Genomic DNA, 57,671 nt, shown 5'->3' on the forward strand with positions numbered 1-57,671 from the left:
CCCGCGTGATGACGGTACGGCGATGATCACCGGCCTGATGGCCGCGGAAAACGTGCGCATCGCCGCCGCCGCGGTCACCGCGCTGGCCGATGCCGTGTGTGAGCATGATGGCCGCACGAAGCCGCAGCGTGCCTCGGATGCGATGTTCGCGCTGTTGTCGGGCACAAGGTTCGAGTGCTTGTGCGGCCACGATGAGTGCACCGCGCAGATCCCGGAGCCGGGCACCATCCCGCCGGTCGACAGCACGGCGGTCATCCATGTCGTGTGTGATGAATCGACTCTGGCGGGTGCGGCTGACCATCCGGCCTATATGGATGGGCACGGTGTCATCTCCGCCGAACACGTGCGTGACATCGCGGGCCGACCGGACGCTGTGGTCAAACCTCTCGTCCCGTCGGGCACGCAACCCGACAGCGACGGGACCTACATCCTTCCGGCGCATCTGCCGTCGAACCCGTACCGACCCTCCACCGCCCTGGATACTCTCCTGCGTATCCGTGACGGTGTGTGCGTCGAACCCGGTTGTGAGACCTCGGCCTGGCGATCGGATGCCGATCACGTCACCGAGTATGACCACGACGATCCGGCGCGGGGTGGTCACACCTCCGCGGAGGGCATGAACATCAAGTGCCGGTTCGATCATGGTCGAAAGACGTTCGGCGACTGGCTCGATGACCAATACCGCGACCTGGACGGTCGCCTGCACACCGAGTTCACCACGCCCGAAGGCCTGGTCATCGTGGGTGAGGCCGAAACCAACGAGGACCTGTTCCCGGGCTTACGGCGTATCCGGTTTCAAGCGCCCACGCATGCACCGCCGCATCGGCCTCGCATCCTCGACACCGACCAGCCCACCCGGGCACGCACCCGGGTGGCGAACAAACATGCCCGACGACGGGCCGAGAGGAGCCGCAACCGCCGACGGCATCACATCGACGGACCAGCACCGTTCTGAGAGTCAGGGATGCAGGACCGCCTGGGCCAGGTGCCACCGCGTGCGTTGATCGACGCCTGCGAACAGGCTGGTCATCGCGCGCAAGGTGCCGGTGAGGTCGTCTCGACCCGACAGATATGCGCGTTGCCGGTCGACCGGCAGCCGGGCGAACACCTCGAAGAAACGACGGGTCTGCTCGGCGTCCAACGACAACAACGCCGACAACCCGACCCGCCGCAGTCGGTAGACCGTCCGGGCCGGACGAGCCCACAGGGCGAAAATCGGATCATGTCCTGCCGCAACACATTCAGCGATCCGATCCGCGGCGGTGAGTGATGCGGCGACACTGTACCCGGTCGCGGGATGCATCAGACCGCCCCGCGCCCCGAACAGCAAGGGCCGCGACCGCCACGGTGCCGGCGCGCCGACCAACGAGAAGGAGACCGTTTCGTCGGCGAGCGGGGTGACGGCACGATCGGCGAGGCGCGCCCGCAATCTGCGGCGCAAACGTGAGATCGGCATCGGTGGGGCGCCCGCCAGGGAGGTCTCCTCCAACAGCACGCGATCGTCGCCGACGGGCACGGCATACAGAAACGACGGACGGTCGTCGTCGTCCTGCTCGGTCGGGCTCCAGTCCATCAGGATGGCGTCGGCGCTGTCGAGCACCGGTGCCGCCTGGGTGCGGGAAACCACGACCCCCCAGGCGGTTTGGCGGATCGCGCCGCCGTGTATGCCGCGCGCGTCGATCACGGTGGAGGCTCTCAGCTCGACCCCGGACGCGGTGATCACTCGATCCGCACCGACATCGGCAGCATGCTCGACGATCGTGCGTGCGCCGTCGATCGTCAGCCCGCGTTGCAGGCCGGCCGTGTCCAGGACGGTGTAACCGCGGGACACCTCGATCGCTCCAGGCGTCCGGATCTGCACCGAGGAAACCTGAGTCGCAACCGAACCGGCGGGCAGCCAATCCGGCAGGTCGTCCGTCCAAGCGGCGTAGGTGGCCGTCCATCTCCGCGACGGATTCGCATCGACGACACAGACGTCCACACCTCGGTGCAGCAGCCGGTGGGCCAGCGCGCGACCCGACGGGCCTGCGCCGACCACCACCACATCGGTCACCGCATCACATGTTCCCGGTGGACAGCATGCCGCCGTCCACGCCGAGCGTCTGCCCGGTGATCCACGACGACTCCTCCGACGCCAGGAATGCCGCCGCGCGTGCGATGTCGTCGGGATCGCCGAGTCGGCCGAGCGGATAACTCTTCAACGCGCGTGCCTCGTTGTCGCCTGCGATGAGATCCTTGGCGAACTTGGTCTTCACGATGGCCGGGGCGATCGCGTTGACCCGGATGTTTGCCGGCCCGAGCTCCCAGGCGAGTTCGGCGGTCAACCGGATCAGCGCCGCCTTGGAGGCTCCGTATGCGGCGATGAGGCCGGTGGAACGGATCCCGGCGACCGAGGAGATGTTCACCACCGCACCTCCGCGTTCGCGCATGCCGGCACGGAATGCCTCCTGGACGAATCCCAGGGCGGCGACGACATTCGTGTCGAAGATCTTGCGGAACCCACCGAGATCGGCGTCCATGAGTGGGCCGAACAGGGGATTGATACCGGTGTTGTTGATCAGGATGTCGATACCGTCGCCCTGCGCGACGGTGGCCGCGACGGCCTCGGCGCGGTGAGTTTCGTCACCCGTGTTGCCCGGGCACGCGGTGACCGCAGCGCCCGCCACCACCTCGCGAATGCCGGCTGCGGCCTCGTCCAACGGCTCGGGTTTGCGTCCGGTGATCACCACCGAGGCGCCACGTCGGGCCAGCTCGGTGGCGATGGCGAGTCCGATGCCGCGGCTTGCGCCGGTGACGAGCGCGGACTTCCCGGACAGGTCGGTATGCATGTGCGTCAGTGTGGGTTCGGTCACGTGTCACACGGTATCGGTCGTCCGCCCGTGGGGGTACGCCCTCGGATGGAAAATCAGGTGGCGGGGCGCAGGTAGACTGGTCCGTCGTGATCACCGCGACCGACCTGGAGGTTCGAGCGGGCGCTCGGACCCTGTTGTCGGCGCCCGGCTCTGCCCTGCGCATCCAACCCGGCGACCGAATCGGGCTCGTCGGCCGAAACGGCGCCGGCAAGACAACCACGCTGCGCATCCTCGCAGGCGAGACCGAACCGTACGCAGGCTCCATCGTGCGCAGCGGAGATCTCGGCTATCTGCCGCAGGATCCCAAGGAGGGCGACCTCGACGTCCTGGCCAAGGATCGGGTGCTCTCGGCACGCGGCCTGGATTCGATCCTGCGTGACATGGAAAAGCAGCAGGCGCTGATGGCCGAGGCGGCCGACGACCGCGTCCGCGACAAGGCCGTCCGCAAGTACGGACAGCTCGAAGAACGGTTCTCCGCACTCGGCGGCTACGTCGCCGAGTCCGAAGCCGCACGCATCTGCCACAGCCTCGGGCTGCCCGACCGGGTCCTCGGGCAGGCGCTGCGCACGCTGTCCGGCGGTCAGCGTCGCCGTATCGAACTCGCTCGCATCCTGTTCTCCGCGTCCGATGGTTCCGGCAAGTCCGACACGACGTTGCTGCTCGACGAGCCGACCAACCACCTCGACGCCGACTCCATCACCTGGCTGCGCGGCTTTCTGCAGAATCACGAGGGCGGTCTCGTGGTGATCAGCCACGACGTCGATCTGCTTGCCGACGTGGTCAATCGGGTGTGGTTCCTCGATGCCGTCCGCGGCGAGGCGGACATCTACAACATGGGCTGGAAGCGCTACCTCGACGCCCGCGCGACCGATGAACAGCGTCGTCGTCGCGAACGTGCGAACGCCGAGAAGAAGGCGGGCGCCCTGCGTGCCCAGGCTGCCAAGCTCGGCGCCAAGGCGACCAAGGCGACCGCCGCGCAGAACATGCTCAAGCGGGCCGATCGGATGCTCGACGCCCTCGACGAAGAGCGGGTGGCCGACCGCACCGCACGCATCCGGTTCCCGGAACCCGCGGCCTGCGGAAAGACCCCACTGATGGCCAGCGGCCTGACCAAAGCCTATGGCTCGCTGGAGATCTTCACCGGTGTCGACCTCGCGATCGACAAGGGCAGCCGCGTGGTCGTGCTCGGTCTCAACGGTGCGGGAAAGACGACGCTGCTCAAACTGCTCGCCGGTGCCGAGTCGGCCGACACCGGGACGATCGATCCCGGCTACGGCCTCAAGATCGGCTATTTCGCGCAGGAACACGACACGCTCGACGACATGGCGACCGTCTGGGAGAACATCCGCCACGCCGCACCCGACGCCGGTGAACAGGATCTGCGTGGGCTCCTGGGCGCGTTCATGTTCAGCGGCGCCCAGCTCGAACAGCCGGCAGGCACCCTGTCCGGCGGTGAAAAGACCCGACTGACACTCGCCGGTCTGGTGTCGTCGGCGGCCAACGTCCTGCTGCTCGACGAGCCGACGAACAACCTCGACCCGATCTCGCGAGAGCAGGTGCTCGACGCGCTGCGCAGCTACACCGGGGCCGTGGTGTTGGTGACGCACGACCCCGGCGCTGCTGCCGCACTCGACCCGCAACGGGTGATCCTGCTGCCCGACGGCACCGAGGACCACTGGTCCGACGAGTATCAGGAGCTCATCGAACTCGCCTGACCTATGCCGTCGGCTGCGGCCAATAACGCTTGCGCAGTTCGCCTTTCACCAGTTTCCCGGTGGGTGTGCGCGGCAGGTCGTCGACGAAGTCAACGGTGCGGGGTGCCTTGTACGCCGCCAGGTTGTCCTTCGTGAAGGCGATCAACTCCTCGGCGAGTTCCGGAGACGGAGAGAACGCGGGATCGAGCTGGACGCATGCCTTGACGACCTCACCGAGATCGTCGTCGGGCACACCGATGACGCCGACATCGTAGACGGCCGGGTGGCCGACGAGGACGTTCTCGGCCTCCTGCGGGTAGATGTTCACACCGCCGGAGATGATCATGAACGCCTTGCGGTCGGTCAGATAGAGGTAGCCCTCGTCGTCGACGTAGCCGACATCGCCTGTGGTGGACCAGTTCTGGTGCCGGGGGTGCTGTGCGCTCCGGGTCTTCTCCGGATCGTTGTGATACTCGAACGGGATCTCGTCGCGTTCGAAGTAGACCATCCCGACCTCGCCGGTCGGCAACTCGGCGCCGTCCTCGTCGCAGACGTGCACCACGCCGAGCAACGGTTTGCCCACCGACCCCGGATGATCGAGCGCCTCCTGTGGACCGATGAACGTGGCCCCGGCCGCCTCCGTCGAGGCGTAGTACTCGTGGATGACCGGACCCCACCAGTCGATCATTGCCCGCTTCACCTCGATGGGGCAGGGAGCCGCTGCATGGACGGCGAGCCTCATGCTGCTCACGTCGTACCGGCCGCGGACGTCCTCGGGCAGCTTCAGCATGCGGATGAACATCGTCGGCACCCACTGGCTGTGCGTGGCGCGGAACTTGTCGATGGCTGCGAGCGCGGCCTCGGGATCGAACCTGTCGAGAAACACCACGGTGCCGCCGACAGAGTTCGTGACCCCGCAATATCGCAGCGGCGCAGCGTGATACAGCGGAGCGGGGGACAGGTACACGGCCGTGTCGTCGAAGCCGTACATGGGGGCGAAAATCGCGGTGTAGCTGTCGGGGATCTCATCGACCTGGCCCTGCGGCAGTGGTGTCTGGATGCCCTTGGGCCGTCCGGTGGTGCCCGACGAGTAGAGCATGTCGGTGCCGCGCGGTTGGTCGGTGCGCGGTGCGGGAGAGGCGTCGGCCAACGCCTTCTCGTAGCTGTCGAAACCGGGGATCTCACCGCCCCAGGCGAGACGATGGCCCGGGCGGCTCAGTGCCGCGATGTCGTCGGTGTCGGCGACCGCGGCGGCGACCGAGGCACCCGCGAAGACCACCTGGGCATTGCAGTCGTCGAGGATGTAGTTGGTCTCCGCCGCGGTGAGGTGATGATTGATCGCGGTGATGTAGAGACCGCTGCGCAGAGCAGCCCAGTAGACCTCGAACATGTGCAGGTCGTTCTGCGAGATCATCGCGATCGTGTCGCCCGGACGCAAGCCGAGCGACTCGAGATGATTCGCGATCCGGGTGGAGTTCTCGTCGAGCTCCCGATACGTGAGCTGCTCGCCGGTGGAAGCCCGGATGACGGCAGGCTTCTCCGGGGTGGACTGGGCAAAGACACCAGGGAACAAGTGATACTCCTCACTCGACAGAACAATGTGCTGCGATGCTATACCGAGCGATCGATCGGAGCCCAGGGGGCTGGTGGGTGTTTACCCTCGTCTTCACCTGCCGGAGGGGTAGCCACAACCTATGGGCCGGTGTTTGCGCCGCTGACAGGGTTGCGCCGCTGGGAGGGTGCGCCGGCGCGAGGGGCGAAAGCGTGCGACGACGTCAGTGCGATGCGACGAACCGGTCCATGGTGCGCTCGGCGAGGGCCGTGATGGTCAGCGACGGGTTGACCAAGCCCACCGCACCCGGGGCGAACGAACCGTCGACCACGTACAGGTTGTCGTATCCATGTACTGCGCCCTCGTAGGAGGCCGCGCGGTTCATCACCACACCACCGAGACCGTGATAGGTGCTCGACGAACCGAAGCCCATCGCACGTGCATACAGCGGGATCCCGCCGGGGCGGCCGTGTCGGACCTCGGCGCGCTGACGGAACCGTTCGGCGAAGGCCGCACCACGCTTGTCGAGGGCATTGCCCTCCGGGAACGGGTAGTTGATCACCGCCGAGCGGGTCGCATGGTCGTAATCGATGCTGCCGCGTTCGTCGCTGTGCACCTGGATGAGGTTGGTGGTGGCGGCCTTGCCGAGCGGCGCCGGCAGCGGGGTCGAGTGGTAGACCATCGACACCGGTCCACCGGGCATGTCGTCCTCGTACACACGGCCGAAGCCGGGGCCGCCCTGCACGGCGCCGTAGTCGTCACTCAATGCTGTTCGTGCGGTGAGGAAATCGCCGTTGGCGCCGAAGCCCTCGCCGATCCTGGGGGACAGTCGGGGCAGGGTGCCCTTGGCACGTGCCTCGACGAGCAGCCTGGTGGTGTGGAACGAGCCCGCGGCCAGGAACAGGTGATCGGCTTCGGCCGTCACGACGCGAACTGTCCGATGTGCATCGTCGATCACGCGTGCCTTGACGACGAATCCCGCCCGCCGCGAACGCGGCCGGATCTCGAACACCTCGTGCATAGGTTTGATGGTCACGTTGCCGGTGCGTTCGGCCGCGGGGAGGTAATTGCGGTCGGTGGAGTTCTTGGCGCCGCTGTTGACGCCGAAGCCCAACTCGCCGTTGATGATCGATGCACGAGCCCGACCGGAGAGTTCGTCGCGGACGATGTCCCAGTCGATCGCGTAGTCGAAGACGACGGGCTCCTTGCCGTAACGGCGCACGGTTGCCAGCCACGACCGGGTGCCGACGTAGCGCGGATGCGCCATGATGTCGGCAGGCAGGGGAGATGCGTTGAGCATCTTCTTGGCCCGCGGATAGTAGGTGCCGACGAGTTCGTCGTAGCCTGCGCCGCCCGGGAAGACCTGCTGGAAGTCCTGCTTGCGGGGAACCGGAGTGAACGACCCGAAGGCGAGGGAACCCCCACCCACGCCGGCGCCGTACACCGAATCGATGCCGTTGCCCTTGACCCGGTCGAGGATGCCGGGATAGCGGTTGACCGGAAGCCCCACGGTTGCGGTGGCGCCGACGGTGTCGCTGAACCAGGCCGCACGCCCGTCGGGGGCGGTCAGGGTGGCAAAGGTGTTGCCGTCCGGACGGATCGGCCACCGGCGTCCACGTTCGAACACGGTCGTGGTGAACCCGGCCTGCCCCAGGCGCAGTGCGGCGACGCTACCGCCGAACCCGGTGCCGATGACGATGGCGGTCTTGCCGTTGGCCGGTGCGGCAGATGCGTTTGCGGCCGTGCCGGCGAGCATCCCGAGGGCGCCGAGCCCGATGGCGGACTGCAGGCGGTGCGGCGAGAGATCGGGGCGGTGCGAAGGATGTCGGAATTCACTCGCCGACAGTAGCGCAGCCGACTAAGGGTAGGAATACCTATCTTCCCGAGGTTGTATTGCGTCGATCACACACGCGAGCGATGACTTCACCACACTGCAGCCGGTTCAGTGCAGTGCGAGAAAACGGTCCATCGTGCGCTCCGCCAGGGCGGTGATGGTGAGCGACGGGTTGACCAGTCCGACCGCGCCGGGCACGAAGGAACCGTCCACCACGTAGAGGTTCTCGTATCCGCGCACCGCGCCGTCCATCGACGCGGCCACGCCCATCACCACTCCGCCCAGCCCGTGGTAGGTGCTCGCGGAACCGAAGCCGGTGAGTCGTGACGACACGGGGATTCCGTTGGCGGGCCGTCCGAATCGCGTCTCGGTCCGTTCGTGGAAGTGCTGGATGAAGGCGTTGCTGCGGCGGTCGAGAACGCTGCGTCCCTCGGGGAACGGATAGTTGAGTACACCCCGCCGGGTCGCGTGGTCGTAGTCGATGCTGCCGCGTTCATCGGTGTGCACCTGCACCAGGTGGGTGGTCAGCGTACGGCCGAACGGGGCGGGTATCGGGGTGGCCTGGTAGACCATCGAGACCGGGCCGCCCGGCAGGTCGTCCTCGTAGATTCGGGCGTATCCCGGTCCGCCCTGGACGGTGCCGAAGTCTTCATAGGGGTTGGTACGTGTGGTGAGGAAGTCGCCGTTGCCGCCGAAACCGTCGCCGATGCGCGGCGACAACCTGGGCAAGACCCCCGACGCACGGGCTCGGACGAGCAATTCGGTGGTGTGGAATGACCCCGCGGCCAGGAACAGGTGATCGGCCTCCGCGGTCACCACCCGCAGGGTGCGTCCCTGATCGTCGAGCACACGCGCCGAGACGGCAAACCCCTTGCGGCGCGGACGTTCCCGAATGTCGAAGACCTCGTGCATCGGCTTGATGACGACGTTGCCGGTTCGCTCGGCCGCGGGCAGCAACGTGTGATCGAGCGACTTCTTGGCTCCGCTGTTGACGCCGTAGCTGAGATCGCCGATGGTGACCCCGGGTCGGCGTGCGCCGCGCAACTCGGCGCGCACGAGATCCCAGTCGATGGCGAAGTCGAAGAAGTGTGGCTGCGCGCCATAGCGGGACACCACCGACAGCCACGAGCGCGCACCGATGTAGTTCGGGTGCGCGAGGATGTCCGTCGGCAACGGTGACACCCCCAACTCGCGTTTCGCCCGCGGGTAATACGTGCGGGCGAGGTCGGGATAGTCGGCGGCCGCGGGGAAGATACGTTCGAAATCCTGTCGCCGCGGAACCGGCGTGAACGACCCGAACACCAGCGACCCGCCGCCCACCCCGGCTCCGTAGACGGCTTCGAGTCCGTTGCCCATCACGTGGTCGAGGACGCCGGGGTACGGCGGTACCGGGATCGCGGCGGCGTAGGTGGCGCCCGCCGGGCTACCGAACCAGGCTGCGCGCTGGTCGGGTGCCACGAATGTCGCAAAGGTGTTGCCGTCGGACCGAATCGGCCAGCGCCTGCCTCGTTCGAAGACGGTGGTGGCGAATCCCGCCCGACCCAATCGGAGTGCGGCGACCGAACCGCCGAATCCGGTACCGATGACGATGGCCGACCGACCCGGTGCGGCGTGACCGGAACCGACTCCATGCGTGGACGCGAACGCCGCGGCAGCGATCCCGCCGGCACCGACCACAGCGCCGCGCAACAGGGTGCGGCGCGATAACCGACCGTCCGTCGAGTCGCTCGACTCGGCACGCGAGTTCACCAGATCACCATATCGGCGGCAACCTGAAGTGGCGCTGAAATCCGAAACTGCGTGGTGCGGCGCCCGTTCAGTCGGACCGCTGGACTCGCACCGACTCCTCGACAAGGTCGAGAACGGCGGTGAGGTCACTGGTCGGCTGGCCGGTGGCGAGCCGGGTGATCAGCCCGTCGAGGACCAGATCGAGGTACTTGACCAACACCTCGGTCGGCACATCGTCGCGGAGCCTGCCGGTCTCACGTCCGTGTTCCAGGCGCCGCAGGGTCGCCTGCTCCACGTCTGCGGAGTAGGCGAGCCACGACTTCCGGAAGGTGGGATCGGTGCGCACCTTGCGCGCGATCTCCAGTCGGGTGCCGAGCCAGTCGAAATCCTGTGGGCGCGCGAGCATGTCACGCATCACCTGCACGAGACCCTCTTCGGCGGCCACGTCGGCCATGCGTTCGGCGTCTTCCTGCGCGAGTGCGAGGAACAGCGCTTCCTTGTCGCGGAAATGATGGAAGATGGCTCCGCGCGAGAGCCCGGTGGATTCCTCGATGCGCTTGACGGTGGCACCGTCGTAGCCGTACTCGGCGAAGCAATGCCGCGCGCCGTCGAGAATCTCCCGACGGCGCGCGGCTAGCCGGTCATCACTGACCTTGGGCACTTCGGTTGCTCCCCATCAGCTCTTGATCATGTTGCGCAGCACGTACTGCAGGATGCCTCCGTTGCGGTAATAGTCGGCCTCACCGGGGGTGTCGATGCGGACCTTGGCGTCGAACTCGGTCACCGAGCCGTCGGCCTTGGTCGCGGTGACGTGCACGGTCTCCGGCGTGGTACCCGCATTGAGTTCCTCGATACCGCTGATGTCGAAGGTCTCCGTGCCGTCGAGGCCCAGCGACTTGTGCGACTCGCCCTCGGGGAACTGCAGCGGGATGACGCCCATGCCGATCAGGTTCGAGCGGTGGATGCGCTCGAAGCTCTCGGTGATGACCGCCTTCACGCCGAGCAGGCGTGTGCCCTTGGCGGCCCAGTCACGCGACGAACCGGTGCCGTACTCCTTGCCACCGAGCACCACCAGCGGGGTGTCCTGCGCGGCGTAGTTCTGCGCGGCGTCGTAGATGAACGACTGCGGAGCACCGTCCTGGGTGAAGTCGCGGGTGTAGCCACCGGCCACGTCCACCAGCTGGTTCTGCAGACGGATGTTGCCGAAGGTCGAGCGGATCATCACCTCGTGGTTACCGCGGCGGGCGCCCAGCGAGTTGTAGTCCTTGCGTGCCACACCGTGCGAGTCGAGATACTGCGCGGCGGGTGTGCCGGGCTTGATCGTCGACGCGGGGGAGATGTGGTCGGTGGTCACCGAATCGCCGAGCTTGGCGAGCACCCGGGCACCCTTGATGTCGCTGACCGGAGCCGCCTCGAGAGCCATGCCCTCGAAGTACGGAGGCTTGCGGACATACGTGGATTCGTCGTCCCACTCGAAGGTCTTGCCCGCAGGGGTCGGCAGATTCTGCCACCGCTCGTCGCCCTTGAAGACGTCGGCGTAGTCCTGCGCGTACTGCTCGGCCGAGATCGAGCTGGCGATGGTCTCCTGGATCTCCTCGTTGGAGGGCCAGATGTCCTTCAGGAAGACGTCGTTGCCGTCGGCGTCTTGTCCGAGCGGGTCGGTCTCGAAATCGAAGTCCATCGTGCCGGCCAGTGCGTAGGCGATGACCAGCGGCGGCGACGCCAGGTAGTTCATCTTGACGTCGGGGTTGATACGACCCTCGAAGTTGCGGTTACCCGACAGCACCGCGGTGGCGGTGAGGTCGTTGTCGTTGATCGCCTGCGAGATCTCCTCCGGCAGCGGGCCGGAGTTGCCGATGCAGGTGGTGCAGCCGTAGCCGACGAGGAAGAAGCCGAGCTTCTCCAGGTAGGGCCACAGACCCGACTTGTCGTAGTAGCCGGTGACGACCTGCGAACCCGGGGCCATCGACGTCTTGACCCACGGCTTGGAGGTGAGGCCCTTCTCGACCGCCTTCTTGGCGAGCAGTCCGGCACCGAGCATGACCGACGGGTTCGAGGTGTTGGTGCAGCTGGTGATCGACGCGATGGTCACGATGCCGTGGTCGAGGATCATGTCGCCGCGCTCGGCGGAGGAGACCTTGACCGGCTTGGACGGACGACCCTCGGCACCCTTGGCGGCAGAGTGCAGCGGTGCGGCGTCGTCCTCGGCGAAGGACAGCTTGGCCGCGTCGGGGCTCACCGACGGGGCGTCGGAGGCCGGGAAGCTCTCCTCGTTGGCCTCGTCGACGCCGTTGTGGGCCGGGCTGTTGCCCTCTTCCACGTAGTTGTGGATGTCCTTGCGGAAGGCGTTCTTCGCGTCCCACAGCTCGATACGGTCCTGCGGACGCTTCGGGCCCGCGATGGACGGCACCACGTCGGCGAGGTCGAGTTCGAGGTACTCGGAGTACTGGGCCTCGGTGGCGTCCTTCTCGAGCCACATGCCCTGTTCCTTGGCGTAGGCCTCGACCAGATCCAGGGTCTCCTTGGAGCGACCGGTCAGTTCCAGGTACTTGATGGTCTCGCCGTCGATCGGGAAGATCGCGCAGGTGGAACCGAACTCGGGGCTCATGTTGCCGATGGTGGCGCGGTTGGCCAGCGGCACCTCGGCGACGCCGTTGCCGTAGAACTCGACGAACTTGCCGACCACGCCGTGCTTACGCAGCATGTCGGTGATGGTGAGGACCACGTCGGTCGCGGTCACGCCCGGCTTGGTGGCGCCGGTCAGCTTGAAGCCGACGACGCGCGGGATGAGCATGGACACCGGCTGGCCGAGCATCGCGGCCTCGGCCTCGATGCCGCCGACGCCCCAACCGAGGACGCCGAGACCGTTCTCCATGGTGGTGTGCGAGTCGGTGCCGATGCAGGTGTCCGGGTAGGCGATGCCGTCGCGCACCATCACCGAACGGGCGAGGTGCTCGATGTTCACCTGGTGGACGATGCCGGTGCCCGGCGGGACGACGCGGAAGTCGTCGAACGCGCCCTGGCCCCAACGGAGGAACTTGTAGCGCTCTTCGTTGCGCTGGTACTCGATCTCGACGTTGCGCTCGAAGGCCTGGGCATTGCCGAAGGCCTCGATGATGACCGAGTGGTCGATGACCATCTCGGCGGGCGCGAGCGGGTTGACCTTGTCGGGATCGCCGCCGAGCTCCTTGACCGCGTCGCGCATCGTCGCGAGGTCGACGACACAGGGGACGCCGGTGAAGTCCTGCATGATGACGCGGGCCGGGGTGAACTGGATCTCGGTGCTCGGATCGGCACTCGGATCCCAGTTGGCGATCGCCTCGATGTGCGCCTTGGTGACGTTGGCGCCGTCCTCGGTGCGCAACAGGTTCTCCGCGAGGACCTTCAGCGCATAGGGAAGTTTGTCGGTGCCCTCGACGGCACCCAGCCGGTAGATCTCGTACGAGTTGTCGCCCACCTCCAGGGTTCCGCGGGCGCCAAAGGAATCGATACTCACGTGTAATCCACTCTCCTCGTGTGCCGGCGGGCTGCGCCGGCCTGCATCTGTAGGTCCGCACGTCGGTGTCCGGACGGACCGCTTCGGTCGGTCGGCAAGCGCCGCATGCTCGCCGACTCTGACCGTGGTGCCGACGGGCTGCGTCGGCGTCGTGCAACGGGTTCCCTCGTTGCGGTGGCTGTCACCAGGTCGGGAGGATCGAGCGGCAGTATCGATCCGGGCGCGGTGACGACAGCACCATGTTAACAGTACGTCCGTACTGTTAACAAGCTGGCCTCCGATGGGCGCCACCTCGTCGGGCGTACATCGGACCCTCGACTTCGGCCCGCGTTCTCCAGACGATCCCATTCTGTCGTACGGTGCTGCAGGAGGTTTCGCGAGCCCAGAGGTGTGCGCGCGAATTTCACGCCCGCGAAACCTGGTCGCCCGCGGTCCGACACGACCCGGGTGGATACGCCCGTTGGTGTGGATCGATGTGAGGATGGCCAGATGAGTCCGGGTGCGACGACGCAGAGTGTGCTGGCGATCCCGACGTCGGGGGAGCCGGCCGAGGCCGTCATCGCCACGAACGTGGACATGAAGTCGTTGCTCGCCGACGTCCGTGACGACGGCGTGGCCGCGCCGGCCGATCAGGTCGCCGGTCTGCGCGAGGTGGTCGCCCACGCCAAGGCCGACGGGTATGACGTCAGTTTCGTCGTGTTCGGCGACCCGGTGAAGTTCACCTACTACCGGGACATCGCGACCGAGCTGCAATCACAGGTCGGTGGCACGGTGATCGTGCTCGGCCCCAATTCGGTGGGCAGTGCCTCGCCGTACTTCAGTCGGGTCCAGCAAGAAGAGGCGACCCAAGACCTCACGTTGACCAATCCGCCTGCCGCCGCGCAGCAGATGTGGGATCAGATGCAGGAACCGTCGCTGAACTGGACGGCGATCACCCTCGTGCTGATCGCCGTGGTGGTGGTCGGCGCCGTCGTCGCGCGGATGCGGTCGCTGCGCAAGCGCAGCGGCTCGGAATCTGTCGCAGACGCGTCGTCGCAGGGTGCCGACGATCTCTCCGCCAGTGCGGCCGGACCCGGCACGCACGACCTCTCACGCGACCTCCCGTAGCCCGCCGATCGGCCTGTCGCCGGTCCGTCTGCGCGTCGACCGCCGCTCGGTCGGCGCGATCGATTCTGTTGCGAATTCGAGACCTCCTCGCTCAGTGGGTCCTTTGACCTGTTCACGGCATTTTCGCAGGTAATCACGCCAATGTAATTCGTGACGACTGTTTTCCCCTGTGTCCGATGTGACGTACGGTTCTGTTGTCGCACGTGGTGTCCAAGTGGTTAGGGGCACCCCGAGTGATGGATGGTGCGGAGCGCGCGCAGCGTCGAACAGCCGGTCCGCGCCGCTACGCAACGGGTGCGGGAGTGACGGGGCATCTCCCCCCGAACGACGAGGGAGTTCTGGTGAGGCGAGGGAATACCGCTGTGGTCCGCGGGCGACCACCGGCAGCGCGGCGAGCGGGCCGGGTACGGCCGTCGGCACGCCTCTGCGCGCTCATGGTCATCGTCGTGCTCACGGTGCTCGGGGCCGGGCAGGCGTGGGGAGCCCCGAAGAAGACTCAGTCCGGCGCCTCGGCGCTCATCAATCAGATCGCGAAGGCCAATCAGAACATCGCCGATCTCGACCAGGCGGTCGCGATCAAGCAGGAGAACGTCAACCGAGCGCTCGTCGACTACCAGAACTCGGTCGCGGCCCAGAAGCTCGCCACCGTCGCCGAGGCCTCCGCGAAACGATCGCTGAAGTCCTCCGAGCGCGAGGTCGCCGCAGCCCAACGTCGATTCGACGAGTTCGCTCGTGACGTCTACCGGCAGGGCAGCGGGCAGGGGTCGATGGCCAACTACGTGTCCTCGGACAACCCTCAGTCGGTGCTCGACCGTGCGACGGTCATCGATCGCCTCGGCAAGCAACAGCAGGACGCGATCCAGCGTCTGCAGGTCGCGCGCAACCAGAAGGCGAATCGGGTCGCCGCCGTCGAGGCCACCCGTCGGCAGGCCACCTTCGCCACCAAGAGCGCCGCCACCCGCAAGGACGACGCCCTGGCCGCGGTGACCCAGGCCCGGCAGGTTGCCGCCTCCGAGCAGCAGCGGCGGTCGAAGCTGGTCCGCAAGCGCGACTCGGTGCAGGCCTCCCTCGACAAGATGCGGGGCGTGGTCCCGCGCAAGCAGGCCGACACCACAACGTCGGATCTGCTGAAGAACCTCTTCCCGGAGTCGCCCGGCGCGCCATCGGCGCCGGTGCCGCCCGGTACGCCGTCGGCAGGTGGCGACAACGAGGCCCTCGCGGTGGCCGCCGAGGCGGCGGCCAAGCTCGCCGTCGACGTCGGCCAGAAGGTGCTCGCCGGTGTCGTCGGCCGCCAACAGGTCCCGCACTCCCAACTCCTCGACGAACTCGGCGTGGGCGGTTCGGACATGACCGGCAGCGGACCGGATTCGCTCAGCTCCGCGCTGAGCACGGGCAGCCTCGGCACACTGTTCGGCAGCTCCGGTGGCGGCGGCATGGTCCGACCCGGACTGCGTGGCCCGCAGGCGATCGAGATCAGCGTGAACCGGGCGCTCTCGCAACTCAACGTGCCCTACGCCTGGGGTGGCGGGGATGCGAACGGTCCGACCCGCGGCATCCGCGACGGCGGTGTCGCCGACAGCTACGGCGACTACAACAAGATCGGATTCGATTGCTCGGGTCTGATGATCTACGCCTTCGCAGGTGTCGGCATCGACCTGCCGCATTACACCGGCTACCAGTACACGTCGGGTCCGCAGGTGCCGCTGGCGCAGATGAAGCGCGGCGACATGATCTTCTACGGGCCCAACGCGAGCCAGCACGTGGCCCTGTACCTCGGCGACGGCAAGATGGTCGAGGCCCCGGAGTCGGGGTCGGTGGTGAAGGTGTCGCCGGTACGGACCGCAGGTGCCATGCCCAACGTGGTGCGGCTGCTCTGAGCCGGTCGTCGCGGTCGTGAACATGTCCGCCCGCGACACCGGACGACCTTCTTGGCCGGATTTCAGTCAACGCGACTAGGCTGGCACCACGACACGGGCCCAGTGCCCAATCAGCCGCGCAGCACGTGCATGAACAGGAGCACCGCTTGACCTCTTCGCATCCCTCTGCCGAGACCGCGGGCGCAGCCGGTTCCGACGGATCGGTGACGCTGTCCGACGCCGACGTCAAGCTGCTGGAACGAGCGATCTATGAGGTGAAACGGGTCATCGTCGGGCAGGATCAGCTCGTCGAGCGCATCCTCGTGGGCCTGCTCGCCCGCGGCCACATCCTTCTCGAGGGCGTCCCCGGCGTCGCCAAGACCCTCGCCGTGGAGACCTTTGCGCGAGTGGTGGGCGGATCGTTCTCCCGCGTGCAGTTCACGCCCGACCTCGTGCCGACCGACCTCATCGGTACCCGGATCTATCGCCAGGGGCGTGAAGAGTTCGACACCGAGCTCGGTCCGGTGGTCGCGAACTTCCTGCTCGCCGACGAGATCAACCGTGCACCGGCCAAGGTGCAGTCGGCACTGCTCGAGGTGATGGCCGAGCGGCACGTGTCGATCGGCGGCACCACGTATCCGATGCCCGACCCGTTCCTCGTGATGGCCACCCAGAACCCCATCGAGAACGAAGGTGTCTACCCGCTGCCCGAAGCGCAGCGTGACCGCTTCCTGTTCAAGGTGCTCGTCGATTACCCGTCGGTCGAGGAAGAACGCGAGATCGTCTATCGGATGGGCAATGTGGCGCCGACGGCCTCGCAGATCCTGGATCCGGAGACGATGATCCGCCTGCAGCGCACCGCCGCCACGGTGTTCGTGCACCACGCACTCGTCGACTACGTCGTGCGTGTCATCAACGCCACCCGACGTCCCGCAGAACTCGGGTTGTCCGATGTCGCGGCCTGGCTGTCCTACGGTGCATCGCCGCGTGCCACGCTCGGCATCGTCGCCGCGGCCCGCGCCCTCGCGCTGGTGCGCGGTCGTGACTACGTCGTTCCGCAGGACGTCGTCGAGATCATCCCGGACGTGCTCCGCCACCGTCTGGTGCTCAGCTACGACGCCCTCGCCGACGAGGTCGATGCCGATCAGGTCATCACGCGTGTGCTGCAGACGGTCGGCCTGCCGCAGGTCGGTGCGCAACAGGTGACCGTGGGTGGCCACCCGACGGGTGCGCCCGGGCCGCAGGTCCCGAATCAGCCGGTACCGCAACAGAATTCACCGCAACAAGGTTCGTCACAGCAGGCGAACGGGGCCGCGGTGAACCAGGCGACGCCACGGTATGCCGGCCAATAGCGACCTGCCGTCGCTCGGTGCCGGCCTGCTGTCCGAGCCGCAGTTGACGGCTGCGCTGCGGACGCTGGAACTCACCGTGCGGCGCAAACTCGACGGTGTCCTGCAAGGAGAACATCTCGGTCTGATCCCCGGGCCGGGATCGGAGCCAGGAGAGGCGCGCCCATATCAGCCGGGTGACGACATCCGACGCATGGAATGGTCGGTGACCGCCCGGACCACCCAGCCGCATGTCCGGCAGATGATCGCCGACCGCGAACTCGAGACCTGGCTGGTCGTCGACGTCTCGGCGAGCCTGGACTTCGGCACGGTCAACTGCACCAAACGTGATCTCGCCGTCGCGGCTGCCGCGGCGCTGGTGCATCTGACCTCGGGCGGCGGCAACCGCCACGGTGCGATCGTGGTGACCGGCGATCAGCTCGTCCGCGTGCCGGCCCGCAGCGGCCGCGCGCACGCGCAGAACCTGCTCAAGACGATCGCCACCACCCGGCGGGCAGGCACCGGGGTACGCGGTGACCTCCACGCGGGTATCGAAGCGCTGCGTCGCCCGCAGCGTCGACGCGGGCTCGCCGTGGTGATCAGCGACTTCCTCGGCCCCATCGACTGGGAACGGTCGCTGCGTGCGATCGGCTCCCATCACGAGTTGCTCGCCGTCGAGGTCCTCGATCCGCGCGATCTGGAACTGCCCGACATCGGCGAGGTCACGTTGGCCGACGCCGAGTCCGGTGAGGTCCGCGACATCACCGTCACCCCGGCCGTGCGACGTGACTTCGCCGCCGCCGCCCGCGCGCACCAGCAGAATGTGCATCGAACGGTGCGTAGTTGCGGCGGGCCCGTGCTGAGCCTGCGCACCGACCGTGACTGGATCTCCGACACTGTCCGGTTCGTCGCGCAACGCAGGCGTGGCCTGGCCGCCGGGGTCGGGTGAGCTGCCGGTGTCGATACTCGCGAGCCCGTGGTGGCTCCTGCTCCTGCTGGTCGTGGCCGTCCTCGGCGCCGCGTACGTCTACGTGCAGCGGCTCCGCCAGAAACGTGCCCTCAAGTTCGCCAATCTCGATCTGCTCAACCGCGTCGCACCCGAGCAGCGCAATCGGTGGCGGCACGTTCCGATCGCGCTGCTGCTCGTCTCGCTGATCCTGCTCGTGGTGGCCGTCGCCGGTCCGCAGGCAGATCGCCAGGTCCCGCGCAACAAGGCGACGGTGATCCTGGTGATGGACGTGTCGCGGTCGATGAACGCGACCGACGTGGCGCCCTCGCGGATCAAGGCCGCCCAGGACGCGGCCCGCAAGTTCGCCGACGAGCTCACCGACGGCATCAACCTGGGCCTGATCTCGTATGCGGGAACAGCATCCACGCTGGTGTCGCCGACGCCGGATCACAACGCGACCAGGGCTGCCGTCGACAAGCTCCGCCTCGACGACAAGACCGCGACCGGTGAGGGGATCTTCGCCGCCATCCAGCAGATCAAGACGCTCAATGCCGTGCTCGGTGGTGACGAGGCAGCGCCACCCGCGCGCGTCGTACTGCTCTCGGACGGCAAGGAGACCGTGCCCGACGACCCCGACGATCCACGAGGAGCCTTCACCGCGGCCCGCAAGGCGAAGGAAGAGAAGATCCCGGTCTCGACCATCTCCTTCGGCACGATGGGCGGCACCGTGGACCTCGAGGGCGATCAGGTCCCGGTCCCGGTCGACGACGAGTCGCTGCGCAAGATCGCGAATCTCAGTGGCGGACAGTTCTTCACCGCTGCCAGCCTCGACGAGCTCAACAAGGTGTACGAGACGCTCCAGCAGCAGATCGGCTACGAGAAACGCAGGGGGGACAATTCCCGGCCGTGGCTGATCGCCGGTACCTTGTTAGCGCTGCTCTCGGCGTTCGCCGCGCTGGCCATCAACCGGCGACTGCCCTGACGCGCAACCCCGCAGTGACAGACGACAAGTGACGAACGGATAGGTTGTCCTCCATGGCAGACAGCAACGAAGCCCAGCAGGCCCAGGCGTCACGTTCGGTCCTGGTGACCGGTGGCAATCGCGGGATCGGACTCGCGGTCGCACAGCGCCTGGCGGCCGACGGACACAAGGTTGCGGTGACCCATCGTGGATCCGGAGCGCCCGACGGTCTGTTCGGTGTGCAGTGCGACGTCACCGATTCCGCGTCGGTCGACCGTGCCTTCGACGAGGTCGCCGAACATCAGGGACCGGTGGAGGTGCTGGTCGCGAACGCGGGTATCACCGACAACATGCTGTTGATGCGCCTGTCCGAGGAATCCTTCGAGAACGTCATCGACGCCAACCTCACCGGCGCGTTCCGGTGCGCCAAGCGCGCCACCAAGGGCATGCAGCGGGCCAAGTGGGGGCGGATGATCTTCCTCGGCTCGGTCGTCGCGATGTCCGGCGTCCCCGGACAGGCCAACTACGCGGCCTCCAAGGCCGGTGTGATCGGTCTGGCCCGGTCGATCGCCCGAGAGCTGGGCTCGCGCAACATCACCGCCAACGTCGTCGCCCCGGGATTCATCGACACGGACATGACCGCGGCGATGGAGGACAAGTACATCGAGATGGCCAAGCAGGCCATCCCGCTGGGACGGACCGGCAAGCCCGAGGACGTCGCGGCCGCGATCAGCTTCCTGGCGTCCGATCAGGCGGCCTACATCACCGGCGCGGTCGTCCCCGTCGACGGTGGCATGGGAATGGGCAACTGACCCGGTATCGACCGGACATACTGACATCCGACGACATTCGAGCTTCTAGGAGTTGAGCGTGACCGGCATTCTCGAGGGCAAGACCATACTCGTCACGGGCATCATCACCGATGCCTCCATCGCATTCTCGACCGCGAAGATCGCCCAGGAGCAGGGCGCGAAGGTGCTCATCACCGGCATCCCGGAACGCCTGCGACTGATCGACCGCATCGCCAAGCGCCTTCCGCAGGAGGTGCCGCCGGCGATCCCGCTCGACGTCACCAACGAGGACTACCTCGGGGCGCTCGCCGACAAGGTGCGCGAACTCGCACCCGAGGGTGTCGACGGCGTCGTCCACTCGATCGCATTCGCGCCGCGCACCCTGATGGGGCCCGACGCGCTGCCGTTCCTGGAAGGTCCCGGCCCCGACGTCGCGAAGTCGTTCGAGATCTCCGCCTGGAGCTACGCCTCGCTGGCCCGTGCCGTGCTGCCGGTGATGAACGAGGGCGGCTCCATCGTCGGTATGGACTTCGATCCGCGCACCGCACTTCCCGACTACAACTGGATGGGTGTGGCCAAGGCCGCGCTGGAGTCGGTGAACCGTTACGTCGCCCGTGAGGTCGGCAACGCCAAGCGTGTGCGGTCCAACCTGGTGGCCGCCGGTCCGATCAAAACCCTTGCAGCCAAGGCGATCTCCGGCACGGCCACCGACGATGCCAAGAAGCTGAACATGCTCAACACCTACTGGGACGGTGCGTCGCCCATCGGGTGGGACGTGAACAACCCGGAGGTCGTCGGCACCAGCGTGTGCACCCTGCTGTCGGACTGGCTGCCGGGCACCACCGGTTCGATCGTCTACGTCGACGGCGGCGCGAGCCACAACACCTGGTTCCCGGACAATTTCCTGGACTGACGTGGCCCCCTTCGACGCGGTCCTGTTCCTGTCCTTCGGCGGACCGGACGGGCCCGACGACGTCCTGCCGTTCCTGGAGAACGTCACCCGCGGCCGCGGCATCCCTCGCGAGCGTCTGGAGGCGGTCGCCGAGCACTACCTGCATTTCGACGGGGTGTCGCCGATCAATCGGCTGAATCTCGACATGATCGAGGCACTCCGGTCGGAGCTGGCCACACGCGACCGCGCCATGCCGGTGTACTTCGGCAATCGGAACTGGCATCCGATGATCGAGGACACGGTCACCACGATGTACCGGGACGGTCATCGGCGCATCCTGGTGTTCCCGACCTCGGCGTGGGCGGGATACTCGGGCTGTCGTCAGTACCACGAGGACATCACCCGCGCGGTCAACGCGTTGGCAGAGCGGGAGCCTGCCAGTCGCGACGACCCGGTGCTGCTGCGCAAACTCCCGCAGTACTGCACCGACGAGGCGTTCCTCGAGGCCGGTGCGGACGCGGTGCGACGGGCGAGCGCGCGGCTACCTCGGCGCGCAGCGGAGGCGAGGCTGGTGTTCACCGCCCACTCCGTGCCGCTCTCGGCAGACCGCGCCTCCGGGCCGGCGGCCGACGGAGGCGGTCTGTATTCGGGGCAGGTCCATGCGGCGGCGGCCGACATCGCGGCACGCGTGGGATCCGGACAGTTCGACCAGGTCTGGCAGTCCCGATCGGGGCCCCCCCAGATCCCGTGGCTCGCCCCCGACATCTGCGACCATCTGGAAGACCTTGCCGCCCAAGGGGTCACACAGGTCGTCGTGGCGCCGGTCGGCTTCGTCTCCGATCACCTCGAAGTGATCTGGGACCTCGACAACGAGGCAGTGCAGACCGCGGATCGTCTCGGCATGGAACTCGAACGCGCCGACACCGTCGGTACCGACCCACGCTTCATCGAGATGATCGCCGATCTCGTCGACCGCTACGCCGACGGCGGGGGAGACCTGCAGGCGTTGGGGTGTGGCGACAACGGCAGCACATGCCGCCGGGACTGCTGCGTCCCCGTGAGCCGGCCGCGGCCTGCGACGACGGCCTGAGTCGATCAGCCGGCGTCCGCGGCGGCCGTGTACTCGTCGATGACCCGGTTGACGGCGGTGGCCCGGGTCGCGCGGGCCAGCGCCGCCAGTCGTCGCAGCCGTAGATCACCGCTGTCCACATGGCGTGCGGTGGTACCGAAGGTCGGCGCCTGCAGGCCGGCAAGGGCGACGATCGCCTCCACCTTCGCGGCGGAGTCGATCACCCGGGTCGCCCGGGAGTCGTCGTGCGGCGGCAGGATCACCTCGTGGCGTGCCGTGAGCGCGGCCAAGGCGGTGCGCAGCTCCGGCCCGCTCAGCGGCACCGGCCCCGCGCCCAGCTCGCCGATCAGTGACGCGGTCTCCCGAATCGCCTCGCGCAGATCGTATTCCACCTGGCCGAGGGGTTCGGCCTGTCGGAAGGCGACCGGCGAGCCAAATCGGTACGCGCTCCACCGGCAGGTGTCACCGTCGAGCGTCGGCACCAGACCGATGGTCGAGTCGGTGCCCGTGTGATCGTGCAGCAGCACGATCTCGCCTGCGTCGAGTGCCGCGCTGGTCGCCGGGTCCGGTGGCAGACCCTGCGGATCCCCCGCGGTGGGCAGGCGCACCTCGATGCGGCCGGCACGACGTAACAGCGTCAACAGGGTCAGCCGTCCGTCGTCGACCGGATCGACGATCAGCACACCGCCGGGATCGACGACCTCGTGGCGGGCAGCGAACTCGGTCAGGGTGTCGGTGACATCGTCGGGGGCGCAACGTCCGCCGAGCCACGCCGCCGACCATGAGCCCAGTGCACAGCCCGGCCACGCGGGCGGGCCGGAGACGAAGAGATCGGTACTGGTCATAGGTCATCCACGATAGGCGAGGCGGTCAGATCGTGGTGCACTCGGCGTGCCTGATCACATCCGGGGACGTGCGGCCATACCGTGTCTGTCCGTGATCGATGACCGTTATGGACGAGACGTGTTGGCGAGCCCCAAGCGCGCGAAGCCGCGCGCACCGGAGGTGGCGGCCGACCGCGACCTCGTCGTCGAGGACGCCGCCAGCGGCTTCTGTGGTGCCGTCGTCGGTCTGGAGAAGAGTTACGCCGGCGATCTCGTGCGGCTCGAGGACCGGCGCGGACAGACCCGCGTCTTCTTGATGAACCCGGCCGCCTTCCTGATCGACGGCAAGCCGGTGACGCTGGTGCGTCCTCGTACCCGTGGCCCGCAGCAGCGCACGACCACCGCCTCTGGTTCGCGAGTCGCCCCGACCGCCCGCGCCCGGACCGCGCGGGCCAGTCGCATCTTCGTCGAGGGGGTACACGACGCCACGCTGATGGAACGCGTCTGGGGCGACGACCTGCGGGCCGAGGGTGTGGTGGTGGAGAGCCTCGACGGCCTCGACAACCTCGAGGAGGCGCTGGCCGAATTCGGTCCGGCCGCCCATCGACGGGCGGGCGTTCTGGTGGACCACCTGGTGGCCGGCTCGAAGGAGATGCGGCTGACCGGAGAGGTCGGCGAGCACGTGCTGGTATGCGGGCATCCCTACATCGACGTCTGGGAGGCGGTGAAGCCCGCGTCGGTGCGCATCGAGGCCTGGCCGACGATCCCCCGGGGGCAGGACTGGAAGACCGGGATCTGCCGCGAATTGGGGTGGGGTACACCGCAGGACGGTTGGCGTCGAGTGCTCGCCGGCGTGCGCGATTTCCGCGATCTGGAGGTCGACCTCCTCCGGTCGGTGGAGGAGTTGATCGATTTCGTGACGGCTGCGCCGGGAGACCGCTGACCGCACGCCGGTTCTGGCAGACTGGACGCATGACCGCTCTGCTGTGGTTGGCAGCCGCGATCGTCCTGGTCATCGCCGAGATGTTCGTCGGCGATCTGGTCCTGCTCATGCTCGGTGGTGGCGCGCTCGCCGCAGCCGGTGTCGATTTCTTTCTCGAACCCCCGCTGTGGGTGGACGCCGTCGTGTTCGCGGTCGTCTCGATTCTGCTGCTCGCGACCGTGCGACCGGTGGCCCGCCGACATCTGCTCAACCGTCCGCAGCTGCTCACCAACGCCGAGGCACTCGAAGGCCGCAAGGCACTGGTCACCGCACGCGTCGACGAACACGACGGTCGGGTCAAGATCGGCGGCGACGTGTGGTCGGCGCGAGTGCTCACACCGGGTGAGGTGATCGAGCCGGGCATCGAGGTGACCGTCGTCGAGATCGACGGTGCCACCGCCGTCGTGTGGAGAGGAGGCGTCTGACATGGAGTACATCGGGCTTGTCGTGCTCGTTCTCGCAGTGCTGCTCGTCGTGGTGGTGCTGGTCAAATCGGTTGCTTTGATCCCGCAGGCGGAGGCCGCGGTGATCGAGAGACTCGGCCGCTACACCCGGACGGTGTCGGGGCAGCTGACGCTGTTGCTGCCGTTCATCGACCGGATCCGTGCCCGCGTGGACATCCGTGAACGCGTCGTCTCCTTCCCGCCGCAGCCGGTGATCACCGAGGACAACCTGACGCTGTCGATTGATACCGTCGTCTACTTCCAGGTCACGAACCCGCGGTCGGCGGTCTACGAGATCGACAACTACATCGCCGGTGTGGAGCAGCTGACCATCACCACCCTGCGCAACGTCGTGGGCGGAATGACCTTGGAGGAGACCCTGACGTCGCGGGATTCCATCAACAACCAGCTGCGCGGGGTGCTCGATGAGGCCACCGGTAGGTGGGGACTGCGGGTATCGCGGGTCGAACTGAAATCGATCATGCCGCCGCCGTCGATCCAGGAGTCGATGGAAAAGCAGATGAAGGCCGACCGGGAGAAGCGTGCGACGATCCTGGCCGCCGAGGGTCAGCGCGAGTCGGCGATCAAGACGGCCGAAGGCAACAAGCAGAGTCAGATCCTCGCAGCCGAGGGAGCCAAGCAGGCGGCGATCCTGGGCGCAGAGGCCGAGCGGCAATCCCGGATCCTGCGGGCCCAGGGTGATCGCGCGAGTTCTTATCTGCGGGCCCAGGGCGAGGCCAAGGCGGTCGAGAAGACCTTCGCCGCCATCAAGGCCGCCCGACCGACACCGGAATTGCTGGCCTATCAGTACCTGCAGCAGCTACCGGAGATGGCCAAGGGGGAGGGCAGCAAGGTGTGGGTGGTGCCGTCCGACTTCGGCTCGGCGCTACAGGGTTTCGCGAAGTCGTTCGGGGCGCAGGGCGACGACGGCGTGTTCCGCTACGAGCCGACCCACGACGAGCCCAGCCCGGTGGACGAGACCGACATCGACGACTGGTTCTCGCTGACCAGCGATCCCAAGGTCGCCCAGGCGGTCGCCGAGGCCGAGGCGGTCGCACGCACCCCGGTGGAACCCGAGATCACCGGTCGTACGCGGCAGGAACTGCCGTACGAGGCGGGCGCCGCGCGTGTTCCGGCCGACGACACCGGGACACCGGACTGACGGCGTCGTTGATCGGCTCGAACGCGTGCGGGTCGATTCCTGCCGTCACTCGGCTGGACTGCTGTCGCGCACCGGTAGGCGAGCGTCGAGCACCAGGCCGACGATGCCGAGAGCGAACAGACTCGCACTCAACAGCAGCATCAGTGGGTCGCGTTGCCCGGTGAGGGCGTCGCCCAGGAACACCACGGCGGCGGTGCTCGGGGCCATGCCTATCACGCTGGCCACGATGTAGGGCATCACGCGCACCGATGACAACCCCGAGCAGTAGTTCGCCACCGAGAACGGACATGCGGCGATCAGCCGGAGCGATCCGACGGCCAGCCAACCGCGGCGACTCAGTCGGTACTCCACCGCTGCCACGACGGGCTTCTTCAGATGCGGCCGCACCCGTTCCCGCCCGATCGCGCGGACCAACACGAACGCCACGACGGCTGCGATCGTCGAAGCGATCATCGCGCCGGTGAACCCGACGAGGGGACCGAAGAGCACACCGGACGTGACCGTGAATGTCGAGCGCGGGATCGGTGCGATGGTGATCAGCGCATACGCGGCGAAGAAGGCCCAGACGAATCCGGGACCGAGCCCCTCGCCCCAGGAACGCACACTGGCGATCGATGGCATCGGGATCAGATAGGAGGCGAGCAGGACCACCGCCACCAGCGCGCTCAACATCAGGGCACGCCGCAGGACCCGTGGATCGATTCGTCGGCGAGGTGCGGTGCCCACACCATCGGATCCCGACGAGGGATCGGCGGCGGTGGTGGGCTCGACGGGCATTCCAGCCACTTTACGTTGCGACGACACTATGGCCTGCGTCACGAACACCCCTGCGAGTGTGAGCCGAGCGAGCGTTCGGCTAGAGTCGGGTACGCCGCTCGACCCGAGCATTCACGGAGGTGTGACACCGCATGTCGCAGACCACTGCGTCGACAGCCGATCGGTCCGACCGTTCGCTCGACGAGGCCTACGAGGCCTGGTCGGAGGCCGCTGCGGCGGTCCTCGCCAAATCCCGACGGTCGACCGTCGACGAACTCCCCGGACGACCCGACGAGTTGTTGTCGACGACGACACTCGACGGTCTGTCCATCCGTCCGCTCTACACGCGCAAGGACGAAACCGCCGAGTCCGGACTGCCCGGGGCGTTCCCGTTCGTCCGTGGAGCCGACCCCGAACGTGACGTGACCCAGGGGTGGCGCGTCACCGAGCGTTTCGGTGACGACGAAACCCCGGTCGCAGACGTCAACCTCGGCATCCTGGACGCTCTGAACAACGGAGCGAGTGGCCTGTGGCTGACGGTCGGACGGGGCCTGACCACCACCGACCTGGAGTCGGCACTCACCGGCGTCTATCTCGACCTGGTCCCCGTCACGCTGGATGCCGGAACCGAGGGCATCGCTGCTGCCCGCGCCCTGCTGGCGCTGCGCGAGCGGGCCGCGTCCGAGCACCTGGCCGCAGCACCCAGCTCGGCCACCGTCACCTCGTTGGGGCTGTCGCCGCTGACCGCCGCATTCTCCGGCCGGCCCACCGTCGACGTCGCCGAGGCCACCGCACTCGCCGCGGATGTCTCCGCGGGGGTTCGCGTATTCCGTGTGGACGGTACGGATTTCGCGACCGCCGGCGCCGACAACACCTTGGAACTGGGTCTGGTCGTCGCGGCCGCCGTCACTCATCTGCGTGACCTCACCGCGGCGGGAATCTCGCCCGCAGATGCTCTGCAGCAGATCACGTTTGCGGTTTCCGTGGACGACGACCAGTTCGCCACCATCGCGAAACTCCGTGCCCTGCGCCGGATCTGGGCCCGGGTCGCCGAGGTCGTCGGTGCACCTAACGCGGGTGCGGCGCTCACCCACGCGGTCACCGACCTGTCCATGCAGAGCCAGCGCGATCCGTGGGTCAACATGCTGCGCACCACCGTCGCCGCATTCGGTGCGGGTGTCGGCGGTGCCGACCAGGTCACCGTGCTCGGTTTCGACGCGGCCATCCCGGCCGATCGCCGCACCTCGAGTGCGAGTTTCTCGCGTCGCATCGCACGCAACACCCAGCTGCTGTTGCTGGAGGAGTCCAACATCGGCCGAGTGCTCGACCCGGCGGGTGGCTCCTGGTTCGTCGAGTCCCTGACCGATGATCTCGCGTCGGCGGCATGGGCCGTGTTCGGCGACGTCGAGGCCGCGGGCGGCTACCGGTCGGTACTGGAGTCCGGCTGGATCGCCGATCGTGTCGGCGCGGCACTCGCCGTGCGCGACGAGGCCGTCGCGCACCGCTCGGCCGCCGTCACCGGCGTCAACGAATTCCCGAACCTCGAGGAGAAGCCGCTCGGAGCCGGGAACGCCGACGTCACGGATCTGCCCCTGGGCAGCCCCCGCCTGGTGCGGGTCGCGCGTGCCTTCGAGGAGCTCCGCGACCGGTCCGACGGCGCGCTGGCCGACACCGGTTCGCGCCCCGGCGTCCTGCTGCTCCCGCTCGGTCCGGTGGCCGAACACAACGGCCGCACCACCTTCGTCGCCAACCTTCTTGCTGCAGGCGGCATCTCGGCGATCAACCCGGGTCCGCTGACCGCCGACGACATCGCTGCGGCGGTCACCGACGCCGGCGCGACGGTAGCGGTCATCTGTGGCAGCAAACAGCGTTACGCCGACGACGGACCGGCTGCCCTCGCCGCGGCGCGGACCGCCGGTCTCGACATGGTGCTGCTCGCCGGACCCGACAAAGAGTGGCCGACCGACGATCGTCCGGACGGTTCGCTGCGTGTCGGTATCGACGCGATCACCGTTCTGCGTGACCTTCTCGACAAGCTGACCTCCGAATCGGCAGGAGCGACACGATGACACAGACAGAGCCGAAGGCAGAGCAGGTCGGGACGGAGTCGGCTGCCGCGGCGATCCCCAGCTTTGCCGGGGTCGACCTCGCGTCGACGGCCGAGCAGACGCCTCCCGCCGCCGCCGACGCCATCGCGCGGCTGGCATCGGCGCACGGCCAGTCCGTCGACGAGGTCACCTGGACCACACCCGAACAGATCGACGTCCGACCGATCTACACCCGGGCCGATCGGGACGCGGTGAGCGCGACTGGCGAGCACCCGTATCCACTCGACTCGATTCCGGGTGAGGCGCCGTTCATCCGCGGGCCGTACCCCACCATGTACGTCAACCAGCCCTGGACGATTCGGCAGTACGCCGGATTCTCGACGGCTGCCGAGTCGAACGCCTTCTATCGTCGTAACCTCGCGGCCGGGCAGAAGGGCCTGTCGGTCGCCTTCGATCTCGCGACGCACCGTGGCTATGATTCCGACCATCCGCGCGTGGCAGGCGATGTCGGTATGGCGGGTGTGGCGATCGATTCGATCCTGGACATGCGTCAGCTGTTCGACGGGATCGATCTCGGTTCGGTGTCGGTGTCGATGACGATGAACGGCGCGGTGCTGCCGATCCTCGCGCTCTACGTGGTCGCCGCCGAAGAGCAGGGCGTGCCGCCGGAGAAGCTCGCCGGGACCATCCAGAACGACATCCTCAAAGAGTTCATGGTCCGCAACACCTACATCTATCCGCCGAAGCCGTCGATGCGGATCATCTCGAACATCTTCGAGTACACCAGCCAGAAGATGCCGAAGTTCAACTCGATCTCCATCTCCGGCTATCACATCCAAGAGGCCGGTGCCACAGCCGATCTCGAGCTCGCCTATACCCTTGCCGATGGTGTCGAGTACATCCGTTCCGGTCTCGACGCAGGTTTGGGCATCGACAAGTTCGCGCCCCGGTTGTCGTTCTTCTGGGGCATCGGCATGAACTTCTTCATGGAGGTCGCCAAGCTCCGTGCGGCGCGGCTGCTGTGGAGTGAGCTGGTCGCTCAGTTCGAGCCGCAGAACCCGAAATCGCTGTCGTTGCGGACACATTCGCAGACGTCGGGATGGTCACTCACGGCTCAGGACGTCTACAACAACGTCGCCCGCACCTGCGTGGAGGCAATGGCCGCCACCCAGGGGCACACACAGTCGTTGCACACCAACGCTCTCGACGAGGCGATCGCACTACCCACGGACTTCTCCGCGCGGATCGCGCGCAACACCCAGCTCCTGCTGCAGCAGGAGTCCGGCACGACACGTCCCATCGATCCTTGGGCAGGGTCGAACTACGTCGAGTGGTTGACCCATCAGCTCGCCGAGAAGGCTCGGGCGCACATCGCCGAGGTCGAGGAGGCCGGCGGGATGACGCAGGCCATCAACGAGGGCCTGCCGAAGCTCCGCATCGAGGAGGCCGCCGCACGTACCCAGGCGCGTATCGACTCGGGACAGCAGCCGTTGATCGGTGTGAACAAGTACCGGGTGGCCGACGACGAGGAGATCGAGGTCCTCAAGGTCGACAACTCCAAGGTGCGCACCGAGCAGCTCGAGAAGCTGGAACGGCTTCGCGCGCAACGCGATCAGGCTGCCGTCGACAAAGCCCTCGCCGATCTGACGCGCGCCGCGGCGGACACCTCCGGCGGGATGGAGAACAACTTGATGGCCCTGGCCATCGAGGCCGCGCGGCACCAGGCGACCGTTGGCGAGATCTCCGAGGCCATGGAAAAGGTCTATGGTCGCCACCAGGCGGAGATCAAGACCATCAGCGGGGTGTATCGACATGAGGCGGGCGATGTGAGCAACGTCGACGGAGCCACCGAGATCGTCCGGCAGTTCGCGGACGCGGAGGGTCGTCGCCCGCGTGTGCTCGTCGCCAAGATGGGTCAGGACGGCCACGACCGTGGGCAGAAGGTGATCGCGACCGCGTTTGCCGACCTCGGCTTCGACGTGGACGTGGGCCCGTTGTTCGCCACTCCCGAGGAGGTCGCCGCGCAGGCCGCCGACAACGACGTGCACGTCGTCGGTGTGTCCTCACTGGCCGCCGGCCACCTCACCCTGGTGCCTGCGCTCAAGAAGGCACTCGAGGATGTGGGTCGTGGCGACATCATGATCGTCGTGGGCGGCGTCATCCCTCCGGGTGATTTCGATGCGCTCTACGAGGCAGGCGCTTCGGCGATCTTCCCGCCCGGCACCGTGATCGCCGATTCCGCAGTCGAATTGGTCACGAAGCTCGCCTCGAGCCTCGGCCACGAACTGAGCGGCGTCGCCGGCGAGTGATGGCGCGCACAGTCGATGTCGACGCGCTCGAAGAGGCGGTTCTCGCCGATCGGCGGTCCGGGCTGGCCCAGGCGATCACCCTGGTGGAGTCGACCCGTCCGGATCACCGCGCCGCGGCACAGGAACTCCTGCTTCGGCTGACACCGCACTCCGGCCGGTCGTTTCGCGTGGGGATCACCGGCGTACCGGGGGTGGGGAAGTCGACCACCATCGAGACGTTGGGCATGTACCTGATCGAGCAGGGACACAAGGTCGCGGTGCTGGCGGTGGATCCGTCGTCGACGCGGACCGGTGGGTCCATCCTCGGTGACAAGACCAGGATGGGTCGCCTGTCGACGTCGCCCGACGCCTACATCCGTCCGTCGCCGACCTCGGGCACTCTGGGCGGTGTCGCGAAGGCGACGAGGGAGACCATCGTTCTCGTCGAGGCGGCAGGCTTCGACGTCGTGTTGGTGGAGACCGTCGGCGTGGGGCAGTCCGAGGTGACCGTCGCCAACATGGTCGACACGTTCACCTTCCTGACGCTGGCCCGCACCGGGGACTCGTTGCAGGGCATCAAGAAGGGCGTCCTGGAACTGGCGGACGTGGTGGTGGTGAACAAGGCCGACGGCAAGCATCGGATCGAGGCCAAGGGTGCGGCGCGCGAGCTGACGAATGCGCTGAAACTGCTGTATCCGCACGACGCGCTGTGGTCGCCGCCGGTCCTGACGATGAGCGCGCTGGAGAACTCCGGCATCGACGACTACTGGAACGCCGTGCTCCGGCACAAGAAGACGCTCAGCGACGCAGGCGAGTTCGCCGCGCGGCGCAACCAGCAGCAGATCGACTGGACCTGGGCGATGGTCAACGACATCGTGCTGTCCCGTCTCGCCGACAGCTCCGAGGTCAAGGGCATCCGCGCCGACGTCGAGAACCGGGTTCGGGCAGGCGATCTCACCCCGGCACTGGCGGCCCAGGAGATCGTCGACGCCTTCGATCAGCGAGACTGACCGCGTCGTCGGTGCGGTGGCCCGGAGCGGGCTTGGCTGCCCCGGGCCACCGGTGCCCATCCGACCGACTAGGCGAACTCGTCGGCCACTGGATCGAGCAGACCGATCACGTACTCCACCGAGGGCGCACTCGGCACGCCGAAGGCAGGCGCGTTGTCGTTGGTCAGATAGACGACGGTGTCGTCACGTACCGCGGTCAACGAATCCCAGCCGGGCACTTTGGCATAGACCGACTTGTCGCCGAGCGTCCACGCGACGAGGAGATCGGAGTCCAACAGGTCGATCCGTTCCGACGAGATCATCGACCGGGTGGCACCGCCCTTGTTCTCGGCGGCCAGCTTCGGGTTCAGCACGAATCCGAGTTGGGTGAGCAGCCCGGCCGCTGCGTCCTCGGTGGAGTTGACCGCGCCGACCCCGCCGGTCTGCTGGAACTGCGCGAAGGTGAACGTCTTGCCCACGGCCGCCGGATGATCCGCCTTGAACGCGTCGATCTTGTCTTGCGTGGCGGTCACCAGCTCGGCGGCGTCGGACTCCTTGCCGAAGATCTTCCCCGTGGTCGTGGTGATGTCTTCCCACGTGTCCACCGACGCGCCCTTGCGCATCACCGGGATCGTGGGTGCCAGTGCGCTGAGGCGGTCGTAGTTCTTCTGGTCACCCACGTAGCCGGCCAGGATGAGGTCCGGTTTGAACGCCGCGAGTTCGGCCACGTCGATCGAGGTGAGCGAGTCCACGACCTTGATCTGTGACTCGTGGTCGGGAGTCCATTCGAAATGGTTGTTCGGGCCCGAGTAGCCCTTCTGGACGAACTCCGCGGTGATCGGGATGTCCAGCGCGGCAAGGGTGTCGGTCCAGTTGGTGCTGAACGTGACGACTCGTGTCGGCTCGTGGTCGATGGTCGTGGCGCCGTACTCGTGTTCGACGGTGACCGGGGTATGAGCCGCGCTGCTCTCGGGATCGTCCTCTGCGGGCGCCGAGCAGGCGGCCACCAGGGTGATCAGTGCGGCGGACGCCGCGAGCAGCAACGGTCGAACGGTGAAACGGTTGGGGTTCACGGTAGGTACCTGTTTCTCGGGATCGGACGTTGCGGCGACGTTCGTCGCAGATCACATGTCCAACGTGGCACCTCCGTCGACCCTCAGGTCGTGCATCGTCAGGTGACGGGCCGCATCCGAAAGCAAGAAGACCACCGATGCGGCGATGTCGTCCGGTTCTGCGATGCGCCCCAACGGGATACCGAGACGGAACTGTTCCGGGTCGCCGGCCAACACGGCGTCTCGATCATCGTCGGATGTCCACATCCCGCGCAGCATCGGTGTGTCGGTCGAGCCGGGGGAGACGATGTTGACGCGTATCCCGTCGCGGGCGACGGCGAGTCCGACGCTGCGTGCATACGAGGTGGCCGCGGCCTTCGAGGCGGCATAGGGAGCCATCGCGGCGCGGGGGATCGCTCCTGCGTTGCTGGAGATCACCACGGCACTGCCGTGTCCACGCGGCGCCATCGCGGTCACCGCCGTGTCCAGGAGGTTGCGGACGCCCGTGGCGTTGACGGCCAGACACCGGTCCCAGTCGTCGCAGAGCACTCCGGCACCGCTGACCACCAGGTCGACCGGCCCGTGGGCGTCCTCGAGGGCATGCCAGGCGTCGTGCACCGCGGCACGGTCGGTGACGTCCACTGACCGCACGCCGTCGCCGGAGACGTCCCACCCGTCGACCTGTGCACCCGCGGCCTCCAGCGCCGCCACGACGGCACGCCCGATGCCGCCGGTCGCCCCGGTGACCACGGCGGTCTTCCCCGCGATCCCGGCGACGCCGTGCTCGGTCACCGGGCCGAACCGGAGGCGACCGCGGCGTCGGCGATCTCGGTGGTGGCGGTGGTGGTGCCGGCGGCCAGCGACTTGATCACCGCGTCGGTGGTGAGTACCAGCCCGGCGCGCTTGGCGATGTAGTTCGCCGCCATCTCGTGTTCGTCGCGGCTGAAGTCGCCGAGGGCGTCGATGACGAAGAACGGGGCGACATCGCTCATGAACGCCTCCGTGGCGCTGATCATGCAACCCATGTGCGCGTAGACGCCGACGACGATCAGCTGATCGCGGCCGTGATGTCCGAGCAGTTGGCGCAGGTCGGTGCGCTGGAAGCCCGAGTAGCGCCACTTGGTGACCTTGATGTCACCGGGACGCGGATCGAGTTCGGGGACGATCTCTTCGTCCCGGCCGGTGTCGAGGCCTGCGCCCCAGAAGTCGGCCAGGATGCCGCGACGTGACGGATGCTGGTCTCCGGGTTGTGCGGTGTAGATGACCGGCACACCGGCGGCCTCGCACGCTTCGCGGATGCGCACCATGTTCGGCAGAGCCGTTGCCATCGGTTCCTGATCGAGCCGGAAGGCATCGATGAAATATCGCTGCATGTCGTGGATCAACAGGGCGGTGCGTGGCGCCTCGAGAGTCCAGTCGACACGGGCAGGGAACGGTCCACGGGGGATGTCATAGGGGTTGATCGAAGGAATAGCCACGACATTAGGGTAGCCTCACCTGTCGTGAAAGTTTCCCCTTGGCCCCAAGAACTCGCTGATCGCTATCGTGCGCTGGGCTTATGGCAGGGAGAGACGTTCGACGACGTCCTACGTGCACGTGCCGAGGATTCGGCCGACCGTACGGCCGTCGTGGACATCGATCGCCGCCTGAGCTACGCCGAATTGAACGACAGGGTCGACCGTCTCGCCGCCGGCCTCGCCGTGTCGGGGATCGCACCCGACGACCGCGTGCTGTTACAGATCCCCAATCGGGTCGCCTACGTCGAAATCGTGTTCGCACTGTTCCGGATGCGGGCGATCCCCGTGTTCGGTCTGCCCGCACACCGGGAGGCCGAACTGGTCGGCATCGCCCGATCGTCCGGGGCGGTCGCGATCATCTCGCCACGCGTGTACGAGGGTTACGACCACCGTGCCCTCGCGGAGACCGTTGCCGCACAGGTCGACTCGGTCCGGCAGTTGATCGACGTCGACGACCTCGAGGCACTGTGGGCCGAACCCGTCGACCACGGCCGGGCCGCTCCCGGCGATCTCGCGTTCCTGCAGCTCTCCGGGGGCAGCACGGGCGTACCCAAACTGATCCCGCGCACGCACGACGACTACCTCTACAGCATCCGGCGCAGCAACGAACTCTGCGGCGTCACCGCCGAGACCGTCTACATGGCGGCGTTGCCGGTCGCGCACAACTTCCCGATGAGCTCACCGGGCATCCTCGGCGCCCTGTACGCGAGGGCAACAGTGGTGCTCACCGAGTCTCCGACGCCGTTCGTCGCGTGGGAGCTCGTGCAGCGCGAACGGGTGACCATGCTCGGCCTGGTGCCCCCGCTGGCCAGATTGTGGACCGAGACCGCCGAACGGGGCACCGACTTCGATCTGTCGTCGCTGCGGACCGTTCAGGTGGGCGGGGCGCGCTGCCCGGACGAACTGGCCCGGCGGATCGGCCCGGCTCTGGGTGTGACCCTCCAGCAGGTGTTCGGGATGGCAGAAGGGTTGGTCTGCTACACACGACTCGACGATCCGCTCGACGAGGTGTGCACCACCCAGGGGCGTCCGATGTCCGACGAGGACCTACTGCGCATCGTCGACGAGGACGGAGATCCGGTCACCGAGGGCAGTGGCTTCTTGGAAACCCAAGGGCCCTATACGATCCGGTCGTACTGGAACGACGCGAGTCCCGACTCCTTCGCACCGGACGGCTGGTATCGCACCGGTGACGTCGTCGAGCTGTCCGAGCTCGGCAATCTCGTCGTGCGAGGGCGCGGCGGCGATCGGGTGAACCGCGGTGGGGAGAAGGTCTCGGCCGAGCAGCTCGAGGAGGAACTGCTGGCCCACCCCGCCGTGCGTGACGCCATCGTCGTCGCCGTGGCCGACCCCTACCTCGGTGAACGTACCTGTGCGTACGTGATCCCGGCCGACCCGCAAGAGCCGCCGACCCTCGCGGGAATCCGTCAGTTCGTCCGAGAGGCCGGTCTGGCCGAGTGGAAGCTGCCCGACATGGTGAAGGTCATCGAGGCATTCCCGGAAACCGGCGTCGGCAAGGTCAGTCGTCGGAAGTTGCGCGAGCTACTGGCCGGCTGATCGACCCGCGTGGGTCGTCTCGGCCGCGGGCGCAGCTTCCTTGCGTACCGCGGCCAGCGACCGCAGCGCGACGGCCGCCACGACCGACAGCACGACCATGGTGATGCCGTAGTACACGATGGCGTCCGATGCCACCCAGATGGTGCCGAAAACGCCGGCCACCAGGGCGCCGACGGTGACGCCGCCGACCTCCTGTGCCATCCAGATCCCGTTGACACGGCCGAGCATCGGGCCGGGGGTGTGACGCTGGATGATGGCGTAGCGCAACACTTCCTGGATCGCCTCGACGAAGCCGATCACCATCAGCAGCCCGATCGCCAACCAGGCCACCGGCGCCAGGCCGAACAGGATCTGCACGACGAACGCCGCGCTGAGGGCGCCGAGCAATAACCGCCCGGGCCGCTGCACACGCGCCAGCCAGCCACTGGTGAGTGCGGCGATCATGGCGCCGGCGGCAACTGCCGCATACAGCAGACCCGTTGCGCGGGCGTCGGATGCGAACCTCTCGGCGACCAGTGCGGGCAGCAGCGCGACGACTCCGGCCCCCACCATCGCCAGCACTCCCACGACCATCACCCCGGCGACGACGCGTTGGCCGAGGATGAACGTGATCAACGATTCTTTCGGCGCGGCGCGGTCGGGATTCGCGGGCTCGTCACCGGACAGGGGTGCGCTCGGTGGCATGGACGGCAGACCCAGCAAGATCAGCGCGGTCATGCTCGCCAGCACCGCGGCCACCACGTAGGCCCATTCGACCCTGGCACCCGCGATGATGAATCCGGCGATACCGGGGGAGACGGCGGACCCGATCCGTACCGTCAGCGAGCTGAGCGCTCCGACGGCCACGAGCTTGTCGCGCGGGATCAGCGTCGGTACCGCGGCCATCAACGCCGAGGTGGACAGCGAGCCGATCAATCCGTTGACGCCGGCGACGACGTAGAGGGCGACCACCGACGGGGTGCCGGGGATCGTGCCGAACGCATTGATCGCCAACAGTGCGAAACACACCGCCGCCGCGCTGCGGCCGATCAGGATCAGCCGCTTGCGATCGAAGCGGTCGGCGAGCGAACCGCCGATCAACATTCCGACGAAGGTGGTGATCCCGGTGACCGCGCTCGCCGCACCCACATGGGCAGAAGAGTTCGTCAGGTCGAACATCTGCACCGGCACCGACACCAGCAACAGGCCGATGCCGATCAACGAGATCAGGCGGGCCACGAAGATCCGTCGGAAAGGTGCGCTCACGCGCAACGGTGAGATGTCGATCAGGACCGACCGTGCGCCGCCCATCAGATGAGCCCTCCCGGGCCGCAGGCGGGGTCGACTGCACAAGCTGGCTGAGCCAAGTGGATACTCACAACAGATAGCCTAATCATCACGAACCGATTAGGGAATCCGCGTGCCCCCTTGCGCAACGCAGGCCAACGATGAAAGTGTGCACTGGTAACAAAGGTTAGGCTAAGCGATGTTCGGATAGCGCGAGGATGATCCGCCTTTCGTGCCAGGATCACCGCGGTTCCGGGGTTGCCAAATAGCTCTCCACGAATAATGGAAAAGAGGAAATCACCACATGGCGACGACTGGCTCGACCCTGACGAGGGATCGGATCATCAGCGACATCGCCGAGATCCTGCAGATCTCGACGGACGAGATCGGCGATGAGACCAACGTGCTCGACGTAGGCCTGGACTCCGTGCGGCTGATGTCGCTCATCGAGCGATGGCGGGCGGCCGGTGCGGTCAAGGCCGACCTCGTCGCGCTCGCATCGAATCCCGTTGTCGGGGCATGGGTTCGAGAACTGAATGCAGACACGGCGCCCGTCGCGACGAACCAGGAGGCCTGACCATGACATCACCCGAGACCGAGCAGGTCGACATCGTGGTCGTCGGCGGCGGACCCGGCGGCTCGACCGTTGCCACGCTGCTGGCCAAGAGCGGGCACCGCGTCGTCCAGCTGGAGAAGGAGACGTTCCCGCGATACCAGATCGGGGAATCGTTGCTGCCGTCCACGATTCACGGTGTGTGCCGGCTCCTCGGGGTCGACGACAAGATCAAACAGGCCGGCTTCATGCACAAGCGTGGCGGCAGCTTCCGATGGGGCAAGAACCCGGTGCCGTGGAACTTCCTGTTCGCGATCTCGCCGGAGTTCGCCGGCGAGGGCTCCTACGCCTACCAGGTCGAGCGGATGAAGTTCGATCAGATCCTCCTCGAGCACTCCGCCGAGTCCGGTGTCGACGTGCGTCAGAACTGCCGGGTCAACGGCACCGAACAGGACGAGAACGGACGTGTCGTCGGTGTCCGCTACGTCGACGGGGACCGCGTCGAACACCACGTGCGCGCCCAGTACGTCGTGGATGCCTCGGGAAACACCACCCGGTTGTCGAAATATGCAGGCGGCGAACGGGTGTACAGCGACTTCTTCCAGAACGTCGCCGTCTTCGGTTACTTCGAGAACGGCAAACGCCTGCCCGCGCCGGACTCGGGGAACATCCTGTGTGCGGCTTTCGACGAGGGCTGGATCTGGTACATCCCGTTGACCGACGAGTTGACCAGCGTCGGCGCGGTGATCTCGAAAGAGAAGGCGGACACGCTCAATGCGCAGGAGGAGACCCTGCGCGGCTACATCGATCGCTGCGCCATCGTCAAGGACATGTTGTCGGATGCCACGCGCGTCACAGAAGGCACCTACGGCGAGATCCGGATGCGCAAGGACTATTCGTACGCCAACACGACGTTCTGGGGCAACGGCATGGTGTTGGTGGGTGACGCCGCCTGCTTCATCGATCCGGTTTTCTCCACCGGCGTCCACCTCGCGACGTATTCGGGTGTGCTGGCGGCACGTTCGATCAACAGCGTGCTGCGTGGCACCATGTCCGAGGAGAGGGCCTTCGGTGAGTTCGAGGGCCGCTACCGGCGTGAGTACGCGGTGTTCTACGAGTTCCTCTCGGCGTTCTACGACATGGAGCAGTCCGAGGATTCGTACTTCTGGAAGGCCCGCAAGGTGACCGAACTCGACCGCACGGACGTGTCGGCCTTCGTGTCCCTGGTGGCAGGCGGCTTCTCGGGCGAGGACGTGCTGACCGATCCCGATCAGGTCGTCGCCAAGTTCGCCGCGTCGACGAAGGCACTGACCGAGGCGACCGAGAAGACAGGTGGCATGGACACCGATTCCGGTCAGCGGATGGGTCACATGTTCAATGCGCCGGTCGTGCGAGACGTCATGGAGGAGATGAACGCCTTCCAGGCCCGGGGAGCAGTGGGCGAGGGCTCGATCGAGCCGCCACTGCTCGAGGGCGGCCTGGTGCCGTCCGCGGACGGGCTGGCCTGGGCCGAGCCCGCGACGGCCACGGTGTGATCGTGGTCGCGGGCGATCGGGTGGCATCGACACGGAACCGATGATGTTGGCCCAGCTCGCGATCGTCCTCGCGATCGCGTTGCTCATGGGACTCGTGGCGCGGCGGCTCGGGATGCCGGCCATGGTGGGTGAACTCATCGGGGGCGTGTTGTTGGGGCCGTCATTGCTCGGCTGGATGTTCCCGGCCGCCCACGACGCCTTGTTCCCCGACGGTGGCGCACCGAACTCTCTGGTGAGCGGAGTGGGGCAGTTCGGTGTGCTGCTGCTCGTCGGTCTGGCGGCATCCGAACTCGACATGGGCGTGCTGCGTCGGCGATCCAGAGTGGTCGCGTCCGTGGGCGTCTGGTCGTTCACGATCCCGTTGGCGCTCGGTGTGGGCGTGGGATTCGCTGTACCGCAACGCTTTCACGGAACAGAGGCGACGACCGCAGCATTTGTGCTGTTGTTGGGGACAGCGATGTCGATCAGTGCTCTGCCGGTGATCGCGAAGATACTCACCGACACCGGACTGCTGCGCCGCGAGGTGGGGCAGGTCGTGTTGTCCGCAGGCACGCTCAGCGACATCGCCGCCTGGGTGTTGCTGGCGGTGGTCTCCGCGATGACCACCGTGGGATTGCGGGGGTGGCAGCTGCCGTTGACGGTGACCTACGTCGTCGCGGCGATCGCCGCGACCTTCCTGCTGCGACCGTTGGTGCGCCGGTTGTTCGACCGACTCGAGACATCGGCTCACGGACTCTACGTCAGTGCGCTCGCGGTGATCGTGATCGTCGCGGGTGCGACCCTCACCGATGCGCTACACCTCGAGTCGGCCCTCGGGGCCTTCCTTGCGGGCGTGCTGGTCGGCCGACGCGGCGGAAGCGTCCTGAATCCGCTACAGACCGTGACGACTGTCGTTCTCGCACCGGTCTTTCTCGTCACCGCGGGCATGCACCTGGACGTGACGGAGCTCGGTGACCGGGGGACGCTGCTGCTCGCCGTGATCGTCGTGATCGTGGCCGTCGTCGGCAAACTCGGCGGCGGTTACGTCGGCGCACGTCTGGTCGGGGTGTCCCGATGGGAATCGGCTGCCCTCGGCGCAGGCCTCAACGCTCGGGGTGTGGTCGAGATCATCCTGGCCACTACTGGTCTCGAGCTCGGGGTGTTCGGCGAGGAAGTCTATGCCGTGATCGTTCTGATGGCCTTGGTGACGTCGGCGATGGCCGGCCCGATGCTGCTCTATGCGACCTCCAGGTTCGAGTCCGCGGCCGTTCCCGAGATCCCCGTCGCCGAGATTCCCCTGGCCGCAAACGTTCCCGACTTACAGACGACCACAATCGATACCGAACGAGGGCCCTGAATGACCGATATCCAGATGAGGATAGACTTACCTACTGTCTGGCGAACCTGCAGTGTCCCGCACCGGGGCCCGAGTGGAGGCCGCCATGACGGGCCCTGAAGCGCACAACGACGCAGAGGAGCAACGCTTGCGCAACCACTCCCCGGTGATCGACATCGTCGGCATCGGCTTCGGACCATCCAATCTCGCTCTTGCGATCGCCGTCGAGGAGCACAATCTGACCGCGCAGCCGGGCGAACGGATCTCGGCGCAGTTCTTCGAGAAGAAGGACGAATTCGGTTGGCACTCAGGCATGCTCCTGCCCGGCACCACCATGCAGGTGTCGTTCTTGAAAGACCTTGTCAGCCAACGGAACGTGCGCAGCGAGTACACCTTCCTGAACTATCTGGCCGAGCGGGGGCGGCTGACTCATTTCATCAATCGGCAAGACTTCTTCCCGCTGCGTTCGGAGTTCCACGACTATCTGAGCTGGGCGGCCGACCGTGTCGACGTCCCCGTCGACTACGGCACCGAGGTCGCCTCGGTGCGGTGGGTCGATGACCACTTCGAGGTCGCAACGCCTGGACGTGGTGTCACCCGGGCGCGAAATGTGGTGTTGGGTGGTGGATTACGTGCCAAGCTCCCGGAAGGCGTCTCGGCAGGCCCTCGCGTGTTCCACAACCATCAGATGCTGCATCGGTTCGCCGAGCTGCCGAGCCGGCCCAACGGTCGTTTCGCGGTGGTCGGTGCCGGTCAGAGTGCGGCCGAGGTTGCGGCATATCTGCACGAGGAGACCGACGCCGAGGTACACGCGGTGTTCTCCAAGTACGGATACACGCCCGCCGACGACAGCCCCTACGCGAACCGCATCTTCGATGCCGACGCGGTGGACGAATACTTCACGGCCGCACCGGCATGGCGCGAACGGCTGTTGCAGTATCACCGCAGCACCAATTATTCGGCGGTCGATCCGGTGCTGATCGAGGACCTCTACCGGCGGGAGTACGCCGAACACGTCAGCGGACATCGCCGCTTCTTCGTGCACGGGGCCTCGGAGGTGATCGGCCTCGACCAGAGCGCGGACGCGGCAGCGCTGCGTGTCGCACACCGGCTCAACGGATCCGAGACCCTCCTCGACTGCGATGCGGTCGTGTTCGCCACCGGGTTCGAACCCACGCCGTTGTCGGCGATGATCGGGACACTCGCCGACGAATGCATCGAAGACCGCCATGGTCGCCCGGTGCTCGATCGGCACTATCGCGTCGAGACCTCCGACACGATCGGTGGAGAGATCTTCGTCCAGGGCAATTCCGAGCACACTCACGGGCTCACGTCGACGCTGCTCTCCAACCTGGCAGTTCGCTCCGGTGAGATCGTGCGGGCGATCAGCGATGACCGGGCACTCGTGTCGGTCGCATCACCCGGTGCACCCACCGACCGACCCACCGATCCGGTGTCGTCCCGGGAGGCGGGCTAGTACAAGATCGGAACCCACGCACACGACAACCTCTCACTCTCAGTCGCGAACTCCATCGCCGCAGTCGAAGAGGGGGCCACCCGCGTAGACCCCTCACTCGCTGGGCGCGGCGCCGGCGCAGGCAACTGTCCCATCGAAGCGTTCATCACCGTCGCGAATCTCCACGGGTGGGACCATTCCTGCGATCTGTTCGCGCTCCATGACGCAGCCGACGACATCATCCGCCTCATCCAGGACAGACCCGTACGCGTTGATCGCGAGACTCTGACCCTCGGATACGCCGGTGTCTACTCCGGCTTCCTACGCCACGCCGAACGGGCGGCGCAGACGTACTCACTCGAGACACGAGACATCCTCGTCGAAGTTGGCAGCCGCGGCCTCTGCGGTGGACCGGAAGACATGATCGTTGACATAGCCCTCGACCTGGTGGCAGCGCAGAACAACTGACAGATTTCCAGCTAGCCGAACTCGCCAGAGGGGGTGTCAGATTTCCGGTGGATCGCGCACCTTCGGGCCCAAGGACCTGGTCGTAACCTCCAGGTCACCTCGATCGGCACGGGCGGCGGCGGTGTGTCCACCGAGTTCTACGGGCCGGGCAAGAGTGCGCTCGACTCGATGAGTCAGGCGCCCGTGGCGCCGTTCGCTAACAACCGAGCGTGGGAGGGAATCAGCCGGAAGGCTCCCGGCTGATCCGCGTGGGCCGCGGCGGCAACACGGCATCCACGAGCCGCTGGGTGACGGGATCGCGGTCGGGCGTTCGGAAGTCGCGGGAATCGAACCGGTCGACGACCTGACCTCGGTCCAGGACCACCACGTCGTCCGCGAAGGCCTGGACGACGGCTAGGTCGTGCGCGATGAGCAGGTAGGTGACAGACGTCGTCGTGCGGAGATCGGCGAGCAGGTGCAGGATCTCGTCCTGTGTGGTGACGTCCAGCGCCGACGTGGGTTCATCCAGGATCACCAACGCCGGCTCGACCCCGAGCGCGCGGGCGATGCCGACGCGTTGCCGCTGACCCCCGGAGAGTTGATGGGGGTAGCGGTCCCGGATGGCGGCGGGTTCGAGCCCGACCAGGTCGAGGAGGTCGTCGGTGCGGCGTCTGGCAGCAGACGTGTTCGCGGCTATTCCGAGACGGCGGATGGGCCGGGTGATCTGCTCGCCGACCCGGATGCGGGGGTTGAGTGCGCTGCCGTGATCCTGGAAGACGAGCTGGACGTGACGTGCCCGGTCTGCGCGACCCAGCTGCGAGACCTCGATCTCACGGTCGTCACGATGTAGGGTGACCGTCCCGCTGGAGGCGGGTTCGATGCCGGCCAGGATGCGTGCCAATGTCGATTTCCCAGAGCCTGATTCGCCGATCAACCCGAGAGTCCGACCCCGGTCGACGCGGATGGACACATCCTGTAGCGCGGCGAAGTCGCTCGTCCGACTCCCTTTGGCGTGGAACACCTTCGATACCTCGTCGATCACCGCCGCGGACGACGGATCGGCCGACGAAAGGTCACGCGCCACGAGATGAGCGTCGGTCGAGAGTTCGGGCACCGCGGCGATGAGACGCTGCGTGTACTCGTGCTGCGGATTCGCGAGCAGCGCGGCGGTGGCGCCGGACTCGACGAGACGCCCATGGCGGAGGACCGCGACGGTGTCGCTGAGCCGTGCCACCACGCCGAAGTCGTGCGTCACCAACAGCACGGCCATGCCGAGGTCGCGCCGCAGACCGTCGATCAGATCCAGGATCTGAGTGGAGAGCGTCGGATCCAGTGCGGTCGTGGGTTCGTCGGCAATCAGCAGATCGGGCTCGGGTAGGCATGCGACCGCGATCATCACCCGTTGTCGCATACCGCCACTCAACTGATGCGGATAACTGTCGAGCACGCGGTGCGGATCGTGGATGCCCACCCGCTCCAGCCACTCAGCTGCCAGCGTCAGAGCGTCGCGCCCAGCCACCGGTCGGTGGAGTCGGATCAGTTCGACGAGCTGGTTGCCGATGGTGAACGACGGGTCGAACGACGTCGCCGGGTTCTGGAAGATCGTGCCGATCCGTTTGCCTCGCAGCCTGTTCAGATCACGTTCGGCGGCGCCGATGATCTGGTGGCCACCGAGCTCTATCGACCCGGTCACCTCGGGCCGAGCACTGGCTGGGAGCAGGCCCGCGATCGCGGACGCGGTGACGCTCTTGCCCGATCCCGATTCGCCGACCAGGGCGAGCACGCGATCGGTCGTCAGGTCGAGGGAGAGGTCCGACACCGCGTCGACGCCCCCGGTCCGATTCGGGAAGCGGACCGACAAGCCGTCGACACGCAGCAGTGGGCGCGCGTCGGAAGTCTCTGCGGATGAACGTGATTCATGTGTGGTCGTCATCGGTGTGCGCTCCAGCGGGGGTCGAGCACGTCACGGAGGCCGTCGCCGAGCCAGTTGAAGGCGAGGCCCACGATGAGAATCGCGACTCCCGGGACGATCGCGACGAACGGGCTGCCCGAGATCAGGACCTTTGCACCTTCGGCGACCATCCGCCCCCAATCGGGCGTGGGTGGCTGCACGCCAATGCCCAGTGCACTGAGGCTCGACGCCAACACGATCAGTATGCCGATGAGACTGGTCCAATACACGATGATGGTCGCACCCACGTTCGGCAAGATCTCCGAACGCAGGATCGTCCACGATGATGCGCCCAGCCCGATGGATGCCTCGACATACTCCAGCTCGCGCTGGCGTCGCGTCTCGGCGTAGACGATCCGCGTCACGTAGGGGACCGCGGCGAACACCACTGCGGAGGCCACCACCCAGACGCCCATCCCGATCACCTCGGCCAGCGCGAAGGCGACGATGACGACCGGGAACGCGAACAGGATGTCGATGATCCGCATGACCCCGGACGACACCCACGACCGCGACCAGCCGGCCAGGAGTCCGATGGCGGAGCCGATCAGCACGGCGACCGAGGTTGCGATCGCGGTCGGGACGATCGTGGCCCGACCGCCCCAGATGAGACGACTCAGGATGTCGCGACCCTGCTCGTCAGTGCCGAGCAGATGTCCGTCCGAGCCGGGTTGGAGATACCGCGACGCCGGGTCCCCGACCGTCGGATCGAAGGGAGCGAGCCACGGTGCCAGAGCAGACACCACGATCACCAGCGTCAGCACGGTGACCGCGAGAACCAACTGTCGATGGTAGGTCCATGCAGGGCGATTCCACCGTCGAGTGGCCGACGACGACACGCCCCCACCGATGTCGGCCGTCTTCTCCTGATCGTCCGAGATCGTCACATCAGCTCCTGAGTCTGGGGTCGAGCAGATCGGCGATGACGTCGGTGACCAGGTTGACGAGTACGAACACCACCGTCACCAACATGACGCCGCCCTGGATGACGGGGTAGTCGTGGGCACTGATGGCGTTCATCAGGTCGGTGCCGACGCCTGGCCAGCTGAACACGAACTCGACGAACACCGCGCCGCTGAGCAGAGTGCCGATCTCCAGACCCGTCGTCGTGACGATGATCGGTGCGACGTTGCGGCCGACGTGCTTGGTCAGGATTCGCCACTGCGGCAGGCCTTGGCTGCGCACGGTCCGGATGTAGTCCGATTCCAGGCTCTCGATCACGCCCGCCCGTGCGAATCGCGCCAGGATCAGCATCGAGATGAGCGCCGCGGAGAACGCGGGCAGGATCAGGTGGTGCACGAGGTCGGCGGCACCGCCGTCGCCGGCGAGGTCGCGCATGCCGGTGGCAGGCAGCACCTTCCACTGCAAAGCGAACAGCCAGATCAGGATCAGACCGAACCAGTAGACCGACAGGTTCGAACCGATCTGCACCAGCAGCATGATGGCGCGGTCGACGAAGCGGTTGTGATTGAGCGCCGCAACGGTTCCGATCAGCACCCCGAACACCACGGATACGAACACCGCGGCGGCGGTGAGGATCAACGTGTTCACGAACGCCGTTCCCAGTGTGTCGAACACGTTGGAGCCGTTGATGATCGACCGGCCGCCGCCTGCGGTGAACAGACTCGACACCCAGTCGAGGTACTGGGCGACCAGTCCGTCGTTCAGCCCGTACGCCTGTTGGAGGTCGGCAACTGCATCCGGCGACAGGACGCCGTGCAGGCTGGCCTTGATGGGGTCTCCTGGACTCGCCTTTCCGAGCAGGAACACCAGGATCGAGATGACGAACAGCACCGGGACCAGAAGAAGCACCCGACCGAGAATCCGAAGCGCCAGGCGGTGCCGACGGGCCGCGGCCCGCACCGTATCCCAGCGACCGGTCGGTTCGACGGCGCGCGATTGGGGTGCATCGGGCTCGTCGGCGCCGACGTCGGCGTCCGTCTGGATCAGGGTGGTCGACATCAGCTCTCCTTCGACACCGGTCCGAGGTCGTACCAGTTCGTGTTGGGCCAGACGAAGCCGCGAACCTGGGGCGAGATCGCGTAGTAGCGGGTGAAGTTCACCGTCGGGATGACCGCGTGGTCCGCGGCGATCACCTTGTCGGCGTTCTGCCAGTCGACGATTCGCGTGTTCGGGTCGCTGGTGTAGCGCGCGGTGTCGAGTGCACGGGTGATCGCCGGGTAATCGACGTAGCGTTCACCTCCGTTGGCCAGGACCGTCGAGTTGAATCCCTCCAGTGCCCACTCGGGGTAGGTGCCGCCGTATTCGCCGAGGTGGAAGCCGTCGTCGGATTGCGGATTGGAGATGCGCGACGAGTAGTTGCCTCGCTCGAGGGCGACGACGGGCGCGTTGATCCCGACGGCCTTCAGGTTCGTGGAGATGGCCTCCGCCTCGGGCTGGCCGGCGAGGTCGGCGATGATGTTGAACGACACCTGCCCATTGCCGAGCCCGGCTCCGGACAACACCTGCCGTGCGCGGTCCGGATCGTAGGAGTAGTTACGCAGATTCGGGTCGTAGGCCTCGTTGCCGGGATTCAGAAACGACCAGAGTGGTTGTGCGTGGCCGGAGTAGATGTTGTCGGCCAGACCCTGGCGGTCGATGGCGAGCGAGACGGCCTCGCGCACTTGCGGGTTCTGCGCCCAACGGTTGCCGAACAGGAAGGAGACGTAGTCGAGTTGCGCCGCGGTGCCCTTCGGCACCGACGCACCCTGACGCTCGAGCAGTTCTACGTCGGTGGGTTGCACGCGCGTCAGGATGTCGATCTCGCCACTCTGGAAGGCGGCCAGCCGACTCTGGTTGTTCGGGATCGTCCGGAACACCAGGCGTTTCAGCTGCGGTGCCTCACCCCAGTAGGCGTCATTGCGGTCGAGCGTGATGTGGTCGTTGATCTTTCGCTCGACGAACCGGTAGGGGCCGGTACCCGTCGGATGCTCCGACAGTCCGTCGTTGCCGTACTGCCGCAGCGCGGCCGCGCTGAATACGAGCGGCGAGCCGATGGACTGGGCGAGCAGTCGCGGGAATCCCAGGTAGGGCCGATTGAAGGTGAACTGGTAGGTGTGGTCATCAACGATGCGGGTGCTCTTGAGGTCGCTGAACCGTGCTTTCAGCATCGCCGCACTCTTCTCGTCGTAGAACTCGAACGACGGATCGCTGAAGCGCTTGACGTTGAAGTCCAGTGCGGCCGCGTCGAAGTCGGTGCCGTCGTGGAACTTCACCCCGCGCCGCAGGTCGAACGTCCATGTGGTGGCATCGGGGTTGGACCGCCACGCCGTCGCGAGACCGGGCGCCAGTTTCGTCACGCCTTGATCGGTCGACAGCACCTCCTGCACGAGCGGCTCGTAGATGTTGCGCGAGGCACGGAAGGTCTCCCAGAAGTATTCGCGCTGCGGATCGATCGCGGTCGGCTCGGTGTACAAGCCGACGACCAGTGTGTCGGCAGGGTTCTTCGATGTCACTGAGCCGCTTCCGCCGCCGCAGGCGGTCGCGACGACGGCGACCGTCAGAGCGAGTACGGCGCCGACGACGCCGCGCCGACGAATACGTTCGATTCGCATGATCTGTGGGGCCGTTCCTCGTGATTGGCGCCGGCGATTGTCGACGGCGCACGTCGGTGGCTGACCCTACGGTGGGCGTGTGCCCATCGGCACCTCTTCGGTTCAACGTGATCGAATGTCTGAGTCGCCGGAATAGCGGATCTGATCTCGAAGGTGATGTTCGGTTGTCACACAGTTCCTTTCCCATGGGTCCGGCAGTTGTCGATTCCCGATTCTTCCGATGAAATCGCCGCGGGTGAAACGCTCGATCTCGCCCAGGCTCGCGCCGATACTCGTCGGAATGAGCGTTGAGATCCGCACACTGTCGACGCCGGATGAGGTGAGGTCGGCGCTGAGCGCCTTCTTCCGTTCGATGGTCGGACTCCCCGCCTGGGACGTCGACGCCACCGCCATCACCGAACCCGGCCGCTTCATCGGGGCCGTCGACGACGGCGTGGTCGTCGGCGGGGCCGACGCGTACACCAGTCGGCTCGTCGTCCCTGGCGGTGCGCACGTGCCACACGCCGCGGTCACCCATATCGGCGTGCTGCCGACCCACCGCCGCCAGGGGATTCTGCGTCGGCTGATCGCCGCCCAGTTCGACGACTTCGCCCGTCGCGGGGAGATCGTCGCGACCCTCCGCGCCTCGGAGGCGGTCATCTACGAGCAGTTCGGTTACGGCGTCGCGTCGTCGGCGCGGTCGGTCCGCGTGGATCTCCGACGCGCCCGGTTGCGACCGACGCTGCCTGACCGCGGGCAGGTCCGTCTAGTGGACGGTGCGGTGACCACCGAACTCCTCTCCGGGATCGCCGACCGGGTCGACTCGACCGGCACCATCATCCGCCCGGACGGGTGGTGGGAGTTGCAACGCATCCGGCGAGCGAGTGACTCCGCCAGTGTGTATGTCGCGGTGCACAATACGAACGGGGTCGACGACGGGTACGTGGTGTATCGGCCGGAGGACCCGGAGCACTGGTTCGGCAGCAGGTCACGGACGGTGACCGTGTCGGACTTCATCGCCGTCGACGACGACGCCCGTGCCGGACTGTGGCGGCACCTGCTCTCCCTCGATCTGGTGGATGTGGTCGCCGTCGATGCCGTGGCACTGGACGATCCGATCGCCCTCGCTGTCGGCGACCGCCGCGCCGTCGACCTGGGCCCTGAGCACGACGAGACCTGGCTGCGACTCGTCGACGTGGAGGCGGCGCTCGCGGCACGCACCTACGCCGAGGAGGACCCGGTCGTCGTCGCCGTCGACGATCCGCAGCTGCCCACGAACTCCGGTGTCTACGAGATCGGCCCGAAGTCGGTGCTCCGCGTGGCCGCAGACCCCGACGTGACCGTCGGTGTCGCGGCACTCGGCGCCACCTACCTGGGCGGCACCCGGTGGCGGAACCTGGCCGCGGTCGGGCAGGTCGTCGAGCACCGCGTCGACGCTGTCCGCCGCCTCGACGTCCTGTTCGGCACGCACCGACTCCCGTTCTCCGGGACCGTGTTCTGACCCGCCCTCACCCAGACGCTGCGGCATGTGGCGCTGCATCACAACAACTCTCGACAGGAAGTGACCACCATGACCGACATCGACGCGCCGATCGCGCCGGTCTACCTGCGGCCCGCGACGGCCACCGACGACGAACTCGACGAGCAGTTCGAGCCGGTCTTCGCCCGGATCGCGGAGGGCAACACCGAACGTGAACGCAACCGAGAGTTCGCGCACGAGCAGGTGCAATGGCTGAAGGATGCCGGGTTGGGGCGCATCCGGATACCGATTGCGCGTGGCGGACTCGGGGCGTCGCTGGAACAGACCTTCGCGATCCTGGCGGACCTTGCCGAGGCCGACGCCAACGTCGCACATGTCTGGCGCAACCATCTGGCATTCGTGGAGGACCGTCTCAACGCACCGCAGTCGGCGGCCAACGACCGGTGGATCGAGCGATTTCTCGCGGGAGAGTTCGTCGGCGGAGGGTGGACCGAGGCCAACAACGGAACTTTGGCCGCGATGGCGACGACGATCCGGCCCGCCGGTCACGACTACCGTGTCACCGGCGCCAAGTTCTATGCCACCGGTAGTCTCTTCGCCGACTGGCTCGATGTCATCGGCCGCACCGACGACGGCGCACTGCTGACGGCTCTCGTCCGCCGCAACGATCCGGGTGTCGATCTGATCGACGACTGGACCGGCTTCGGCCAGCAGACGACGGCCAGTGGCAGCGCCAATTACGTCGACGTGCCCGCAGAGGAGGGCGACGTCTTTCCCGTCAGCGAGCGGTTCGTCTACCAGGGCCACTTCTATCAAGTGGCGATCCTCGCCGTCCTGACGGGGATCATCCGTGCCACGCTGCGGGACGGGATCGCGGCGCTGAAGGCCCGCGGACGGAACTACCCGCAGGGTCTCGATCCCGTGCCGTCGTCGGATCCGCAACTGCTGCAGGTCATCGGAAGTGTCTCGGCGCACGCGTTCGCGGCGGAGGCCGCGTTGCGTCAGACGTCACGCGAGCTCGATCGGCTGGCCACAGCACATGCCGCCGGCGACGATGACGAACGGTCGTTCCGTGTCCGCAGCTCGCAGGTGGCCACCGATCAGGCGCAGCTCGTCATCATCGACGCCGCCCTCGCCGCGACGACCACCGTGTTCGACGCTCTCGGCGCTTCCGGGGTGTCGACAACGAAGCTCCTCGACCGCCACTGGCGTAACGCTCGGACGTTGGCATCACACAACCCGCGCGTCTACAAGGCCCGCATCCTGGGTGACTGGTTTGTGAACGGCACCGACCCTGTCCCGAATCTCTTCGCGGCAGGCCGCGGCGGACAGGGTAACTGACCATGGCCGCACCATTTCTCGCACTGGGGTTGACCGGTAGAGCAGTGCTGCAACTCCTCGACGACTCGACGCTGGTCGCCGAGTGGGATGCGCTGCCGCTGGCGTTCACGATCCTCGGCGTCGACCGGTTCGACGGCCGCGTAGGACGGGCTCAGCCGACCATCGACAGCAGCGCCGCGGCTGCGGTTCTCGCCGCACGGACGACCAGCGCCCGCACCCTCGTGGCCGCCGCACCACGGCGTGACCATCCGTACAACCTGGCACGGCGCGTCGCCTCGCTCGGCCACCTGTCGGCCGGCCGCACCGGTGCAGTGTTCGGTCTTCCTGATTCCGACGTCGCAATCATCGACCCGTGGGTGGCGTCCGGCACTGTCGCCGACAGATCCGCTGCAGCACACCACGTGGCGTCCGCTGCACGTGCTGTGCGGGCGCTGGAGCGCAGCTGGCCGTTGGAGTCCGTTGTCGGCGAACGAGACTCCGGGATCTTCGTCCGATCCGGTCAGATCGATCACGTCGACATCGACGAAACCTACCGGATCGCCGGTCCGTTGACGGTGCCCGAACCGCCGCACGGACCGTCGGTCCTCGCGTGGTACGGCGACCCTGCCGCGGACGGCGTGCCGGACGTCGCCGACGACGTCGATCTCGTGATCGGCTCGGCCGGACAGCCGATCGTGGCCATCGGCCTCGGCGACGAGGTGCCGACGGACGCGACCGGTACCGTGCTCAGTGCGGCTGTCGACGGTGGCGACGTCGATGTCGCCGATCTGCTCCACGCCGCGCGTCAGCTTCTGGCCGACGGTGTCACCGCGACCGACTCGACGCTCCCGTTGCGCGACGCGCTGACCCTCGCGATTGCACCACGAGTGCCGCGGCGCGCGGCATTTCCTGTTCCGCAACCACATCCGTGGCTGTGACACACCCGCTTACGTCCGGTCAACGGCCGGCACCACGACACGCCTTTCAGGAGTACCCATGACCAATCGCCGCGACGGACACGTCATCCTCGGGATCAACGTGCTCGTTCTCGGGTATCTCCCCGCAGCGTGGCAGTCGTCCGAGTTGACTCCGCGATCCTTCGTCGATCCCGGCTACTGGCGACGGATCGGCGCGGCTGCCGAGCGCGGGACACTCGACGCCTTGTTCCTCGCCGACGTCCCGGCACTCGGCGACCCGGCCTACGACGCGAATCCGGCCCACCTGGAACCGACGGTCAACTGGGGCTTCGTGGCGGGGGCGACCGAGAACGTCGGGCTCGTCTCCACCGCGTCGACGACGTTCAACGATCCCGTCGAACTCGCCGAGCGTCTGCTGTCGCTGGACTACACGTCCGGTGGCCGCGCAGCGTGGAACATCGTCACCACCCGCGGAGCTGTGCCGGCCCGCAACTTCGGATTGCCCGACGTCCCGGTCCGCGACGACCGTTACGAGCGTGCGAGCGAGTTCGTCGATGTGGTGCGCGCACTGTGGGAGTCGGCAGCGACGGAAGAGGATGTCCACCATCGCGGTGACCACTTCTCGGTCGACACCCGCCTGCGGATACCTCGCTCGCAACAGGGACATCCGGTGCTGTTCCAGGCGGGTGGCTCCGCCAAGGGTCGCGCGTTGGCGGGCCGCGTCGCCGAAGGTGTCTTCGCCGCGGAGCTGACCAAAGACAAGGCCATCGAGCACTACCGACTCGTGAAGGGCCTCGCGCAGGACGCCGACCGCTCACCCGACGACGTCAAGATCCTGCCGGGACTGCTGCTCTCGCTGGGCAGTACGGAGGAGGAGGCGCGCCGCCGCAGCGATGAGCTGCACGACCGCGGCCCGGCGTCGTACTCCATCGGCTGGTTGTCTCAGGCCATCGGGTACGACGCTTCGAAACTGGAGCTCGACGAACCGTTCCCGGAAGAGGTTCTCGCCGCACCTGCTGATCTCCAGACCTTCGCCGGCAGCGTCGGATTCCGTGAGTCGATCGTGGCGCAGATCAGGCGAACCAATCCGACCGTCCGTGAGTACCTCAAGCAGACGCGGTACACGGGGTCCGGGCATGCCGGATTCGTTGGCACACCAGAGCAACTCGCCGACCACATCGAGGACTGGTTCCACTCCGGCGCGATCGACGGATTCAATCTGCAGCCCGACGTGCTCGTCGACGGACTCGACGTCATCGTCGACGAACTGGTCCCCATTCTGCGACGCCGCGGGCTGTACCGGCATGAGTACGAGACCCACACTCTCCGTGATCATCTGCGAGCGGCGTCGTCGACTCCGGTCGCCGCGCTCTGAGCGTCGTCGTCGGAATTCGGACAGATAGAACCTTTCCGCGCGCAACGCGTTCGTCGGCAGCCGAGTCCGGCCATACTCGGGATTCCACATCATTCGAACACGATCCATGCGTCGGAAGCGTTGCCCATCAACGTGTCCGGGCATCGATGGTTCCCGGAGAAAGCAGGGAGTCATGACCGCATCGGCGGAGACTTCACCATCACCATCAGGGGCCGGCCGGGCGAACACCGCGGCTGCGGACACCGGTACGACGGAGGCCGCGCGCACGTTGTCGGTCGGCGGCCGTGACATCACCTCGGCGGAGTCCACCGGATTGAAGGAGAACGCTCTCGGCTCCTGGGGCGTCTTCGCGCAAGGACTCGCCGCCGCGGCGCCCAGTGTCGCGATCGCCGGGGTGCCGTTCGCGCTGTACACCGCAGCGGGCAAAGGCGCGGCGTGGGCGGCGATCGTCGGCCTCGTCATCGTGCTGTTGATCGCCCTCACCATCGGATTCCAGGCGCGGCGCACGGTGTCGAGCGGGTCGCTGGGTACCTACACCGGCAACGGGCTCGGTCCCGGGTTCGCGTTCGTCGCCGGTGTCAGCCTGTTGTTGGGGTACATCGGATTCGCCACGACCGGCGCTCTCGGCGGTGTGCTCTACGTCGATTCCTTCCTCTTCGAGATCGGGTTGGGCAGCGAGGCGACATGGTTCAAGCTGTTGCTCGTGGTGATCGTCGTCGGCGTGGCGGTGTATCTGCCGTTGCGCGGCGCGACGCTGGCCGCGAAGTACGAACTCGCCTTTGAAGTACTGGCACTCATCTCCATCGCGGTAATCATCGTGGCGTCCTATGTGGCCTACGGCTTTCACATCGACGGTGAGCAGTGGAGTCTGTCCAACCTGGGCAACAGCTCTACGTTCGTCGCCGCGGTGACCGCCGTCGGTTCATATGCGGGCTTCGAGAGTGTCGCTTCGCTGGGTGCGGAGGCGCGCGACGCGCATCGCACCATCGCGCGTGCTCTGCTCCGAGTGGTGTTGATCATCGGCGTGCTCTATCTCCTGGCCACGTACCCGCAGGTGCTGCACTTCGACGGAATCGACGGCGATAAGGCGGTGCTGCCGCAGCTCGCCGACGAGACCGGTGTCTCCTGGATCAACTCGATTGTCAGTGCGGCGGTTGCGATCGCGTTCATCGTCTTTGTCACCGCGGTGACGACGTCGGCGGCCCGATCCTTGTTCACCCTCGCCCACGAGGGTGCGTTGCCTACGGCGCTCACGCGTGTTCATCCGCGCTACCGCACCCCGTGGGTGGGCATCCTCGTGGTGGGCGCCGCCGCACTGGTATTCGCTGTCGTGGCGACCTTCAGCTCGGCGGGTCGGCTCGTCTTCGACGTGTACGGCGCCTACGTCGCCAACTGGGGATTCCTGGTGAGCTACCTCCTGGTGGTCATCGCGACCCCGATCTGGCTGTACCGCATCAAGGCACTTACCCCGTTACGGGCGACGGTGTCGGGCCTGGCGGTCCTCGGACTCGGTTATGTCATCGTCAACAACGTGTTCCCGCAACCCGAATGGCCGTTCAACATACTGCCGTTCGTCTTTGCCGGATTCCTCGCGGTGGCCGTCGGCTGGTTTCTCTACCTGCGTCGTGCGCGCCCGGAGGTCGCCCGTCGGATCGGCAGCATTCAGACGTTGTCCGTCGAGGAGCAGGAGCGACTTGCGGATCTCGGCATCGTCGAAGTCCTGGACGATGACGCGGAGTCCGCGCGCTCGGAGTCAGCCAAAATCCTTTGACGCGTTGCGGATAGCCCTCCGAGATGTCGAACTCGGGCGGGCCAGACCCGCTGACCCAGAGGACCGGCGCGGGTCGCCTCTCAGTCAGCGGGCATGCACCCGCGCCAACTACGAGGGCCACGAGTTCGACATCATGGGGGTCTACAGCGGCGACGTCGATGACCGCGAGACCTGGAAGTAGTGCGACCCGCCAGCCCGAGACTGAACGAACGGCAAACCGGGCATCACCCGAAGAACAAGGCCATCCGGCGATCAACGGGTCCCACCACTACAATCACCACCGAACCCACAGCGGCGTCGGCGGCCTCACCCCGATCCAACGCCTACACGATCACACCCTCACCGAGTTTTACAGCTAGCCGATCAGCGGGGCCAGAGTCTGTCCGAGCAGTCCGACGCGACCGGGGACGTGTCCGTTGGCGGGGGCGTTGACCGTGACACCGTCCACACCGGTCGCCAGGAGGTCGGCGAACCGCGCGGCGACCTCGTCGGGGTCTCCGACGACGGTTCCGGCGCGACGGACCTCCGCGGCCGGATTGCGTTGCAGATAGGCCTCGAAATCGGCGACGGCCTCGTCGTGCGTCGGTGCGACGCATGCCGAGGTCTGCAGACTGACGGTGATCTCGGAACGGTCTCGGCCGAGGGCTTCGCAGTGTGCGGCGAGTGCATCCAGTTTGCGTCCGATGTCCTCGACAGCGCAGATGAGATTGGACTCGTCGGCGTACTGGGCCACCATGCGCAAGGTCTTCTTCTCGCCGCCGCCGCCGATCATCACGGGGATCTTCGACAGTGGTGCCGGGACGTTGAGCGCGTCGGAGACCTTGTACCGCCGTCCGTCGAGGCTCGGCCGCTTGCCGTCGAGCATTCCGAGGATGATCTGCAGCGCCTCCTCGAGCTTCTCGAACCGATCGGTGAAGGTGCCGAACTCATAACCGAGGGAATCGTGTTCGAGTTCGTACCAGCCGGCCCCGATGCCGAGCTGTCCACGCCCGCCGGACACGATGTCCAGCGCGGTGACCGTCTTGGCCAGCAACGTCGGATTGCGGTAGGTGTTGCCCGTCACCAGCGCAGACAACCGCACCTTCGACGTGTGCTGGGCCAACGCGGAGAGCAGGGTGTACGCCTCGATCATCGGCTCGTCGGGGGTGCCGAGGATCGGTAGTTGATAGAAGTGGTCCATCACCAGCACGGTGTCGAAACCCGAGGCGTCGGCCTCGCGGGCCTGCGCGACGACGGTGTCGAACAACTGATCGGCGGCGATGCCGGGATAGGTGAAATTGGGGATCTGATATCCGAGTCGGGTCACGCCCCGACGCTACGCCTGGGTGATCGTCGTCGCAGGAGGTTCTTGCCCAGGAGTGACTTGCGCAGGGGGTTCGTGCGCAGCGGGTTCGGCGGCGGTCGTCGGCAGGGTGGTCGTCGAATCATCCGACAACGCAAACGATCTCGCATAGCGTGCGAGAGTCTCGATGAGATCGTCGAAAACCGCTTCGACGTCGGTCGCGGTGGCGATTCGTGCGTTGGGCTCGCCGGTCATCCCTCGTTCGTCGGCAACCGTCATCCCGCGGGTGTGGCTGCCGACCAGTTCGACGTCGACGCGCGCGGGGATGCCGGTGACGAGATCGGGGGTCAGGGCGACCATCGCGGCGAACGGATCGTGCAGGTGTGCGATGAACCCCTCGTCGTGGGCGAGATGGAACTCGAGGTAGAACCGCATCGCGTCGACGATGTGACGGATGAGCACGTTGTCGGCGGCCGAACGCAGCCCGAGATCGTCGGTCGGATCGGGGCACTCGACCGGAGAACTGCCGGCAGCGGCGGCGAGCCGGACGAGATGGTCGGGTGTCAGCGCGACCTGCTCGGTGAGGTCGAGCGGGCAGACGATGGGCGCCGGGGCCCCGTCGCGGCCGAATGCGGAGAACACCTCGGCGGCCGCCTCCGGGTCCACCGCGATGTTCCACTCCGAGGTGGGCGTGGTGTTGCCGTGCACGTGGAACGCGCCGCCCATGGTGACGAGTCGGGCCAGGCGGGTGGGCAACGCCGGATCTCTGCGAATCGCTGTGGCCAGTGACGTGAGAGGGCCGGTCACCAACCCGATGAGTTCTCCGGGGTGTGCCCGGGCGGCCTCGATCCATGCGTCGGCCGCATCGACCGAGGACGCGGATGTCGTGGTCGGCGGTAGGTCGGCGTAGCCGATGCCCAGGGGACCGTGGGTCTCCTCGGTGGTCATGAGCTTGGCGACGAGCGGCACCGGGGAGCCGGTGTGCACCGGGATGTCGGTGCGGTCGCAGAGGTCGAGCCAGGCGAGATTGTTCGCGGTCACGACGTCGACGGGGACGTTGCCTGCAGTGGATGCGATGCCGATGATGTCGACGTCGCGACGGGCCAGGAGGTAGAGCAACGCGATCGAATCGTCGATGCCGGTGTCGCAGTCGAAGAAGAGCCGGGTCACGACTCCATTGTGGCCTGATCTCCGGTGCCGCCTGACGGTCGGGCATCGCCTCCGTACGGTGGTGAGGCATGACTGTTCATAACGTCGCGTTCGAATGGACGGAAACAAATCGAGAATGGATGATCGAGAATCCGATCCGGATCGTTCTCTACGTGGTCGTTGCCCTGGTGCTGCGGTTCGTTCTGCACCGCGCGATCGACCGGGCGACGCGTCGACCGGCCACGGGGGAGTCGTCGAGCCGTAAGCCGGCCCTCCTGCGGCATCTGCGCGAGCGGGCGCCGTCGGCCACGCGCAGTGCCGCGGTGGCGGAGCGTCGGGCCCAGCGTGCGCGCACGATCGGGTCGGTGCTGAAGTCCACCGTCTCGATCATCTTGCTGGTGTGGGTGGTGCTGTCGGTTCTGGCCGTGCTCGGGGTCAACATCGCGCCGTTCATCGCATCGGCCGGGATCGTCGGTCTGGCCATCGGTTTCGGTGCGCAGAACCTGGTCCGCGACTTCGTGTCCGGTGTGTTCATGCTGCTCGAGGACCAGTACGGGGTCGGCGACTTCGTGGACCTCGGCGAAGCCTCGGGTG

46 protein-coding genes and 1 pseudogene (1 of these 47 running past the window's edge) are annotated in these 57,671 nt (G+C 66.9%); 28 read left to right on the forward strand and 19 right to left on the reverse strand.

The window, feature by feature from the left end:
- Window positions 1–955: DUF222 domain-containing protein (locus AAFP35_RS14100; protein WP_419222262.1), on the forward strand; the 955-nt coding region annotated here is incomplete at its 5' end.
- Between the two features lie 3 nt (window positions 956–958).
- Here the strand turns inward: AAFP35_RS14100 and AAFP35_RS14105 are convergent.
- Window positions 959–2,053 (reverse strand): lycopene cyclase family protein, encoded by a 1,095-nt coding sequence (locus AAFP35_RS14105; protein WP_419222263.1) that lies wholly within the window; start codon window positions 2,051–2,053, stop codon window positions 959–961.
- Window positions 2,054–2,057: 4 nt separating this feature from the next.
- Window positions 2,058–2,828, reverse strand: a complete 771-nt coding sequence (locus AAFP35_RS14110) for an SDR family oxidoreductase (RefSeq protein ID WP_419222499.1) — start codon at window positions 2,826–2,828, stop codon at window positions 2,058–2,060.
- Window positions 2,829–2,938: 110 nt separating this feature from the next.
- On the opposite strand from AAFP35_RS14110, the gene AAFP35_RS14115 reads away from it, so the two are divergent.
- Window positions 2,939–4,567, forward strand: a complete 1,629-nt coding sequence (locus tag AAFP35_RS14115) for an ABC-F family ATP-binding cassette domain-containing protein (RefSeq protein ID WP_419222264.1) — start codon at window positions 2,939–2,941, stop codon at window positions 4,565–4,567.
- A 1-nt stretch (window position 4,568) separates the two neighbouring features.
- Here the strand turns inward: AAFP35_RS14115 and AAFP35_RS14120 are convergent, their stop codons facing one another.
- The 5 genes from AAFP35_RS14120 to AAFP35_RS14140 form a co-directional block, all read right to left on the reverse strand.
- Window positions 4,569–6,119, reverse strand: a complete 1,551-nt coding sequence (locus AAFP35_RS14120) for an acyl-CoA synthetase (protein WP_419222265.1) — start codon at window positions 6,117–6,119, stop codon at window positions 4,569–4,571.
- 202 nt (window positions 6,120–6,321) lie between these two features.
- The gene (locus tag AAFP35_RS14125) at window positions 6,322–7,854 is read right to left on the reverse strand and encodes a GMC oxidoreductase (protein WP_419222266.1); all 1,533 of its coding nucleotides are present in this window, start codon (window positions 7,852–7,854) and stop codon (window positions 6,322–6,324) included.
- A 186-nt stretch (window positions 7,855–8,040) separates the two neighbouring features.
- Window positions 8,041–9,681, reverse strand: a complete 1,641-nt coding sequence (locus AAFP35_RS14130) for a GMC oxidoreductase (protein WP_419222267.1) — start codon at window positions 9,679–9,681, stop codon at window positions 8,041–8,043.
- Between the two features lie 67 nt (window positions 9,682–9,748).
- Window positions 9,749–10,321 (reverse strand): TetR/AcrR family transcriptional regulator, encoded by a 573-nt coding sequence (locus AAFP35_RS14135; RefSeq protein WP_419222268.1) that lies wholly within the window; start codon window positions 10,319–10,321, stop codon window positions 9,749–9,751.
- Between the two features lie 15 nt (window positions 10,322–10,336).
- Window positions 10,337–13,156, reverse strand: a complete 2,820-nt coding sequence (locus AAFP35_RS14140) for an aconitate hydratase (protein ID WP_419222269.1) — start codon at window positions 13,154–13,156, stop codon at window positions 10,337–10,339.
- 489 nt (window positions 13,157–13,645) lie between these two features.
- On the opposite strand from AAFP35_RS14140, the gene AAFP35_RS14145 reads away from it, so the two are divergent.
- From AAFP35_RS14145 to AAFP35_RS14180, 8 genes are all read left to right on the forward strand, one after another.
- The gene (locus AAFP35_RS14145; protein ID WP_419222270.1) at window positions 13,646–14,263 is read left to right on the forward strand and encodes a DUF6676 family protein; all 618 of its coding nucleotides are present in this window, start codon (window positions 13,646–13,648) and stop codon (window positions 14,261–14,263) included.
- A 341-nt stretch (window positions 14,264–14,604) separates the two neighbouring features.
- Window positions 14,605–16,140, forward strand: coding sequence for an NlpC/P60 family protein (locus AAFP35_RS14150; RefSeq protein ID WP_419222271.1), 1,536 nt, complete (start codon window positions 14,605–14,607; stop codon window positions 16,138–16,140).
- 146 nt (window positions 16,141–16,286) lie between these two features.
- Window positions 16,287–17,471 (forward strand): AAA family ATPase, encoded by a 1,185-nt coding sequence (locus AAFP35_RS14155; RefSeq protein ID WP_419222272.1) that lies wholly within the window; start codon window positions 16,287–16,289, stop codon window positions 17,469–17,471.
- Window positions 17,458–18,396 (forward strand): DUF58 domain-containing protein, encoded by a 939-nt coding sequence (locus AAFP35_RS14160; protein ID WP_419222273.1) that lies wholly within the window; start codon window positions 17,458–17,460, stop codon window positions 18,394–18,396. Before AAFP35_RS14155 ends, AAFP35_RS14160 begins: the two co-directional genes overlap by 14 nt.
- A gap of 13 nt (window positions 18,397–18,409) precedes the next feature.
- The gene (locus AAFP35_RS14165) at window positions 18,410–19,378 is read left to right on the forward strand and encodes a VWA domain-containing protein (protein WP_419222500.1); all 969 of its coding nucleotides are present in this window, start codon (window positions 18,410–18,412) and stop codon (window positions 19,376–19,378) included.
- A gap of 53 nt (window positions 19,379–19,431) precedes the next feature.
- Window positions 19,432–20,169: a 3-oxoacyl-ACP reductase FabG1 gene (gene fabG1 / locus AAFP35_RS14170; protein ID WP_419222274.1), complete on the forward strand. Its 738-nt coding sequence runs from the start codon at window positions 19,432–19,434 to the stop codon at window positions 20,167–20,169.
- Window positions 20,170–20,227: 58 nt separating this feature from the next.
- A complete protein-coding gene (gene inhA / locus AAFP35_RS14175) occupies window positions 20,228–21,061 on the forward strand; it encodes an NADH-dependent enoyl-ACP reductase InhA (protein ID WP_419222275.1) in 834 nt (277 codons plus the stop codon).
- 1 nt (window position 21,062) lies between these two features.
- On the forward strand, window positions 21,063–22,130 hold the full coding sequence (locus tag AAFP35_RS14180) for a ferrochelatase (protein WP_419222276.1): 1,068 nt from the start codon (window positions 21,063–21,065) through the stop codon (window positions 22,128–22,130).
- A 5-nt stretch (window positions 22,131–22,135) separates the two neighbouring features.
- On the opposite strand, the gene AAFP35_RS14185 is transcribed toward AAFP35_RS14180, so the two are convergent.
- Window positions 22,136–22,954, reverse strand: coding sequence for a hypothetical protein (locus AAFP35_RS14185; RefSeq protein WP_419222277.1), 819 nt, complete (start codon window positions 22,952–22,954; stop codon window positions 22,136–22,138).
- Window positions 22,955–23,048: 94 nt separating this feature from the next.
- Between AAFP35_RS14185 and AAFP35_RS14190 the strand changes: the two genes are divergently transcribed.
- Genes AAFP35_RS14190 through AAFP35_RS14200 form a run of 3 tightly spaced genes read left to right on the forward strand, consistent with a single transcriptional unit; the run spans window position 23,049 to window position 25,520 of the window.
- A complete protein-coding gene (locus tag AAFP35_RS14190) occupies window positions 23,049–23,876 on the forward strand; it encodes a DUF3097 domain-containing protein (protein ID WP_419222501.1) in 828 nt (275 codons plus the stop codon).
- A gap of 29 nt (window positions 23,877–23,905) precedes the next feature.
- A complete protein-coding gene (locus AAFP35_RS14195; protein WP_419222278.1) occupies window positions 23,906–24,340 on the forward strand; it encodes an NfeD family protein in 435 nt (144 codons plus the stop codon).
- A 1-nt stretch (window position 24,341) separates the two neighbouring features.
- Window positions 24,342–25,520, forward strand: a complete 1,179-nt coding sequence (locus AAFP35_RS14200; RefSeq protein ID WP_419222279.1) for an SPFH domain-containing protein — start codon at window positions 24,342–24,344, stop codon at window positions 25,518–25,520.
- A 45-nt stretch (window positions 25,521–25,565) separates the two neighbouring features.
- Here AAFP35_RS14200 and AAFP35_RS14205 read toward each other — a convergent pair whose 3' ends face one another.
- Window positions 25,566–26,297: a TVP38/TMEM64 family protein gene (locus tag AAFP35_RS14205; protein ID WP_419222280.1), complete on the reverse strand. Its 732-nt coding sequence runs from the start codon at window positions 26,295–26,297 to the stop codon at window positions 25,566–25,568.
- Window positions 26,298–26,428: 131 nt separating this feature from the next.
- On the opposite strand from AAFP35_RS14205, the gene AAFP35_RS14210 reads away from it, so the two are divergent.
- The 3 genes from AAFP35_RS14210 to meaB are packed head-to-tail and all read left to right on the forward strand — an operon-like array spanning window position 26,429 to window position 31,622.
- The gene (locus tag AAFP35_RS14210) at window positions 26,429–28,345 is read left to right on the forward strand and encodes a methylmalonyl-CoA mutase family protein (protein ID WP_419222281.1); all 1,917 of its coding nucleotides are present in this window, start codon (window positions 26,429–26,431) and stop codon (window positions 28,343–28,345) included.
- A complete protein-coding gene (gene scpA / locus AAFP35_RS14215; RefSeq protein WP_419222282.1) occupies window positions 28,342–30,633 on the forward strand; it encodes a methylmalonyl-CoA mutase in 2,292 nt (763 codons plus the stop codon). The genes AAFP35_RS14210 and scpA overlap by 4 nt, the downstream gene beginning before the upstream one ends.
- Window positions 30,633–31,622 (forward strand): methylmalonyl Co-A mutase-associated GTPase MeaB, encoded by a 990-nt coding sequence (gene meaB / locus AAFP35_RS14220; RefSeq protein WP_419222283.1) that lies wholly within the window; start codon window positions 30,633–30,635, stop codon window positions 31,620–31,622. Before scpA ends, meaB begins: the two co-directional genes overlap by 1 nt.
- 68 nt (window positions 31,623–31,690) lie before the next feature.
- On the opposite strand, the gene AAFP35_RS14225 is transcribed toward meaB, so the two are convergent.
- From AAFP35_RS14225 to AAFP35_RS14235, 3 genes are read right to left on the reverse strand one after another with little or no spacing between them, the layout of a single operon-like run.
- Window positions 31,691–32,674 (reverse strand): ABC transporter substrate-binding protein, encoded by a 984-nt coding sequence (locus AAFP35_RS14225; RefSeq protein ID WP_419222284.1) that lies wholly within the window; start codon window positions 32,672–32,674, stop codon window positions 31,691–31,693.
- 51 nt (window positions 32,675–32,725) lie between these two features.
- On the reverse strand, window positions 32,726–33,445 hold the full coding sequence (locus AAFP35_RS14230) for an SDR family oxidoreductase (protein WP_419222285.1): 720 nt from the start codon (window positions 33,443–33,445) through the stop codon (window positions 32,726–32,728).
- Window positions 33,442–34,131 carry an isochorismatase family protein gene (locus tag AAFP35_RS14235; protein ID WP_419222286.1) on the reverse strand — a complete coding sequence of 230 codons (690 nt, stop codon included), beginning with the start codon at window positions 34,129–34,131 and terminating at the stop codon, window positions 33,442–33,444. The genes AAFP35_RS14230 and AAFP35_RS14235 overlap by 4 nt, the downstream gene beginning before the upstream one ends.
- A 24-nt stretch (window positions 34,132–34,155) precedes the next feature.
- On the opposite strand from AAFP35_RS14235, the gene AAFP35_RS14240 reads away from it, so the two are divergent.
- Entirely contained in the window at window positions 34,156–35,727 is a 1,572-nt protein-coding gene (locus AAFP35_RS14240) for a (2,3-dihydroxybenzoyl)adenylate synthase (protein ID WP_419222287.1), read from the forward strand.
- Here AAFP35_RS14240 and entS read toward each other — a convergent pair.
- Window positions 35,713–37,017 carry an enterobactin transporter EntS gene (gene entS / locus AAFP35_RS14245; protein ID WP_419222288.1) on the reverse strand — a complete coding sequence of 435 codons (1,305 nt, stop codon included), beginning with the start codon at window positions 37,015–37,017 and terminating at the stop codon, window positions 35,713–35,715. The genes AAFP35_RS14240 and entS overlap by 15 nt on opposite strands.
- A 280-nt stretch (window positions 37,018–37,297) precedes the next feature.
- Here entS and AAFP35_RS14250 point away from each other — a divergent pair, with 280 nt between their 5' ends.
- From AAFP35_RS14250 to AAFP35_RS14270, 5 genes and pseudogenes are all read left to right on the forward strand, one after another.
- The gene (locus AAFP35_RS14250; RefSeq protein ID WP_419222289.1) at window positions 37,298–37,570 is read left to right on the forward strand and encodes a phosphopantetheine-binding protein; all 273 of its coding nucleotides are present in this window, start codon (window positions 37,298–37,300) and stop codon (window positions 37,568–37,570) included.
- A 2-nt stretch (window positions 37,571–37,572) separates the two neighbouring features.
- Window positions 37,573–39,081, forward strand: coding sequence for a tryptophan 7-halogenase (locus AAFP35_RS14255; protein WP_419222290.1), 1,509 nt, complete (start codon window positions 37,573–37,575; stop codon window positions 39,079–39,081).
- Between the two features lie 40 nt (window positions 39,082–39,121).
- Window positions 39,122–40,417 (forward strand): cation:proton antiporter, encoded by a 1,296-nt coding sequence (locus AAFP35_RS14260; RefSeq protein WP_419222291.1) that lies wholly within the window; start codon window positions 39,122–39,124, stop codon window positions 40,415–40,417.
- A gap of 85 nt (window positions 40,418–40,502) precedes the next feature.
- The gene (locus AAFP35_RS14265) at window positions 40,503–41,873 is read left to right on the forward strand and encodes a lysine N(6)-hydroxylase/L-ornithine N(5)-oxygenase family protein (RefSeq protein WP_419222292.1); all 1,371 of its coding nucleotides are present in this window, start codon (window positions 40,503–40,505) and stop codon (window positions 41,871–41,873) included.
- Between the two features lie 3 nt (window positions 41,874–41,876).
- Window positions 41,877–42,320 (forward strand): annotated as a pseudogene (locus tag AAFP35_RS14270) (4-hydroxy-2-oxovalerate aldolase); the annotation flags it as partial.
- Window positions 42,321–42,540: 220 nt separating this feature from the next.
- On the opposite strand, the gene AAFP35_RS14275 reads toward AAFP35_RS14270, so the two are convergent.
- The 4 genes from AAFP35_RS14275 to AAFP35_RS14290 are packed head-to-tail and all read right to left on the reverse strand — an operon-like array spanning window position 42,541 to window position 47,804.
- Entirely contained in the window at window positions 42,541–44,232 is a 1,692-nt protein-coding gene (locus AAFP35_RS14275) for an ATP-binding cassette domain-containing protein (RefSeq protein ID WP_419222293.1), read from the reverse strand.
- Window positions 44,229–45,137 carry an ABC transporter permease gene (locus AAFP35_RS14280; protein ID WP_419222294.1) on the reverse strand — a complete coding sequence of 303 codons (909 nt, stop codon included), beginning with the start codon at window positions 45,135–45,137 and terminating at the stop codon, window positions 44,229–44,231. The genes AAFP35_RS14275 and AAFP35_RS14280 overlap by 4 nt, the downstream gene beginning before the upstream one ends.
- A gap of 1 nt (window position 45,138) precedes the next feature.
- The gene (locus tag AAFP35_RS14285) at window positions 45,139–46,212 is read right to left on the reverse strand and encodes an ABC transporter permease (protein ID WP_419222295.1); all 1,074 of its coding nucleotides are present in this window, start codon (window positions 46,210–46,212) and stop codon (window positions 45,139–45,141) included.
- On the reverse strand, window positions 46,212–47,804 hold the full coding sequence (locus AAFP35_RS14290) for an ABC transporter substrate-binding protein (RefSeq protein WP_419222296.1): 1,593 nt from the start codon (window positions 47,802–47,804) through the stop codon (window positions 46,212–46,214). Before AAFP35_RS14290 ends, AAFP35_RS14285 begins: the two co-directional genes overlap by 1 nt.
- A gap of 280 nt (window positions 47,805–48,084) precedes the next feature.
- Between AAFP35_RS14290 and AAFP35_RS14295 the strand changes: the two genes are divergently transcribed.
- The 5 genes from AAFP35_RS14295 (at window position 48,085) to AAFP35_RS14315 (ending at window position 54,646) form a co-directional block, all read left to right on the forward strand.
- Window positions 48,085–49,284 carry a GNAT family N-acetyltransferase gene (locus tag AAFP35_RS14295; RefSeq protein WP_419222297.1) on the forward strand — a complete coding sequence of 400 codons (1,200 nt, stop codon included), beginning with the start codon at window positions 48,085–48,087 and terminating at the stop codon, window positions 49,282–49,284.
- Window positions 49,285–49,353: 69 nt separating this feature from the next.
- A complete protein-coding gene (locus tag AAFP35_RS14300; protein WP_419222298.1) occupies window positions 49,354–50,604 on the forward strand; it encodes an acyl-CoA dehydrogenase family protein in 1,251 nt (416 codons plus the stop codon).
- Window positions 50,605–50,606: 2 nt separating this feature from the next.
- Complete coding sequence (locus AAFP35_RS14305; protein WP_419222299.1) at window positions 50,607–51,521, forward strand: N5,N10-methylene tetrahydromethanopterin reductase; 915 nt, start codon at window positions 50,607–50,609, stop codon at window positions 51,519–51,521.
- A gap of 58 nt (window positions 51,522–51,579) precedes the next feature.
- Complete coding sequence (locus AAFP35_RS14310) at window positions 51,580–52,875, forward strand: NtaA/DmoA family FMN-dependent monooxygenase (RefSeq protein WP_419222300.1); 1,296 nt, start codon at window positions 51,580–51,582, stop codon at window positions 52,873–52,875.
- Between the two features lie 172 nt (window positions 52,876–53,047).
- Window positions 53,048–54,646: an APC family permease gene (locus AAFP35_RS14315; RefSeq protein WP_419222301.1), complete on the forward strand. Its 1,599-nt coding sequence runs from the start codon at window positions 53,048–53,050 to the stop codon at window positions 54,644–54,646.
- 355 nt (window positions 54,647–55,001) lie between these two features.
- Here the strand turns inward: AAFP35_RS14315 and AAFP35_RS14320 are convergent, their stop codons facing one another.
- Window positions 55,002–55,952, reverse strand: a complete 951-nt coding sequence (locus AAFP35_RS14320; RefSeq protein WP_419222302.1) for an LLM class F420-dependent oxidoreductase — start codon at window positions 55,950–55,952, stop codon at window positions 55,002–55,004.
- 9 nt (window positions 55,953–55,961) lie between these two features.
- Window positions 55,962–57,098 carry a nucleoside hydrolase gene (locus AAFP35_RS14325; protein WP_419222303.1) on the reverse strand — a complete coding sequence of 379 codons (1,137 nt, stop codon included), beginning with the start codon at window positions 57,096–57,098 and terminating at the stop codon, window positions 55,962–55,964.
- Between the two features lie 68 nt (window positions 57,099–57,166).
- On the opposite strand from AAFP35_RS14325, the gene AAFP35_RS14330 reads away from it, so the two are divergent.
- Window positions 57,167–57,671 carry the 5' portion of a mechanosensitive ion channel family protein gene (locus tag AAFP35_RS14330; protein WP_419222304.1) on the forward strand. The gene runs 431 nt beyond the window's last position, so only the first 505 of its 936 coding nucleotides appear in the window; the start codon lies at window positions 57,167–57,169; the stop codon falls past the right edge of the window.

The sequence above is a fragment of the Gordonia sp. CPCC 206044 genome, from assembly GCF_048537895.1.
Lineage (GTDB): Bacteria > Actinomycetota > Actinomycetes > Mycobacteriales > Mycobacteriaceae > Gordonia.

What these genes read in the sequence shown, in the direction of transcription:
- AAFP35_RS14255 (WP_419222290.1), top strand. Translation starts at nt 37,573, where the DNA reads ATGACATCACCCGAGACCGAGCAGGTCGACATCGTGGTCGTCGGCGGC.
- AAFP35_RS14110 (WP_419222499.1), bottom strand. Translation starts at nt 2,828, where the DNA reads ATGCATACCGACCTGTCCGGGAAGTCCGCGCTCGTCACCGGCGCAAGC.
- AAFP35_RS14195 (WP_419222278.1), top strand. Translation starts at nt 23,906, where the DNA reads ATGACCGCTCTGCTGTGGTTGGCAGCCGCGATCGTCCTGGTCATCGCC.
- AAFP35_RS14315 (WP_419222301.1), top strand. Translation starts at nt 53,048, where the DNA reads ATGACCGCATCGGCGGAGACTTCACCATCACCATCAGGGGCCGGCCGG.
- AAFP35_RS14200 (WP_419222279.1), top strand. Translation starts at nt 24,342, where the DNA reads ATGGAGTACATCGGGCTTGTCGTGCTCGTTCTCGCAGTGCTGCTCGTC.
- fabG1 (WP_419222274.1), top strand. Translation starts at nt 19,432, where the DNA reads ATGGCAGACAGCAACGAAGCCCAGCAGGCCCAGGCGTCACGTTCGGTC.
- AAFP35_RS14265 (WP_419222292.1), top strand. Translation starts at nt 40,503, where the DNA reads ATGACGGGCCCTGAAGCGCACAACGACGCAGAGGAGCAACGCTTGCGC.
- entS (WP_419222288.1), bottom strand. Translation starts at nt 37,017, where the DNA reads ATGGGCGGCGCACGGTCGGTCCTGATCGACATCTCACCGTTGCGCGTG.
- AAFP35_RS14210 (WP_419222281.1), top strand. Translation starts at nt 26,429, where the DNA reads ATGTCGCAGACCACTGCGTCGACAGCCGATCGGTCCGACCGTTCGCTC.
- AAFP35_RS14275 (WP_419222293.1), bottom strand. Translation starts at nt 44,232, where the DNA reads ATGACGACCACACATGAATCACGTTCATCCGCAGAGACTTCCGACGCG.
- AAFP35_RS14160 (WP_419222273.1), top strand. Translation starts at nt 17,458, where the DNA reads ATGCCGGCCAATAGCGACCTGCCGTCGCTCGGTGCCGGCCTGCTGTCC.
- AAFP35_RS14300 (WP_419222298.1), top strand. Translation starts at nt 49,354, where the DNA reads ATGACCGACATCGACGCGCCGATCGCGCCGGTCTACCTGCGGCCCGCG.
- AAFP35_RS14205 (WP_419222280.1), bottom strand. Translation starts at nt 26,297, where the DNA reads ATGCCCGTCGAGCCCACCACCGCCGCCGATCCCTCGTCGGGATCCGAT.
- AAFP35_RS14260 (WP_419222291.1), top strand. Translation starts at nt 39,122, where the DNA reads ATGATGTTGGCCCAGCTCGCGATCGTCCTCGCGATCGCGTTGCTCATG.
- AAFP35_RS14295 (WP_419222297.1), top strand. Translation starts at nt 48,085, where the DNA reads ATGAGCGTTGAGATCCGCACACTGTCGACGCCGGATGAGGTGAGGTCG.
- AAFP35_RS14185 (WP_419222277.1), bottom strand. Translation starts at nt 22,954, where the DNA reads ATGACCAGTACCGATCTCTTCGTCTCCGGCCCGCCCGCGTGGCCGGGC.
- meaB (WP_419222283.1), top strand. Translation starts at nt 30,633, where the DNA reads ATGGCGCGCACAGTCGATGTCGACGCGCTCGAAGAGGCGGTTCTCGCC.
- scpA (WP_419222282.1), top strand. Translation starts at nt 28,342, where the DNA reads ATGACACAGACAGAGCCGAAGGCAGAGCAGGTCGGGACGGAGTCGGCT.
- AAFP35_RS14310 (WP_419222300.1), top strand. Translation starts at nt 51,580, where the DNA reads ATGACCAATCGCCGCGACGGACACGTCATCCTCGGGATCAACGTGCTC.
- AAFP35_RS14125 (WP_419222266.1), bottom strand. Translation starts at nt 7,854, where the DNA reads ATGCTCGCCGGCACGGCCGCAAACGCATCTGCCGCACCGGCCAACGGC.
- AAFP35_RS14250 (WP_419222289.1), top strand. Translation starts at nt 37,298, where the DNA reads ATGGCGACGACTGGCTCGACCCTGACGAGGGATCGGATCATCAGCGAC.
- AAFP35_RS14305 (WP_419222299.1), top strand. Translation starts at nt 50,607, where the DNA reads ATGGCCGCACCATTTCTCGCACTGGGGTTGACCGGTAGAGCAGTGCTG.
- AAFP35_RS14285 (WP_419222295.1), bottom strand. Translation starts at nt 46,212, where the DNA reads ATGTCGACCACCCTGATCCAGACGGACGCCGACGTCGGCGCCGACGAG.
- AAFP35_RS14290 (WP_419222296.1), bottom strand. Translation starts at nt 47,804, where the DNA reads ATGCGAATCGAACGTATTCGTCGGCGCGGCGTCGTCGGCGCCGTACTC.
- AAFP35_RS14145 (WP_419222270.1), top strand. Translation starts at nt 13,646, where the DNA reads ATGAGTCCGGGTGCGACGACGCAGAGTGTGCTGGCGATCCCGACGTCG.